The organism is Georgenia sp. Z2081, assembly GCF_055326445.1.
Genome location: NZ_JBUZNK010000007.1, coordinates 57,672 through 115,342 on the forward strand (window position 1 = coordinate 57,672; position 57,671 = coordinate 115,342).

Sequence of the window (57,671 nt, forward strand, 5' to 3'; positions counted from 1 at the left end):
GTCGGCGTCGTCGTGGACACCTACCACGTGTGGTGGGACCCCGACCTGCGCGAGCAGATCGCGCGTGCCGGCGCCGAGGGCCGCCTCGCGGCCTACCAGGTGTGCGACTGGAACCAGCCGATCGCCGCCGACCCGCTGCTCTCCCGAGGCTTCCCCGGCGACGGCTTCGTCGACTTCCGGTCCGTCTCGACCTGGGTCGCCGAGGCCGGCTACAGCGGTGACGTCGAGGTCGAGATCTTCAACCAGCAGATCTGGGACGCCCCGGGAGAGGTCACGCTCGCCACCGCGAGCGCGCGGTACGCCGAGCTCGTCGAGCCGTACCTGCGCGCCGGAGGTTCCTAGGGGGCCCCGAGCTCGAGGACGTGCAGCGCCGACCGGCTCGTGGGCACGTAGTCCAGGCTCGTGTACAGCGCCATCATCGAGTGCGGCTCGGGGTGGTCGACGTCGAGGGCGAAGTCCACGTCGACGTCGAGGCCGGCGTACTCCATGCCGTCCGCGGCGTACGCGCGCATGGCGGCGCTGAGCAGGGCGCTGCCCACGTGCTTGCCGCGCCACTCGGACAGCACGCCCAGGACCTCGGTGTAGCCCTCGGTCCAGCCGAGCGCCTCCCAGTCCTGCTCGTACCGGCTGGAGACGATGTAGCCCGCGATCTTCGCCCGGTCCGAGGAGCGGTCGAGCGCGACGAAGCTCCAGCGTGGCTCGAACGCGGTCGCCTCCGGTCCCCACAGGTCCGACCCGCGCTCCATGGCTCCCTCGGGCTGGTCCGCGAAGGCGCGGCCGTGCGCGCGGCGCACCTGCTCGGCCAGGTCGGCCGTCCACGGCTCGACCGAGACGTACTGCGGCAGCGCGATGCCCGGGATGTCCAGGGCGAGGCTCCGGCGCATCTGGACGTACCAGCGGCGCGGCCGGAAGCCGTGCTCCTCGAGGAGCGCCCTGAGGTCGGTCTCGGTCTCGTCGACGTGCACGACGACGACGCCCTGCTCCGCTCCCGAGGACGCCAGCAACGCACGGGAGGTCGACACCTGCCAGTCGACCAGCGCGAAGCCGGCGCCCTTGAGGCGCAGGGCGTCGTCGACACCGCCCGAGCACGTGAACGACTGCATGCCCTCGACCTGGCCCTTCGGGCGGACCAGTCCGAACGCTCGCATGACGCCGTCGCCGTCGTCACCGGCGACGGCACGGAAGCCCTCCCGCTCGGCGAAGTAGCTCTCCACCTCCTCGGCGGAGGTACGCACCGGTGTACCGTCGGCGGTCTCGATGCGTGAGACGAGCGCGGCGAGCTCCGCGGCTCGGGGGGCGTCGAGCACGGACCACACCAGGCCCTCGACCTGCCGCGGCAGGAGGTGGTCGTCGAAGGAGCTGACATCGCCCTCGTCGCCGAGCAGGGGCATCGCCCGGGTGTCGCCCGTGGGGTGCCGGGTGGAGGTGCGCAGGCCGGTGAGGGCGGCACGCAGACCGCGTCCCGCAGGCTGGTTCACAGCGTCACCGCGAACGTCGTGCCGGGTCCCGAGGGCTCCGGGGCGAAACCGGCGGCGGCGTAGAGCCGACGACGGTCACCCTGGTGCAGCCCGACGTCGATGACGATGCGTGCCGGTCCCGCCGGGGCGCTCGCGGCGAGCAGCTGCCGGGCGCGGTCGTCCTGCCACCCCAGGAGTGCCTTGCCGATCCCTCGTCCGCGGGTACCCGGGTCGACGGTGGCACGCAGTCGCACCTCGGCGGTGTCCGCCCGGCTGGTGAGCACGAGCGCGGCAGCAGCCCGCAGGATGCCCTCGGGGTCGAAACCGCCGAGCGTGTCGCCGGAGCGCGCGGCGGCGCGCAGGGTCTCGTCCAGCTCCCCGCGCGTCGTGCTGTCACCGTGGACGTCGACCGCGTCCGAGCGGTCCCACAGAGCATGGACGTCCGCGCCGTCGCCCGGGTCCAGGGTGCGCCAGGTCAGGCCCAGGTGCGGGCCCGGCAGGGCTGCGGAGGCCGGTGCGTCGAAGCGGCGCGCGGAGTGCGCGCCGGGCCTCGCCGAGGACACGATCATGGCTCCGAGTCTACGTCGGCGCACCGCGGAGGCGGCCCGGCCGCGACCCTCAGGCGTCGATCCGCTCGCGGTCGACCTCGGCCGCGCCGGCGACGATGAAGTCCCGGCGGGGCGCCACCTCGCTGCCCATGAGCAGCTCGAACACGGACTCGGCGCGCGCGACGGCCGCCTCGTCGGCCCCGGTGATCCGCCGCAGGGTGCGCCGGGCGGGATCCATCGTCGTCTCCGCCAGCTGGTCAGCGTCCATCTCACCGAGCCCCTTGTAGCGCTGGGGCGTGTCCTTGAGGCGCTTCCCGGCGCGCTCGAGCTTCCGCACGAGCGCGGCGAGCTCGGCGTCGGAGTAGGTGTAGTGCACCTCCCCCTTCTTCCCTCCGGACCCGGCGACCTCCACGCGGTGCAGCGGCGGCACCGCCGCGAAGACGCGGCCGGCCTCCACCAGCGGCCGGCAGTACCGGAAGAACAGCGTGAGCAGGAGGGTGCGGATGTGCGCGCCGTCGACGTCGGCGTCCGTCATGAGCACGACCTTTCCGTAGCGCGCGAGGTCCAGGTCGAACGTGCGCCCCGACCCGGCGCCGAGCACCTGGAAGATCGTCGCCACCTCGACGTTGTTGAGGATGTCGGCGGTCGAGGCCTTCTGGACGTTGAGGATCTTGCCGCGGATCGGCAGCAGCGCCTGGAACTCCGAGCTGCGCGCGCGCCGGGCCGTGCCCAGGGCCGAGTCGCCCTCGACGATGAACAGCTCGGAGCGCTCGACGTCCTTCGTCCGGCAGTCGACGAGCTTGGTCGGCAGCGAGGAGTTCTCCAGCGCGTTCTTGCGCCGCGAGATGTCCTTCTGGGTGCGGGCGGCCACCCGGGCGCGCATCTCGCCGACCATCTTCTCCAGCAGCGCGTTCGACTGCGACCGGACCGCCGCCCTGCTCGACGTGAGGATGTCGGTCAGCTCGGACTCGACGACCTTGGCGACGACCTGGCGGACCTGGGCGGTGCCGAGGACCTCCTTCGTCTGCCCCTCGAACTGCGGCTCGGGCAGCCGCACGGACACCACCGCGGTGAGGCCCGCCAGGACGTCGTCCTTCTCGATGCGCGGATCCTTGGCCGTGACCTTCAGGCGCCTCGCGTTCGCCTCGATCTGCTTGCGCGCGACCTTCAGCACGGCCTGCTCGAAGCCGGCCATGTGGGTGCCGCCCTTGGGGGTGGCGATGATGTTGACGAAGCTGCGCGCCGTCGTCTCGAAGCCCGTGCCCCACCGCACCGCGACGTCGACGAGGCACGTGCGCTCGACGTCGACGGGGCGCAGGTGCCCCTGGCGGTCGAGCTGCTGGACCGACTCTGTGAACGTGCCCTGCCCCGTGAGCCGCCAGACCTGGGTGACCGCCGGGTCCGGGCCGAGGTGCTCGACGAAGTCCGACGTCCCGCCGTCGTGCCGGAACTCCTCGCTCGTGTGCTCGGCCGGGTCGGCGGCGCGATGGTCCGAGACGACGATCGTCAGGCCCGGGACGAGGAACGACGTCTGCCGCGCGCGGCCGAGCACCTCCTCGAGGCTGAACTCCGCGGTGGCCGGGAAGATCTGCGGGTCCGCCCAGTAGCGCACCCGGGTGCCGGTGACGCCGCGCCGGACCTTGCCGACGACCTCGAGCGTCGAGCCCTTGTCGAACGGCTGGAACGGGGAGTCGGCCGCGGGCCCGCCGTGCGGGTCGTCGAAGGTGCCGGGCTCACCGCGTCGGAAGGTCATGCGGTGCGTCTTCCCGCCCCGGTCCACCTCGACGTCCAGGCGGGCCGACAGTGCGTTGACCACGGAGGCCCCGACGCCGTGCAGACCCCCCGAGGCGGCGTAGGAGCCGGAGTCGAACTTCCCGCCCGCGTGCAGCTTGGTGTAGACGACCTCGACGCCGGACAGCCCGACGCCGGGGACCTCGTCGACCGGGATGCCGCGCCCGTCGTCGCGCACCTCGACCGAACCGTCCGGGTGCAGGACGATCTCGATGCGGCCCGCGTGGCCGCCGAGCCCCTCGTCGACCGAGTTGTCGACGATCTCCCACAGGCAGTGCATGAGGCCGCGCCCGTCGGTGGACCCGATGTACATCCCGGGGCGCTTGCGCACGGCGGCGAGGCCCTCGAGGACCGAGAGGTGCCGTGCCGAGTACTCGGCGGCTGAGGTGGGGTTCACCGAAGGATCGTACGGCCGGCCCGGCCGGCAGGCCCGGAGGCGTGGCCGTGGTGACCCGGGCGACACGCGGGTACGCCGGGGGCGAACTCCCCCGCCACCTGGGCACGGATCGCCCACGTGGATGGTTACATGCTGGCGTGACCACTACAGCCACCGCACCCCAGCTCACCGCCGCCGACCGCTGCGACGCCTGCGGCGCACAGGCCTACGTCCGCGTGACCCTGCGCTCCGGCTCGCTGCTCTTCTGCGCGCACCACGCGCGCCGCCACGCCGAGAAGCTCGGCGAGGTCGCGACCGAGATCCACGACGAGAGCGACCGCCTGCACGACGCGAACGCCTGATCCCCCCGACGCCGCACGGCCGTCGTCCCCTCGCGGGGCGGCGGCCGTTCGCCGTGCGGCCCCCGGTGCCGGATGCTTCGATGACCCCATGAGCAACGGATCGACCAGGGCTCGGGTGGACGGGGTCGCGCGGGACGCCCAGGCCTCCGCCCGCGGTGGACGGCTCCACCGTCTGGGGCAGGTGGGCTTCGCGGCCCAGGGCGTGGTGTGGCTCGCCGTCGGCTGGATGGCGATGCGTCTCGCGCGCGGCTCCGGCTCGTCCGAGGAGGCCACGACCTCCGGGGCGATCGAGGAGATCGGCAGCACGCCGCTCGGGCTGGCCCTCCTCGTCGTCATGGTCCTCGGCCTGCTGTGCTACGTCGCCTGGCAGGGCGTGCTCGCCGTCGGCGGCCACCCGGGCGAGAAGGGCCTCAAGGGCGTCGCGCGCCGGATCGGCTCGGCCGCCAAGGCGGTCGTCGCCCTCGCGCTCGCGGTCACCGGCGTCGTCGTGCTCCTGCGCGGCAGCTCGGGCTCGGGCCGCACCGAGGAGGAGGGGGCGAGCACGCTCATGTCCCAGCCCGGCGGCCAGGTGCTGCTGGGTGCCGTCGGGGTCGGTGTCGTCGTGCTCGGCGCGTGGTGGGTGTGGAGCGGGATGACGGCGCGGTTCGCGAGCAAGCTCTCCCCCGGCGTGTCCCGGGCGGTGATCAACGCGGGCCGGATCGGCCACGCGTCCCGCGGCGCCGCGTTCATGGTCCTCGGGGTGCTCGTCGCCCTGGCGGCCCTGCGCGCCGACCCCGACCAGGCGGGCGGCACGGACACCGCGCTCGCCACGATCCTGGGCTGGCCGGGCGGGACCGTCCTCGTCGGTGCCGTGGCGGTGGGGCTCATGCTCTTCGGCGTCTTCCAGGTGCTCGCCGCCCGGCACGTCGTCAAGGACTGACCCGGGGCCCTCGGGGCACGTCGCCGGCGCCTGGTTCGAGGGCGCTTCGGGCGGGCCACCGGCGCCCTACGCTGGGCACGTGAACCGACCCCGGCGACGCCTCCTCGGCGCGCTCGCCTCTCTGCCCGCCCTCGCGCTCCTCGCCGGCCTCGCCACCTCACCGCCCGAGGCCGCGGCCTCGGGCGAGGTCGGTGGATCCGGCACGGAGTTCTTCCTCGACGACGAGCTGGACGGGGTCGCGGACCGGCACCTGGTGTACGGCCGTACGGACGACGACGTCCTGGTCGGCGACTGGGACGGGAACCGCACCGACACCCTGGCCGTCCGGCGCGGGCAGGTCTATCACCTGCGCAACTCGCTGACCTCGGGCCCGGCGGACCGGCAGGTCGCCTACGGGCGCGCGACCGACGTCGTGCACGTGGGCGACTGGGACGGGGACGGGACCGACACCCTCGCCGTGCGCCGCGGCAACCGGTACTTCCTGTCCAACTCGCTCACCTCGGGCGACGCGGAGATCGAGCTCGACTACGGCCGCGCCGGCGACACCGTCCTCGTGGGCGACTGGGACGGCGACGGGACCGACACCCTCGCCGTGCGCCGCGGCACCGTGCTGCACGTGAGCAACACCCTGGCCGGCGGCGACGCCGAGACGTCGGTGTCGTTCGGCCGCACGACGGACGCCGCGTTCGCGGGCGACTGGGACGGCGACGGCGCGGACACGTTCGGTCTGCGCCGTCCGCCCGCCGCGCCGACGCCGCCGCCCGAGCCGCCGACGAACGGCGGTCTGGTCGGTGCCCCGCCGTGGTCCGGCTCGGGGACCTTCGCGGTCGTCCCCGGCCATGTGCCCGCGCCCGGCGACGCCGCCCGGACCGTGCGCGTGCGCGTGGAGACCGAGCGCGGCATCTCGGTGGACCGCCCGGAGTTCGGCGGCCTCGTGATGACCACCCTCAACGCCTCCCGAGGCTGGGGCCGCCACGGTGCGGTGACCTTCGCGCGGACGGACGGACCCGCCGACGTCGTGCTCCGGCTGACCACCCCTGCGACCGTCGACCGGCTCTGCCACCCGCTCAACACCAACGGATACACCTCGTGCCGGGTCGGCTCCACCGTGGTCATCAACGCCCACCGGTGGGCCTACGGCGCGGCGCCGTTCACGAACGCGGGCGGCTCGCTGACGTCCTACCGCGACTACGTGGTCAACCACGAGGTCGGGCACTTCCTCGGGCACGGGCACGTCGGCTGCCCCGCTCCGGGCCGGCTCGCCCCGGTGATGCAGCAGCAGACTCTCGGCATGCAGGGTTGCGTGCCCAACGGGTGGCCCTACCCCTGAGCCCGGTCGGCGCGCGGCCAGCCGGGTGCCGGGCGCCCCGGGGCGCCGGTGCTGCCGGCGACGTCCGCGCCGATGCTGCCCGGACCGGTGCCGAGCGGCCGTCTGTGCCACGCTGAGGCACGCACGACGACGCGAGACGAGGAGCCCGAGATGGAACAGCGCGAACCAGGCTGGCACGCGGACCCCTGGCAGGAGGGCCTCGAGAGGCGTTGGGACGGACAGCGGTGGACCGCGGACGTCCGCGACCCGGGCGCTGGGCCCGAGGAGAGCGGCTCGCCCGGTGCGTACGGGGCGTCGGCCACCCCGGTGCCGGCCGCCGACCGGCCCGCGACCGACCCCTACGGTGCGTCCGACGTGTACGGCGCCACCGATCCCGGCGGCGCGTCCGCACCCTCCGGGTCGCCGGACGAGCAGGCCGAGCCCCGACCGTCGCGCATCAGCGACGCGGAGCGCGCCGCGGCAGCCCACGAGGGGCGCGCACCGGGGGATCCCACGTTCGCGGGCATGCCCTGGGGACGCTACGACGACGACCCACGGTCGCGCCGGACCACGGCGCTGCTCATCCGCGCGCTGTGGGGCATCGCCATCGCCTTCGGCGTCCTGCTCATCATCTGGCTGATCATCTGAGCAGGGCGATCGTCCGGCCCGGCTACGGCACCGCGGGCCGGCCGATCGTCGCGACCGATCAGTCCAGGTAGTCGCGAAGCACCTGCGAGCGGCTCGGGTGGCGGAGCTTCGACATCGTCTTGCTCTCTATCTGCCTGATGCGCTCGCGCGTGACCCCGTAGACCTTGCCGATCTCGTCGAGCGTCTTGGGCTGACCGTCCTGCAGGCCGAACCGCATGGAGACCACGCCGGCCTCCCGCTCGGAGAGCGTGTCGAGGACCGCGTTGAGCTGCTCCTGCAGCAGGGTGAAGCTCACCGCCTCGGCCGGCACGACCGCCTCGGAGTCCTCGATGAGATCACCGAACTCGGAGTCGCCGTCCTCGCCGAGCGGGGTGTGCAGGGAGATGGGCTCGCGGCCGTACTTCTGGACCTCGACGACCTTCTCCGGTGTCATGTCGAGCTCCTTGGCGAGCTCCTCGGGCGTGGGCTCGCGGCCCAGGTCCTGGAGCATCTGCCGCTGGACGCGGGCGAGCTTGTTGATGACCTCGACCATGTGCACCGGGATCCGGATGGTCCGGGCCTGGTCGGCCATGGCGCGCGTGATGGCCTGACGGATCCACCAGGTCGCGTACGTGGAGAACTTGTAGCCCTTGGTGTAGTCGAACTTCTCCACCGCGCGGATGAGCCCGAGGTTGCCCTCCTGGATGAGGTCGAGGAAGAGCATCCCGCGGCCCGTGTAGCGCTTGGCGAGGGAGACCACGAGGCGCAGGTTGGCCTCCAGGAGGTGGTTCTTCGCCAGGCGGCCGTCGTTCGCGATCCACTGCAGCTCCCGGGAGAGCTTGCGCTCCATGTCCGGGTCCTGGGCCAGGCGCTCCTCGGCGAACAGACCGGCCTCGATGCGCTTGGCGAGCTCGACCTCCTGCTCGGCGTTGAGCAGCGCCACCTTGCCGATCTGCTTGAGGTAGTCCTTGACCGGGTCCGCGGTCGCACCGGCGGTGACGACCTGCTGGACGGGCTGGTCGTCGTCGTCGGAGTCCGAGACCACGAACCCGCTCGAGGTCGTCTCCTCCTTGCGGCCGCCGGTCTCCCCGCTCGGTACCGCGTCCGGGACGACCGCCAGCTTGGCGCGGCGGGAGGCGCGTCCGGAGGCCTGGACGGGCGCCGCGTCCTTCTCGTCGTCCTCGTCCTCGGGCTCGTCGACCTCGTCGGCGCTGTCCGCCGCCTCGATCGCGTCGTCGGCCTGGTCGTCCGTCTCCAGGGCTGCGTCGTCGACGTCCTCGGGGGTGGCCGTCGTCTCCTCGTCCTCGTCCACCTCGACGGGGGGCGTCGCGGTGGACGCCTTCGCCCGGCCCTTCGCCGGGTTCGCGGTCGTCCTCTTCGCAGCAGGCTTCTTCGTGGCCGCCTTCTTGGCAGCGGGCTTCTTGGCAGCGGGCTTCTTGGCAGCAGGCTTCCGTGCGGCGGTGGTCGCGGGTGCTGCCGTCTCGGTCGTGGCGTCGGCGGCGGTGTCCGTCGCGGGCGTCGTCGTGGGGGTGCTCATGCAGGGGGCCTTTCGCCGGGGTTCGGGGCGTCGAGGTGTCAACGCGCCGGTCGCGCCGGGTGTTCCTACCGACCCGCGGGACCGGGCCGGGGCGGCGCGCGCCGTCCCTACAATTATAGCCGACACGGACATTACACCATCACGCGTGCGACGTCACCCCCGACCGCCTACCCCTGCGCGAACGCCTCCGGCGGAGGGCACGAGCACACGAGGTTCCGGTCCCCGTAGGCGCCGTCGATCCGGGCCACGGGCGGCCAGTACTTGCCCTCCTCGCCGGCCGGGAACGCGGCCTCGGCCCGGGTGTAGGGGTGGTGCCACTCCCCCGCCAGGCGTGCGGCCGGGTGCGGGGCGCCAACGAGCGGGTTGTCGTCGGCCGGCCACCGGCCCTCGGCCACCGCGGTGGCCTCGGCGTGGATCGCGAGCATGGCGTCGACGAAGCGGTCGATCTCGCCGAGGTCCTCGGACTCGGTCGGCTCGACCATGAACGTGCCGGGCACGGGGAAGCTCATGGTCGGCGCGTGGAACCCGTGGTCGATGAGCCGCTTGGCGACGTCGTCGACCGTGATCCCGGTGGCCGCGCGCATGGGCCGCAGGTCGAGGATGCACTCGTGCGCGACCGCGTCGCCGGGCCCGCGGTAGAGCACCGGGAACGTGTCGCCGAGCCGTGCGGCGACGTAGTTGGCGGCGAGGACGGCGTCCTCCGTCGCGCGGCGCAGCCCGTCGGCGCCCATGAGCCGGATGTAGGCCCAGGTGATCGGCAGGATCGACGGCGACCCGTACGGCGCGGCGGAGACGGCCCCGTCGGAGCGCATCTCGCCCTGCGCGAGCGGGTGGCCCGGCAGGAACGGGGCCAGGTGCGCCTTCGCGGCCACCGGCCCCACCCCCGGACCTCCCCCGCCGTGCGGGATGCAGAACGTCTTGTGCAGGTTGAGGTGGCTGACGTCGCCGCCGAGCTCACCCGGCCGGGCGTGCCCCAGCAGGGCGTTGAGGTTCGCACCGTCGAGGTAGACCTGACCGCCGTGCTCGTGCACCACGTCGCAGACCTGGCGCACGTGCTCCTCGTACACGCCGTGCGTGGACGGGTAGGTGAGCATGATCGCTGCGAGGTCGGCAGCGTGCTCCTGAGCGAGCGTCGTGAGCGCGTCGAGGTCGATCGAGCCGTCGTCCGCCGACGGGACGACGACGACCGACATGCCGGCGAGGACCGCGGACGCGGCGTTGGTGCCGTGCGCGGAGGCGGGCACGAGGCACACGGTGCGCCCGTCGTCGCCCCGCGAGCGGTGGTATCCGCGGATCGCGAGAAGTCCGGCGAGCTCGCCCTGGGAGCCCGCGTTCGGTTGCAGCGACACGGCCGCGTAGCCCGTGAGCTCGGCGAGCCAGCCCTCGAGGTCCGCCACCAGCCGCAGGTACCCGGTCACGTCCTCGGCCGGGGCGAACGGGTGGATCGCCGCGAAGCCCGGCCAGCTGATCGACTCCATCTCGATCGCCGCGTTGAGCTTCATCGTGCACGAGCCCAGCGGGATCATCCCGCGGTCGAGCGCGTAGTCCTTGTCCGCCAGCCGCTTGAGGTAGCGCAGCATCTGGGTCTCGGAGCGGTGGGTCGCGAACACCGGGTGAGTGAGGAAGTCCGTGGTGCGACGCATCGACGCCGGGATGCCGGTGGCGTCCTCGGGTGCGTCCTCCGCGCGGACCGCGGCGCGGTCCGCACCGCCGGCGTCGGCCGCGTCGGCGGAGTCGGTCGCGTCGGCGGCACTCGGGTCGTTCCCGTCCCGGCCCGCGACGGCGCGCACCACCGCGGCGAGGTCGGCCGGCGTCGTCGTCTCGTCGGTGGAGATCCGCAGCGTGTCCGCGTCCTGCTCCCACAGCAGCACACCGAGGTCGCGTGCGGCCGCGGCCACCGTCGCCGCGCGCCCGGGCAGGCGGACCTCGACGGTGTCGAACCGTCCCGCGGTGGTGACCTCGCCGCCGACGGAGCGCAGCCGGCGCGCGAGGTCGTCCGCCGTGCGCGCCGCGTGCGTGGCGATCGCCGTCAGGCCGTCCGGCCCGTGGTACACGGCGAAGGACGAGGCCATGACCGCCAGGAGCACCTGGGCGGTGCAGATGTTGCTCGTCGCCTTCTGCCGCCGGATGTGCTGCTCGCGCGTCTGGAGCGCGAGCCGGTAGGCCTGCCGGCCGTCGGCGTCGACCGAGACGCCCACGAGACGTCCGGGCAGCTGACGCTCCAGGCCCGCCCGGACGGCGAGGAAGCCGGCGTGCGGCCCGCCGAGGCCCATCGGCACGCCGAGCCGCTGGGAGGAGCCCACCGCGACGTCGAACCCGAGGTCGCCGGGCGCGGTCATCAGCGTGCAGGCGAGCAGGTCGGTCGCGGCGACGGCGAGCGCTCCGGCGGCATGGGCGGCGTCGACGACGCCGCGCAGCACGTCGGCCTCCGGGATGCGTCCCGAGGCGCCCGGCACCTGGACGATCACACCGGCGACCCCGTCGAGGTCCGGTAGCTCACCACCGAGCAGGTCCGCGGGGACGAGCTCGATCCCGACCGGCTCCGCGCGGGTCTCGAGCACGGCTGCGGTCTGGGTGAACAGGTCGGTGTCGACGACGACCCTGGGCCCCGCGCCCTTGGCGGCGCGACGCGCCAGGAGCATGCCCTCGGCCACGGCGGTCGCCTCGTCGAGCATGGACGAGCCGGAGACCGCGAGCCCGGTGAGGTCCGAGACGAGGGTCTGGAAGTTGAGGAGCGCCTCGAGCCGGCCCTGGGAGATCTCCGGCTGGTAGGGCGTGTAGGCCGTGTACCAGGACGGGTTCTCCAGGACGGTGCGCCGGACGACTGCCGGGGTGTGGGTCCCGTAGTAGCCCTGGCCGATCATGGACCGCCGCACGACGTTGGCGGCGGCCAGCTCCCGCAGCTCGGCCTGGACCTCGGGCTCGCTCGCCGCCGTCGGGACCGACAGCTCGGCGACCAGCGCGTCCGCGTCCTCCCGGATGCTCGGCGGCAGCGCCCTCGACATCAGCTCGCGGGTCGAGCGTGCCCCGACGGCGGAGAGCATCACCTCGCGCGCGTCCGCGCTGACGCCGAGGTGGCGGTCGACGAACCGGGTCACGCGCCGGCCCCGTCGGCGAGCGCGGCGTACGCCGGGGCGTCGAGCAGGTTCGCGGGGACGTCCGAGACGGCGACCTCGTAGAGCCATCCCTCGCCGTGCGGGTCGCCGGTGACGATCGCCGGGTCGGCGTCCGCGGCCTCGTTGACGGCCGTCACCTCGCCGGAGACCGGGGCGATGAGGTCGGAGACCGACTTCGTCGACTCGATCTCCCCGCAGGCCTGGCCGGCCACGACGGAGTCCCCGACCGCGGGCAGGTCGACGTAGACGGCCTCGCCGAGCGCGTCGGCCGCGTAGCGGGTCAGGCCGACCCGTCCGGTGGGGCCCTCGACCGAGATCCACTCGTGCTCGTCGGTGTACTTCCGGTCCTCGGGATAGGTGCTCACGACTCTCTCTCCTCGCGGTGTGACGGTGCGACGCGGTAGGACGTGCTGTGGCGGTGCGACGGTCCGGCAGATCAGCCGGCTCGTCGGTAGAAGGGGCTCTCGACGACGGTCATGGGTTGGCGCCTCCCACGGACGTCGGCCTCGACTGTGGTGCCGGGCTCGAGCGCCCGGTCGACGAGGGCGAGCGCGATCGGGTGGCCGAGCGTCGGCGAGAGCGCCCCGGAGGTCACCTCGCCGATCCGGTCCTCGCCGAGCAGCACCGAGGACCCCGCGCGGGCGGCACGGCGTCCCTCGCCGGTCAGGGCCACGAGCGCCCGGCCCGTGGGCCGCTGGCGCGCGGCCTCCACCGCGGCCCGTCCGACGAACGCATGACCGTCGGCGAGGTCGACGAGGCGGGCGAGGCCGACCTCGTCCGGTCCTGTCCTGCGCGTGAGCTCGTTGCCGTACAGCGGCATACCCGCCTCGAGGCGCAGCGAGTCGCGCGCGGCGAGGCCCGCCTGAACCAGTCCGTGGGCCGCCCCCGCCTCGAGCAGGGCCTCCCACAGCCTGGGCGCGTGCGCGGCACCGAGCATGAGCTCGTAGCCGGTCTCGCCGGTGTACCCGGTGCGGGCGAGCAGGAGCTCCACCCCGGCGACCGTGGCCGGACGTGCGCGGAAGTACCGGAGCGTCGTGAGGTCGTCGTTCGTGAGCGCGGCGAGCACCTCCGGCGCTGCGGGTCCCTGGACGGCCACGAGCGCGCGCGCCGTGGTGCGGTCGTCGACCGAGACGCCGTCGACGCCTTCGGCGCGGCGTGTGAGCTCGTCGACGACGACCAGGCGGTTCGCTGCGTTGGCCACGACGAGGTACTCGTGTCCGGCGGTCCGGTAGACGACCAGGTCGTCGACGATGCCTCCGTCGGGCGCCAGCAGCACCGAGTAGCGGGCGCGCCCCACCTCCGCGGTCGAGGGCCTGGTGACGAGCGCGCGGTCCAGCGCCTCGGGCGCGCCCGGCCCGGAGACCACGACCTGGGCCATGTGGGACAGGTCGAACAGGCCGGCCGCGCTGCGGACGGCGCGGTGCTCCTCGAGCTCGGCGGTGTAGCGCAGGGGCATGTCCCAGCCCGCGAAGGGGGTCATCGACGCTCCGGCGCGCACGTGCGCGGCGTGCAGCGGGGTGTGCAGGACGTCCTGCTCGGTCACGGCGATCCTCCGTCGGACGGTGCGGGTGCTGCTGCCAGCCTACGGCGGTGACGGCGTCCCGGAGCGGGTTCAGGGATGGACGAGGAGGGGTTCAGGGATGGACGACGAGGACGGGGCAGGGCGACTCGAGCAGGACGTGCTGGGCGCCGGAGCCCACGCTGAGGGTGCCGGTCGCCGGCCGCCGCGCGAGCCCGAGGACCACGAGGCGCGCACCGGTCTCCTGGGCGGCCCGGACGATCTCGTGGCCGGCGTCCTGACCGAGACCGACGTATCGCATCTCGTACGCGACGTCCGCGTCGTCGAGCCGGTCGCGTGCCGTGTCGGCGTCGACCTCGACGACGGTCTGGTTGTCGTCCTCGGTCCTCGTGCGGGTGAGGACGACGACCACGCGTTCGTCGGTCTCGGTCACCGCGGACAGGGCGTGGGTGAGTGCGGCCTCGCCCTCGGGCGTGGCCAGGTACGCGACGACGACGTGCATCGGGTCCTCCTCGGTGCGCCGCCGGTGCGACGCGCGCACGGGCGACGCTACCCGGACCGCCCGTGCGGTGCCCGGGAGCAGGGCCGCCCGCCCACCGTCGCCCGCCCCCGCTCAGCCGCGTACTTTCCCGGTCAGCCGCGTCCGTCCTCGCGGGGCAGCTCCGCCTCGTCGAGCAGCGGCTCGTCCAGCAGGTCCTCGTCGAGCAGGTCGTCGCCGAGCAGCCGCTCGTCCAGCAGGTCCTCGTCGATCAGGTCGCCGTCGAGGAACCGCTCGCCCGGGAGGTCGTCGTCGAAGGCGGTGAGGTCGGACCAGCCCAGGCCGTCCTCGGGCCCGTCGTCGCAGAGCCACTCGTCGACGTCCCGCGGGGGCACCGTGCCGGACGCCTGGAGGTCCGCCACGAGACGTGCCAGGGAGTAGCCCGGGCGATCGGCGAGCGCGAGGTCGGCGAGCACCGCCGCCCGGGGGCCCTCCCCGCGTCGCCAGGCGAGCATGGCGAGCATGGCGAGCGCCGGGGCGGCGGCACCGTCCGGGGCGTACCGGGCGAGGACCTCCAGGGGCAGCCGCCGGTCGGCGGTCTCGATCGGTCCGCCCATCCACAGCGGGCCGACGATCTCCGGCTCGGCCAGGAGCTCGGTGGGCAGACCTTCTCCCACGAGCACCCGGGTGAGCACGGCGTCGCGCACCTCGAGGCGCTCGAGCCCGACGAGTAGGCGGGCGAGCAGCTCACGTTCCTTCATCGGGAGCGCTCCGCTCGCGGTCGTGCGGCGCCGCGCGAGCAGCTCGTCGTACGCCCGGACGGAGAGGCCGATGCCCGGGGCCCTGCGTCGCATCCTGGCGGCGACGGCGTCCAGGAGCAGGCGTCCGTTCGGCGAGCCCGGCTCCCGCACGACCCCGAGGTCGGCCCGGACGCCGAGCGGTGCGGACCCGGTGAGGACGAGCTCGGCCACGGCGCGCGCCTCGACGAGGTCGTCCAGGGACCGTCGACCGGGCCGGTCGTCGAACGGCGCGTGCCCCGGCAGGCGCTGCCACCCGTCGGCGGCGACGACCCACGCGCCCACGCGGTCGTCGTCGAGCGCCCGGACCCGCCGCACTGCGGTGAGGACGGTCGGGGACTCCCGGGCGTCCCGGAGCGGTGCGTCGGTGTGCACGACCGCCGCGTAGATGCCGAGTCGCTCACGGGCGAGCCGGCGAACGACCCCGGCGACGAAGGGCTCGCCGTCCGTCGCTCCCGCGTCGGCGAGGTCGAGGCGGGCGGCCGGTCCGACGGCGCGGCCACCGGCCACCTTGGGGGTCGTCAGTAGCGTGAGCGAGTCCTCGGGCCGGAACCCCAGGAGGTGCGGGACGGCGCCGACGAGGTCGGCGTCGCAGGAGAGTCTGAGCGTCATGGGTGTCATGCGGCCACGCTGGCAGCCGGGGCCCACGCCGCGTCCGGCACCTGTGCACGGACACCGGGTCGACCCGCCTGTGGACCCGCGGCGGTCGGTACCGCCCGCCCGCCCACGTACCCTCGTGCCATGGCCCCAGCCCCTCTTCCCGAGCCCCTCGAGGACGTGCGCGCCGCCGTCGACGACGCGACCCGGACGGGGTTCGAGTCCGCGATCGAGCAGCTGGACGGCCTCGCCGATCGGCTGGACGACCTCGCCTCCCCCGGGCGCGCACTGCTCGCCGGCGGCAAGCGGTCGCGGGCGCTGCTCGCCTACGCAGGGCACCGCGCCGCCGGGGGTGCGCGCGACGTCGCCGCCCCGGACCCGATCGTGCAGGCGGGCGCGGCGCTCGAGCTGTTCCAGCTGGCGGCCCTCGTCCACGACGACGTGATGGACGACGCCGACGTGCGCCGTGGCCGGCCCGCCGCGCACGTGGCCATCAGGGCCACCCACCGAGCCCAGGGGCTCGACGGCGACCCGGAGTCGTTCGGCGTGGCCGGCGCCATCCTCCTCGGCGACCTCCTGCTCGCCGCCTCGTCGAAAGTGATGGACGGCGCGCGCGCGTCGGTGGCGACCGATGCCGGCGCGGCCGCGAGGCACGTGTACGACCACATGTGCGCGGAGGTCGCCGCCGGCCAGTACCTGGACGTGCGGGCGGCCGCGACACCGCTGCGCACGGACCCGGACGGGGCCCTGGACCGCTCGCTCACGGTGCTGCGGCACAAGTCCGCCCGCTACTCGGTCGAGCACCCACTCGTGGTGGGCGCGTCGCTCGCGGGCGCCGGGAGCGAGACGGTCGCGGGCCTGCGCGCCGTCGGGGAGCCGCTCGGCGAGGCGTTCCAGCTCCGGGACGACGAGCTCGGGGTCTTCGGCGACCCGCTGGTCACCGGCAAGCCCGCGGGCGACGACCTGCGCGAGGGCAAGCGCACGGCCCTGCTGGCGCTGACGTGGAGCGCCGCCGGGCCCACCGACCAGGCCGTCCTCGAGGAACTCGTCGGGGACCCGGCGCTCGATGCCGCGGGGGTCGACCGGCTCAGGGAGATCATCACCGCCACGGGGGCGCGCGACGCCCACGAGCGCCTCATCGACGAGCGGGAGCGGGCCACGCGGGCCGCTCTCGGCCGGCTCCAGCTCGACGACGAGCCGCGCCGCCTGCTCGACGCGCTCGCCGACGCGCTGGTCACGCGCGCGGCGTAAGGCGTAGCGCGACCGCTCGGCGCGCGCCGCGTAGCGCTACCGCTCAGAAGGCCTGGGCGAGGGCCACCCGGCGCACCGCGTGCACGTGGCCGGCCCGCAGGGCGTCGATGGGCGCCTCGCCGAGCTCGTCGTCGTGCTCGAAGAGCCACGCGACGACCCCGGCCTCCGACATCCCGCCGTCGGAGAGCAGCGTGAGGGTGCCGGGCAGACCGTCGACCACGGCGGGCGGGTCGGCCGCCAGGTCGAGCATCTCGCGTGCCACGCCGGCAGCGCCGGTGCTGGAGCGGACGGTGACGAGCCGTCCGTCCCGGACGAGCTGGCGCACGTCTCGGTCGCGGACCCCGAGCGCGTCGGCGGCGTCGGGGACGGAGATCCAGGTCGGTCCGGGCATGCCGGTCAGCGTAGTCGCGCGCGGTCGACGGCCACGGACGCCGTCCGCCGCTCACGGCTCACCGCCCGCGGTTCGCAGTTCACCGCTCGAGCGGGCCGGAACGACGGACCCCGGGTTAGACGTGAGCCCCATCAACCACTAGTGTCCCAATCCTTACACGAGTAACACAGGTCCATCTGTTCACACCCGTCACCTGGGGGGGCATCTCGCAGGGGTCGGTCGCGTACCACTTCCCGGAGGACACATGCCCGCCGTCGCACATGCGCACCGCCGCAGCACCCGACGTCCGCTCACCCTTGCCACCCTCGCCACGACGGCGATGGGCGTGCCGACGCTCCTGGCCGTCCCGGCCGTGGCCGACGCACCGGCCCCGATGGCCCCGCAGACGGCGATGCCGTACGCGGCGTCCGTCCGCTCAGAGGCAGCCGCGGTCCAGACCGTGCGCACCGCCCCGGCCGCCGCGACCACGCCGACCCGGGCCGCCACCCTCACGCCGGTGCGCCTCTCGCCCGAGGAGTCGAGCTACACGGTGCGCCGGGGAGACACCCTCATCGGCATCTCCCGGCAGCTCGGGACGACCGTCCGTGCCCTGCAGCAGGCCAACTCGCTCACGGGCTCGCTCATCATCGACGGACAGGTCCTCACCGTCCCCGGCGCCGCGGCTGCGGCGCGGACGGAGCCCTCGGCCTCGTCCGGCTCGCACCAGGTCGTGGCGGGCGACACCCTCATCGGCATCGCCCGCGCCCACGGCACCACCGTGCGCGAGCTCCAGCAGGCCAACGGCCTGACGGGCACCGTCATCCGGACGGGACAGACTCTCACCCTCCCCGGTGCGGGCGCGTCGGCGTCCTCCGAGAACGCGGCGTCCGAGTCGTCGTCCACGGGCGGCAGCTACACGGTGCGCCCGGGCGACACGCTCACGCGCATCGCCCGGGCCAACGACACGTCGGTCCGCGAGATCGCCGAGGCGAACTCGATCGGCTCCGACGGTCGGATCTACGTGGGTCAGCGGCTCACCCTCCCGGGTGCGGCCGCGGCCTCCGGCCCGGCCACGTCCGACCCCGGCAACGACTCGGCCGGCATCGGGTCGACGTTCGCCGGACGCACGTACCCCGAGGCCGTCGTGGGTGCGGCCAACGCGAACCGCACCGCGCTCCTCGAGGCCGGGGTCCCGTCCCGGGCGTCGATGCAGGAGCTCGTCCGCAGCACGGCGGTCTCGATGGGCGTCGACCCACGCCTGGCGCTCGCGCACGCGTTCGTCGAGTCCGGCTTCAACCACGCGTCGGTCTCCCCCGCGAACGCGGTCGGCACCATGCAGGTGATCCCGTCCTCCGGCGAGTGGGCCTCCCAGCTCGTCGGTCGCCCGCTCAACATCATGAGCCCGCAGGACAACGTGGTGGCCGGCGTCGCGATCATCCGCGCGCTCCAGTCCTCCGCCGAGGACTCCGACCAGGGCATCGCCGCGTACTACCAGGGCCTGGGCGGCGTCCGGGCCCACGGCATGTACCCGGACACCGAGCGCTACGTCGAGACGGTGCGCGCCGCGATGAACCGGTTCTGACCAGGCACCACATCCGTTCCGCGCCGGGCCGGCGCCCCGCCCTCGTCGGCGGGATGTCCGGCCCGGCGCGGGTCCACCCCGGGATCACCCGGCCCGGATAGCATCCGCCCGTGGACACCCGCGCCGACCCGCTGGCCGGCCACCTCGTCGACGAGCGCTACCGGATCATCGAGCGCATCGCCCGGGGTGGCATGGCCAGCGTCTACCGTGCGCAGGACCTGCGGCTCGAGCGGGTCGTCGCCGTGAAGATCATGCACCCGCACCTCGCGGAGTCCCCCGACTTCGTCCGTCGCTTCCGGCGGGAGGCCCGGGCGGCCGCTCGGCTGTCCCACCCCGGCGTCGTCGCCGTCCACGACCAGGGCGTCGCCGGCGAGTCCTCCTACCTCGCGATGGAGCTCGTCGACGGCCCCAACCTGCGCGACGAGCTCCGGGCCCGCGGATCGCTCACGCTCGGGCAGACGCTCGACGTGCTCGACCAGGTGCTCGACGCCCTCGCCGCGGCCCACCGCGCCGGCCTCGTCCACCGGGACATCAAGCCCGAGAACATCCTCGTCACCGCGGACGGCCGCGTGAAGGTCGCCGACTTCGGGCTCGCCCGGGCGATCAGCGAGACGACCGCCGCCACGTCCGGGACCGTGCTCGGGACGGTGGCCTACATCGCGCCCGAGACGGTGCTCGACGGGGTCGCCGACCCGCCGGCGGACGTCTACGGCGTCGGCGTCGTCGCCTACGAGCTCCTCACCGGTGCCCAGCCCTTCTCCGGCTCCACCCCGGCCCAGGTCGCGTTCCAGCACGTCAACAGCACGGTCCCCGGCCCGGGCGCCGAGCTGACCTGGATCCCGCGCGAGGTCGACGACCTCGTCGCCGCCCTCACCGCGCAGGACCCGGACGACCGGCCCGCCGACGCCGGCGAGGCGCTCGCCCTGCTGCGCCGCACCCGCACCGTGCTGCCGGCCGAGGTCCTCGACCGGCGTTCCGACGTCGAGCCGCGCCCGCCGGCCACCTTCGACGACCAGGGCGACCACGACACCACCGGCCCCGGCTCTAGCTCGGCACCGCCCGCACCACCGTCCGCGCCCACCCCGCCGGCCACGCGCGACGAGGCCGATCCCGCCGGTCGGTCCGTGGCCATCCCGATCGGGGCGATCCGACCCGACGGCCGTCCCGCGCCACGCCGCAGCAAGGCGCCGGCGGCCGGTTCCCGGCCCGCAGCGCCCCGGTCGGCGAGCTCCGCGGCCCCCCTGTCCGCGGCGTCCGCGTCCGCCGCCGCACCGGCGGAGCCTGCAGCTCCGCCGTCGCAGGCCGCGGGGGGCGTCCCCGTCCGGGACGACACCCCCGTCCATCCGGTCACCCGCCCGGAGCGGGCCACCACGGCCGACACCAGCGACACCCGGCCCATCCCCGTGCGCCGCGACGGGGACGACGGCCGGTCACGGCCAGGCTCCGCCCAGTCACGCGCACAGCGGGGTCGACGACGGCGCACCGGCCTCGTCGCACTCCTGCTCGTGGTCCTGGCGGCGACCCTGGCCGGCGCGTGGTGGCTCCTCACCGCGGGGCCGCTCGCCGGCACCCCGGTCCCCGACGTCACCGGCAGGCCGAGCACGGCGGCCGTCGCCGCGCTCGAGGAGGCCGGCCTGGACCCGGTGCTCGAGGAGGCCTACTCCGACGACGTCGCCGAGGGCAACGTCGTCTCCACGTCGCCCGACGGCGGGGAGAGGACGCGGGACGACGCCGTCACGGTCGTGGTCTCGATCGGCGTGGAGACCCTCGCCGTCCCCGACGTCGTCGGCCAGACGCAGGAGGAGGCGGAGTCGGTCCTGTCCACCGCGCGGCTGACGGTCGGCGAGGTCACCCGCGAGTACGACGACTCGGTCCCCGCCGGCGAGGTGATCGCCACCGACCCCGAGGCGGGCGAGGTCGTCCCCCACGACGAACCGGTGGCGCTCGTCGTCTCCGACGGCCGCGAGCCGACCACCGTCCCCGACGTCACGGGCCTGGGCCGGGCGTCGGCGGTCGACGAGCTCGAGGAGGCGGGGCTCGGCGCCGACGTGCTCGAGGAGTACTCCGACACCGTCGACGAGGGCTCGGTCATCTCGCAGGACCCCGCCGAGGGCGACGCGTTCGTCGGCGACGACGTCGAGCTCGTCGTCTCGCTGGGACCCGAGCTCGTCGAGGTCCCCGACCTGCTCAACATGCAGGTGGAGGACGCCGTCGACGAGCTCGAGGCGCTCGACCTCGTCGCGGAGCGGGAGGACGTGCTCGGCGCCTTCTACGGGACCGTGCGCGACCAGACTCCCGAGGCCGGCTCGATGGTCGAGCGCGGCACGACCGTCACGCTGCGCGTGGTCTGACCGGCCGCCACCGCCGTCACCCGGCGCATGGACCTACGGGTCGACCCGGGCGCCCGCGCGCCCCGGTGCGTCAGCTCCGGAGCATCTCCGCGACCTCGAACGCCATCTGCAGGGACTGCTGATGGTTGAGCCGCGGGTCCACGAGGGTCTCGTAGCGCCGGGCGAGCCCGGCGTCGTCGATGGGGTCGGCACCGCCCATGATCTCCGTGACGTCGTCGCCCGTGAGCTCGACGTGGAGACCGCCCGGCACCGTGCCCAGCTGCTGGTGCACCTCGAAGAAGCCACGCACCTCGTCGAGGATCGTGTGCATCTCGCGCGTCTTGTAGCCCGACGGCGAGGTGATCGTGTTGCCGTGCATCGGGTCGCACACCCAGGTCACGGGGCGGCCGTCGGCCACGACCGTCTCCACGATGCCCGGCAGGGCGTCCCTGACGTTGCCCGCACCCATCCTGGAGATGAAGGTCAGCCGCCCGGCGAGACCGTCGGGGTTGAGCCGGTCGATGAGCGCCCGGACCTCGTCGGCGGTGACCGACGGGCCCAGCTTGACGCCGATCGGGTTCCGCACCCGGGAGAGCAGGTCGACGTGCGCGCCGTCCGGCTGCCGGGTCCGCTCCCCGATCCAGAGGAAGTGCGCGGAGGTGTCGTACGGCTGCCCGGTGCGGTGGTCGATGCGGGTGAGGGCGGCCTCGTAGTCGAGCAGCAGCGCCTCGTGCGAGGAGTACATGTCGACTGTTCGCAGGGCGTCGAAGTCCACGCCGGCGGCCGCCATGAACCGCAGCGCCCGCCCGATCTCGCCGGCGAGCGACTCGTAGCGGCCGTGGGCGGGGTTCTCGATGAACCCGCGGTTCCACTCGTGGACGAGCCTGAGGTCCGCGAAGCCGCCTCCGGTGAAGGCTCGGATGAGGTTGAGGGTCGTCGCGGAGCGGTGGTACATCCCCAGCAGCCGCTGCGGGTCCGGCACGCGGTCGGCCTCGGTGAAGCCGTGCGCGTTGACGGCGTCGCCCCGGTAGGACGGCAGGGTCACGCCGTCGCGGGTCTCGAGGTCGCTCGAGCGCGGCTTGGCGTACTGGCCGGCCATGCGGCCCATCTTGACGATGGGCAGGCTGGCGCCGTAGGTGAGGACGACGGCCATCTGCAGGACCGTGCGGATCTTGTTGCGAATCCGGTCCGCCGTGGACTCCGCGAACGTCTCGGCGCAGTCGCCGCCCTGCAGGAGGAACGCCTCGCCGCGGCCGGCCGCCGCCATGAGACCGGTCAGCCGGTCGGCCTCGCCCGCGAAGATGAGCGGCGGGCTGGCCTCCAGCTCGGCCACGACGGTCTCGAGCGCGGCGGGGTCGGGATAGCTCGGCTGCTGGGCGGCGGGCACGCTCCGCCACTGCTGCAGTCCGGCCAGGGTCTCCGCGGTGGGCTCGACGTTCACCGCGCCATCGTAGGCGGCGGGCCGCCGGCCCAGGACGCCGTGGCCGGCACACGGACGTGACGTGTGCCGCGCCACGGCGGCCGGGCCGGTGTCAGTGCTCCGCGGGGGCGGCGGGACGGACCGGCTGACCGATGCCGGCCATGAGGTCGGTGAACCACTCCTGGGCGATGTCGAACGCCTTGCCGCCGCCGACCCGGTCGTGCTCGATCGCGCGCAGGAGCCCGTCGCGCTCCTCGTCGTGGCCGATGAGTCCGGAGCCGCCCTCGAGCGCCACCTGGACGGCGAGGTCGGTCATCGACTTGATGAGGCGCAGGTCGTCGGGGTCGGCCGCGGCGGACCGCGAGAAGTAGCCCGACTTCTGGACCATGACCTTCTCGGCGCCGAGCTTCTCGGCGAACTGCTTCGCGAACCAGTCGCCCGGGTTGATCGTGTCGAGCTTGACGTGGCCGAACGGGTCGCGCTCGACCTCCTCGCCACGGGCCTCGAGCTCCGCCACGATCTCCGGCACGCCGGCGCCCTCGGAGAGGAAGATGTTGACGTTGCCCTGATCGTCCATGATCGCTCGCAGGCGGTCGGCCTCGGCGTCGATGTCGAGGTGCACCTCGGGCAGGAAGACGGCGTGGACGTCCCACCGCTCGCGGGTGAGCCCGAGCGCGGGCGCCCACTCCTGCGTGTCGAGCCACGTCCGGTAGCGGCGCGCCGCCGCCGCCGTGAGGTAGCCGCAGTGCCGGCCCATGACCTCGTGGACGATGAGCATCCGCGGGTTCGAGCGGTGCTCACCGATGATGTTCGATGCGAACCGCGCCGCCTCGCCCGCCGCAGTCCAGGCCCCGAGGGACTGCCGCACGGGCACGATGTCGTTGTCGATCGTCTTCGGCAGGCCGACCACCGTCATGTGGTGGCCGTTCGCCTCGAGGTAGGCGGCGAGGTCGGCAGCGGTCGTGTTCGTGTCGTCGCCGCCGATCGTGTGGAGCACGTCGACGCCGTCCGCGACCAGCTGGTCGGCGGCGACCTTGAGCGGGTCCGCCCCCTCGGGCACGAGCCCGCGCTCGACGAGGTTCGCCACGTTCGTCAGCTTGACGCGGGAGTTGCCGATCGGGCTGCCGCCGAAGCGGTGCAGGATCGGAGCCTGCGACCGGGCCTCGGGCGTGATCGTCACCGACGTGCCGGTGAGCAGCCCGTGGTACCCGTGCTGGTAGGCGATGATCTCGACCTCGGGGGCGATCTCCGTGTACCGCTCGATGAGACCGCCGACGGCGGAGGACAGGCACGGGGCGAAGCCGCCCGCGGTGAGCAGGGCGACGCGGCGGACTGACATGAGTGACCTTTCGACGGCGCGGACCACACGTAACTCCCCCATCCTAGGAGCGCCGCCGGTGGCCCCGTGGCCCCGGTGGGCGGGTCCGGGTCTACCGTGGAGGCGTGACCATCCGCCCTCCGGACCCCGGTGACGACGACCCGACGCCGTCGCACGACCCGGGTCGGTCGCGCCGGCCGCTCGACGACGCCGAGGTCGACCGGCGCTTCGCCTCGATCCTCGACCAGCTCGGCGTCGGCCCGGGCGACGCCGGACCCGACGACGCCGGTCCGGCAGGTGCCGGGCGCACCACCGGCCCCACCGACCCCGGGGCCGACGGCGACGCACCCGTCGGCACCGACCGTCTCGGCGCCCGGCCGGCCGTGGGCCGCGGGCTGGGACCGCGCGACCACGTGGTCGAGGAGCACCCCGAGGACCCCGAGTGGGGCATCGACGGCTTCGTCGAGCCGGACCCGCCGGGGCCCGACCTGTCCGACCCGGGCGCGATCCTGGGCTGGACGTGCGCGATCGCGCCGATCGTCCTCGGCATCGTCCTGGGGGTGCTCGGCCGTCCCCCGTCGGTCGCCCTCATGCTGCTCGGTCTGGCCGTGACGGTCGCAGGCATCGTGCTGCTCGTGCGCCGGCTGCCCGGGGAGCGGGGACACGGCTCGGACGGTGCGGTCGTCTGAGGCCACCCCGGCGCCTACTCTTGTCCCACCAGTACGGCAGGGCGGCCGCGGTCATGGTCGCCCGCCAGGACCAGCGCCGACGGAGGCCCCCATGTCCAGCGAGACCACCCCCCGCCCGACCGCCTCGTTCCCCCGCGCGGTCGAGGTGCCCGCCGACTCCTCGATCACCACCCTCCTCGTCGACCACGCCCGTGAGGCGCCCGGCCGGGTGCTCTTCCGGGAGAAGGTCGCCGGCGAGTGGGTCGACCGCGACGCGGCCTGGAGCCTCGCGCGCGTCGAGGCGCTGGCCAAGGGCCTCATGGCTTCCGGGGTCGCCGCGGGCGACTCGGTGGCCATCATGTGCCGCACGCGCCTGGAGTGGACCCTGCTCGACCTCGCCGCCTGGTACGTCGGGGCCGTGCCCGTACCGATCTACGAGTCGTCCGCCGCCGACCAGGCCCAGTGGATCGTCAGCGACGCCGAGGTCACGGTGGCCTTCGCGGAGACCGAGGCCAACGCCGAGGTCCTGCGCGAGGCGGGCGGTCTCGAGGGTGGCACCCCGACCCTGCGCGAGGTCCTCGTCATCGACTCCGGCGCGCTGGAGACGCTCGCGGAGCGCGGCGCCGAGGTCTCCGACGACGAGGTGCGTGAGCGCCAGCGGGCCGTCCACCTCGACGACCTCGCGACCATCATCTACACGTCGGGCACGACCGGCCGGCCCAAGGGCGCCGAGCTCACGCACGAGAACTTTGCCGTCCTCGCCGTCGAGGCCGTCCACACCCTGCGCGAGGTCGTCTCCCAGCCGGGCTCGTGCACGCTGCTGTTCATCCCCCTGGCGCACGTGTTCGCCCGCTTCGTCGAGGTGCTCATCCTCGCCGCCGGCGTCCCGCTCGGGCACTCCCCCGAACCGAAGGAGGCCGTGGCCGACCTCGCCGTCTTCCGGCCCACCCTCCTGCTGTCGGTGCCGCGCATCTGGGAGAAGGTGTTCAACTCCGCCGAGCAGAAGGCGGGCAGCGGCATCAAGCTCCGCCTCTTCCGGGCGGCGGCGAAGGCCGCCGAGGACTACTCCCGCGCCCTCGACACCTCGAGCGGCCCGTCGGCGCTCCTCAAGGCCCGCTACCGCGTCCTCGACCGCCTCGTGCTCGCCAAGCTCCGCGCGGTCATGGGCGGACGCCTGCGGTACGCCGTCTCGGGCGGCGCGCCGCTGGGCGAACGGCTAGGCCACTTCTACCGGGGCGTGGGCCTGGTCGTGCTCGAGGGCTACGGGCTCACCGAGACGACGGCGCCGATCGCCGTGGGACGCCCGGACTCCCTGCGGATCGGCACGGTGGGGCTGCCGATGCCGGGCACCGAGATACGCATCGCCGAGGACTCCGAGATCGAGGTGCGCGGCCTGCCCGTCTTCCGCGGCTACCGCGGCGGGGTGGGCGCGGACGCCATGACCGAGGACGGGTTCTTCCGCACCGGGGACCTCGGCTCGCTCGACGACGGGCACCTGCGCATCACCGGGCGCAAGAAGGAGATCATCGTGACGGCGGCCGGCAAGAACGTCGCCCCCGCCCTGCTCGAGGACCCGCTGCGCGGTCACCCGCTCATCTCCCAGTGCCTCGCGGTCGGGGACCAGCAGCCGTTCATCGCGGCGCTGATCACGCTCGACGAGGAGATGCTGCCGGGCTGGCTCGACAACCACGGTCGCGAGCCGATGACCGCCGACCAGGCCCGCACCGACCCGTTCGTGCGCGAGCGGCTCCAGCAGGCGATCGACCGGATCAATACCAAGTTCTCGCGCGCCGAGCAGATCAAGGAGTTCGTCATCCTGCCCGAGGACCTCACGGTGGAGAACGGGTACCTCACGCCGTCGCTCAAGGTGAAGCGCGCGGCCGTCCTCGCCGACCACGCCGAGCTCGTCGACTCGCTGTACTCCGACGCCCGGGCCCGCCGGGCGGCGGCCACCGGCGCGGACGCCTGACCGGCCCCGGGCGGCCCGGCGTCCACGGCACCTCGTCCCCGGTGCGCCGCGCCGACACCGTGGTCGCCGACCACGGTGTCGGCGTCCGTCCGTAGCCTGTCCGCGTGTCCTCGTTGCTCGCCCCGCCTCCCGGCCGCCGGCTGGTCGACGACGGCGACGCTCGAGGCGGCAGCGACGCGCAGGGCCACGGCCGCCCGTACCAGGTGGGGCTCGACGAGCTCGGCACGCCACTGAGCGAGGTGACGTTCGTCGTCGTCGACCTGGAGACCACCGGCGGGGCCGCCAGGTCGGACCGGATCACCGAGATCGGCGCGGTCAAGGTGCGCGGGGGCGAGGTGCTCGCCGAGCTCGGCACGCTGGTCAACCCCGGCATCCCGGTCCCCCCGCAGATCACCGTCCTGACCGGCATCACCACGGCGATGGTCGCGCCCGCCCCGCCGATCGAGGAGGTGCTCCCGACCTTCCTGGAGATGGCGGGGTTCGACCGCGGCTCCGTGCTCGTGGCGCACAACGCCCGGTTCGACGTCGGGTTCCTCAAGGAGGCGATGCGCCGGCACGGCCGCGAGTGGCCCGCGCCGATGGTCGTCGACACCGTGCAGCTGGCCCGGCGCGTCGTGACCAACGACGAGGTCCCCAACCGCAGGCTCGGAACGCTCGCCGCATACTTCGGGGCGACCACCACGCCCGACCACCGGGCGCTGTCCGACGCCCGGGCCACCGTCGACGTCCTGCACGCCCTCATCGGGCGTCTCACCCCGCTCGGCATCACCCATCGCGAGGACCTGCCCACTCTCGCCGAGAAGGTCCCCGCGCACCGCCGCCGCAAGGCGAGCATCGCGGACGGGCTCTCCCGCGGCCCGGGCGTCTACCGGTTCGTGGGGCCCGGCGGGCAGGTCCTGTACGTGGGGCGGGCGACCAACCTGCGCCAGCGCGTGCGCTCGTACTTCACGAGCGCCGAGCGCCGGGCCCGCATCGGCGAGATGGTCGACCTCGCGGCGAGCGTCGAGGAGATCCCGTGCGCCACCGTGCTCGAGGCGCGGGTGCGCGAGCTGCGCCTCATCGCCGAGCTCGACCCGCCCTACAACCGACGCTCGAAGCGACCGAGCAGGTTGCCGTGGGTCCGGCTGACCGACGAGCCCCACCCGCGCCTGACGATCGTGCGTTCCCTCGACGCCGCCAGGCTGGGCACGGCGCTGGGCCCGTTCGGCTCGCAGCGGGCGGCGCGGCTCGCGGTCGAGGCGCTGCAGTCGGTGGTGCCGGTGCGCCGCTGCACCGCCCGCCTGCCCGCCGTGCCCCGGGCGGACGCCCGTGCGTGCGCGCTCGCCGAGCTGGGCCAGTGCTCGGCGCCGTGCGCGGCAGGGCCCGCGCTGCTGCAGATCCGGCCCCGCACCCTGGCGACCGGGACCGAGGAGCCCGTGGACCACGACCAGGCCGTCGCCGGCCTGCGCCGCGCGCTCGCCGGTGACCTCACGGCCGTGCGGACGGCCCTGCTGAGCAGGATCGGTGACCTGGCGGCCCGGCAGCGCTACGAGGAGGCGGCCACCGAGCGCGACCGGCTGCGGGCGCTGCTCGTGGCAGCCAGGCGCACCGAGCTGCTGCGGCCGCTCGTCGCCACCGCCGAGATCGTGGCCGCGCGGGCGAGGCCGGCCGGCGGCTGGGAGATCGTCGTGGTGCGGCACGGCCGGCTCGCCGGCACCGCGATCTCTGCGCCGGGCGTCGACCCGATGGCCACCGTGGCGGACCTGGTCGCGACCGCCGAGCACGTCCCCGTGCCGACGTCGACGTGGGGAGCCGCGTCCGCGGAGGAGACCGAGATCCTCGCCGAGTGGCTGTGGCGCGGCGGCACGCGGATCGTCGACCGCACGGGGGACGTCCCGCTCGGCTCCCCGGTCGGCGGCGCCGGCTCGCTGCCCCTGCCGCCGGGACCCGACTCGCTCATCGGGGATGATGGGGGTCGGCGCCGCTGACGCCGTCCCAGCCCCGGCCCGCCCATCGGCCGCCCGACAGCCAGGAGGAGACATGCTCACCGCCATCGTCATGATCGAGGCCGACGTCGCCCGCATCCCCGAGGTCGCCCAGCGCGTCGCCGACCTCGACGGCATCTCCGAGGTCTACTCCGTCACCGGTGACTTCGACCTCATCGCCATCGCCCGGGTGGAGCAGCACGAGGACCTCGCGGACGTCGTGTCCGACCGTCTCGGCAAGATCGAGGGCGTCACGGGCACGACCACGTACCTCGCCTTCCAGGCGTACTCGCGCAACGATCTCGAGCAGGCGTTCCACATCGGGCTCGACTGAGCCCGCCAGAGATCAAGGAGTGAGCCTGGATACTATAGTATCCAGGCTCACTCCTTGATGACCGGGTGGCGTCGTCGCGCGTCAGCCGGCCGTCAGCTCGATCCAGCGGTCGAGGCGGGTGCGCGCCGCGCCGGAGTCGACGGACTCCCGGGCGTGGTCCAGCGCGATGCTCAGGCGGTCGACGAGGCCCGGGTGCTCCGCACGGTCCAGACCGGGCAGCGTGCCGTCCGCGACGAGCGCGGCCGCCGCGTTGAGCAGCACCGCCTCCCGCACCGACCCCGCCTCGCCCGCGAGGAGACGCGTGGCCACGGCGGCGTTGTAGGCGGCGTCCTGCCCACGCAGGTCCTCGACCGTGCTCGGCGCGAGCCCGAGCTCGGTCACCGCGTCGATCTCGTGGGCGACCACCTCACCGTCCGCGACCTCCCACACCTGGTTGACGGTCGTGGTGGACAGCTCGTCCAGTCCGTTGTCGCGCCCGCGGAACACGAGCGCGGACGTCCCGCGTGCAGCCAGCACGCCGGCCACCAGCGGGGCGCTGCGCACCGGTGAGACACCGATCGCCCCCGCGCGGGGCCGCGCCGGGTTCGTCAGGGGCCCGAGGAGGTTGAATGCCGTGCCGATGCCGAGCGCGCGCCGGGTGGGCGCGGCGTGCCGCATCGAGGGGTGGAACATGTTCGCGAAGCAGAAGGTCAGCCCGTTCTCGTGGAAGACCCGCTCCACGGTGGGCACGTCGAGGTCGAGGTCGACACCCAGGCTCTCGAGCACGTCGGCCGAGCCGGACGCGGACGAGGAGGCCCGGTTCCCGTGCTTGACCACGCGCACCCCCGCGCCGGCGATGACGAGCGAGGCCATCGTCGAGATGTTGACCGTGCGCAGGCGGTCACCCCCGGTGCCGACGATGTCGACGACGTCGGAGGGGACGTCGACCGGCAGCGCGTGCGCGAGCATCTCGTCCGCGAGGCCGCGCAGCTCGTCGACGGACTCGCCCTTCGTGCTCAGCGCCGCGAGGAAGCCGCCGAGGACCACCGGGTCCGTCGCCCCCGTCATCACCTCGTTCATCGCCCACGCGGTCTCCGGCGCGGACAGGTCCTCGCCCGCGACGACCCGTGCGAGCAGGTCGGGCCAGCGGACCGCGCGGCCCGACCTCACGAGAGCCGCTCGCGCAGCAGGCCCGAGAGCGCCTCCTGGAGCGCGCGGGGGTCCACGGGGTAGGTCGCGACCGCGTCCGCCTCCGACCACGTGGCGAGCCACCGGTCCTCGGGCCGCGCGATCATCAGCAGCACCGGCGGGCAGCGGTAGACGCTCGTCTTCAGCCGGCGGGACAACGACATGCCGCCCTCCTTCGGCGACTCTGCGTCGAGCACGAGCGCGTCCACGCCGCCGGCCTCCACGCGCGAGACGACCGCGTCGGCGGTCGCGGTCTCGACCAGGTCCACGAGCGGGAGGTCCCGTGCCGGACGGCGCCCCACCGAGGAGACGATCTGACTGCGTGTGGCGGAGTCGTCGGAGAAGACGAGGACGGTCATCCGCGCCTCGCCGACCTCCCCGGTCGACTCGGCGCCCTGGTCGGTCCTGGTCACGGTCATGTCCTGCTCCTCACGCGTCCGATGCTCGGCACGGCGGCCCGGCCGCACGCCCACCACATCGTAGGCCCGGCGCGGATGTGACCGTCCTGACCGGCAGGCGCGCCGACGGGAGAGGTCCGCACCACCCCTGACGTGGGCCATAATGACCAGGTGTCGTCTACCTCTGCACCCGCGCACGCACCGGGAACGGTGAACCGGCCGAACCCGCTGTCGGTCGGCGTCATCGTCTGGCTCGCCTCGGAGCTGATGTTCTTCGCCGGCCTGTTCGCGATGTACTTCACGCACCGGTCGGTCGCCGGCCCCGAGGCCTGGGCGGACGAGGCGTCCGTCCTCAACTTCCCCTGGGCCCTGAGCATCACCATCATCCTCGTGGCCAGCTCGTTCACCTGCCAGATGGGTGTGTGGGCCGCGGAGCGGTTCCAGCAGCGCCGCACCGGCGGCCTGCTCGACGTCCGCCGGTGGGGCATGAACGAGTGGTACTTCCTCACCTACGTGCTCGGCGCGATCTTCGTCGCCGGGCAGACCACCGAGTACATCGAGCTCATGCACCACGGCGTGACGATCCAGGCCAGCTCGTACTCCTCGGTCTTCTTCATCACCACCGGCTTCCACGCCCTGCACGTGCTCGGCGGGCTCATCGCCTTCCTCTACGTCCTCGGCCGGTCCTACCAGGCCAAGACGTTCGGCCACCTCGAGGCCGGATCGGCCGTCGCCGTGTCGTACTACTGGCACTTCGTCGACGTCGTCTGGATCGGCCTGTTCATCATCATCTACATCATCAGATAGCGTCGCCGGGGCGCGGCACGGAACGGTCCGGACCTGCCCCGACATCCCACGGCCCCCACCACCGAAATCACCACCGAGAGGTCGAGAATCGTGAAGGCACTCGCCGCACGCAGGAGGAGCCGGTACGCACCGGTGATCCTGCTCCTGCTCGCGCTGATCATGACGGGCGGCGTCCTCGCCCTCGTCGACGCGGGCACCGCCGACGCCACCTCAGCCGAGAGCGCCTCGGAGGACGCGGAGGCCGGCGAGCGCTTGTTCCAGGCCAACTGCGCCACCTGCCACGGCCTCGACGCGACCGGCACGGACATCGGCCCCTCGCTCGTGGGCGTGGGCGCGGCCAGCGTGGACTTCCAGATGGCGACCGGCCGCATGCCGATGCGCATGAACGGCCCCCAGGCGGCGGAGGGCAACCCGAGCTTCACGCCCGAGCAGATCAACCAGGTCGCGGCCTTCGTCGCGGGCCTCGGCCCCGGCCCCGCGATCCCCAGCGCGGAGCAGGTCGACCCGGAGCTGGGCAACGCCGCCAACGGCATGGAGCTGTTCCGCACGAACTGCGCGATGTGCCACAACGCCGTCGGCGCCGGCGGCGCCCTCTCGGAGGGCCGCTACGCGCCCGACCTGTCCGGCTCGACGCCGACGGAGATCTACGAGGCGATGCAGACCGGCCCGCAGGCGATGCCGGTGTTCAACGACGCGAACATCACTCCCGAGGGCAAGCGCGACGTCATTTCCTACCTCGTCGCCCAGCGCGACGTGTCGGTCGGCGGACTGTCGCTGGGCTCGGTCGGCCCCGTCACCGAGGGCGTGTGGGTGTGGATCGTCGGCATGGGCGTCCTCGTGGCCGCCTCGGTCTGGATCGGAGCGAGGTCCTCGTGAGCACCACCCCGCCCAACGACAACGGCAACCACGACGTGGCGCGCGCGGAGCACCGCTCGGGGGACGTCGCGGTAGACGACCGGTTCGAGAATCCCGGTCTCGAGCCGCACCGGCACCGCCTCGGCGACTCCGACCCGGCCGCCGCGAAGCGGTCCGAGGCCATCGTCGTCATCCTGCTGGTCCTGTCCGTCATCGCCTCGATCGCCGGCGTCGTCCTGTACGTCGTGCTGCCGCTGAACGCCGAGATGATGAGCGTCCGGACCTCCAACCTCGCCCTCGGTCTCGGCCTGGGCATCGGTGCGCTCGGGATCGGCCTCGCGGCCGTCCACTGGGCCAAGTCGCTGATGAACGACGAGGAGCAGGTCGAGGAGCGCCACATGCAGGCCTCCGACGCGGCGGGCCGCGCCGAGGCCCAGGAGATCCTCCGCCGTGGCGCCGCCGACTCCAACATCGCTCGTCGCCCGCTGCTCAAGGGTGCGCTCGCCGGGGCGCTGGCCCTCGCGCCGCTGCCGTTCGTGGTCCCGCTGGTCGGCAACCTCGGCCGCGACTGGGACGTCGACAAGTTCCGCCACACGATCTGGGGCGACACGCCCGAGGAGGCCGACCCCTCCTTCTTCGGCGAGACCGCCGACGGACGCGTCGGGCGCCGCCTCGCGATCGACCCGACCGGCGACCCGCTGCCGGCCGCCTCCGTCACGCGCGGATCGGTCTTCCACATCGTCCCCCACGGCATGGAGGCCGAGGAGCACTACTACGAGGAGAAGGCCAAGGCCGTCGTCATCCTCGTCCGGATGGATCCCGAGCTCCTCGTCGAGACGCCCGAGCGGCAGGACTGGAGCTACGACGGGATCGTCGCCTACTCCAAGATCTGCACGCACGTCGGCTGCCCGGTCGCGCTCTACGAGCAGACCACCCACGAGCTGCTGTGCCCCTGCCACCAGTCGACCTTCGACATGACCGACGGCGCCAAGGTCGTCTTCGGCCCGGCGAAGCGGGCGCTCCCGCAGCTGCCGATCGCCGTCGACACCGAGGGCTACCTCATCGCGACCGCCGACTTCGACGAGCCCATCGGGGCGAGCTACTGGGAGCGTCTCAAGTGACCACGACCGCCACCCCCGACGCACGGCGCGCGCCCGCGCCGACGACCCTGGCCGGCAAGACCGGCGTGGTCCTCGACGAGCGGATCGGCGCCGCGAAGCTCGTCAAGGAGTTCGCGCGGAAGATCTTCCCCGACCACTGGTCGTTCCTCCTGGGCGAGATCGCGCTCTACAGCTTCATCACGCTCATCATCTCGGGCATCTTCCTCACGATGTTCTTCGTCCCCTCGATGGGGCACACGACCTACCCCCTGGACGCCCTGCCGGTGTCCCACCAGGGTCTGGAGATGTCCGAGGCGTACGCCTCGACCGTCTACACCTCGTTCGAGGTCAAGGGTGGTCTGCTCATGCGGCAGATCCACCACTGGGCCGCCCTGCTGTTCATGGCCGCGATCGTCACGCACATGTTCCGCATCTTCTTCACGGGCGCGTTCCGCAAGCCTCGCGAGATCAACTGGGTCGTGGGCTTCAGCCTGATGATCCTGGGCCTGCTCGCCGGCTTCTCCGGCTACTCCCTGCCCGACGACGTCCTGTCCGGCAACGGCCTGCGGATCGCCGACGGCGTCGCGAAGTCGATCCCCATCATCGGCTCCTACGCGAGCTACGGGCTGTTCGGCGGCGAGTTCCCCGGCACCGACATCATCCCGCGCCTGTTCACCGTGCACATCCTGCTCATCCCGGGCCTGATCCTCGCGCTCGTCGCGGTGCACCTCATGCTCGTGGTGGTGCACAAGCACACCCAGTACCCCGGCCCGGGCCGCACCGACAACAACGTCGTCGGCTACCCCCTCTTCCCGGTGTACATGGCCAAGGCCGGCGGGTTCTTCTTCATCGTGTTCGGCGTGCTCGCGCTCATGGGCTCGCTCATGTCGATCAACAACGTGTGGAACTACGGGCCGTACGACCCCTCCCCCGTGGGCGCCGGCGCCCAGCCCGACTGGTACATGCTCTTCCTCGAGGGCTCCCTGCGCCTCATGCCGGGCGAGACCGAGGTGGTCATCGGCGGCTTCACGATCCCGTTCAACGTGCTCGTGCCCGGTGTGATCATCCCGGGGCTGATGTTCGGGATCCTCGCGCTGTGGCCGTTCATCGAGCAGCTGGCCACGAAGGACACGCGCGAGCACCACGTGCTCGACCGGCCGCGCAACGTGCCGGTGCGGACCGCGGTCGGCGTGATTATCATCGCCGAGTTCTTCCTGCTCAACGCGGCCGGCTCGAACGACATCATCGCGACGCACTTCGACCTGTCCATCAACCAGATCACCTGGGCGTTCCGGATCGGCTTCATCGTGCTGCCGTTCATCCTGTTCCCGCTGGTGAAGCGGATCTGTCTCTCGCTGCAGCGCCGCGACCGCGAGCTCGTGCTCGAGGGGCACAACACCGGTCGGCTCGTGCAGCTCCCGGACGGCTCGATGCACAGCTGGCACCGGCCGCTCGACGAGCACGAGCGCTGGACGCTGGTCGGCTACGAGGCCGGCCGCCCGCTCGTGGCGGAGCCCGAGGTCGACGAGAACGGCGTGGACCGTCCCGCGGGTCAGAAGGGCCCCGGCAGGATGCGGATCGCCCTGTCCCGGTGGTTCTACGAGGACCGTGTCGAGCCCGTCACCCCGGCCGAGCTGGCCGAGGCCGAGCAGCACCGCCACGGGCTCGTCGAGGGCACCGACCCCGCCGAGGAGCACTACGAGGAGCCCCCGCGCTCGGAGTCCAGCGCGCGGCTCATCCGCGACTGAGCCGGCCACAACCCGACGACGAACGGCGTCACCCCGAGCGGGTGGCGCCGTTCGTCGTCGGGCCCTGACACGCGCGTGCGCCGGATCACGGAACGGGGAACAATAGGGAGCACGTGCTGTTGCACCCAGTGAGCGGGCCGGCGGCCCGTGAGCACGACAACCCCGGCGAACGGCCGGAGAGACGATGGAGGACACGCATGACGTACACGCTTCCCGAGCTGCCCTACGACTACGCGGCGCTCGAGCCCCACATCAGCGGCAAGATCATGGAGCTCCACCACTCCAAGCACCACAACACGTACGTGACGGGTGCCAACACCGCGCTCGAGAAGCTCGCCGAGGCCCGGGAGTCCGGTGACCTCGCCGCGGCGCCGAAGCTCGAGAAGGACCTCGCGTTCAACCTCGGCGGACACATCAACCACTCGATCTTCTGGAAGAACCTCTCCCCCGAGGGCGGCGGGCAGCCCGAGGGCGAGCTCGCCGAGGCGATCAAGGACTCGTTCGGCTCGTTCGAGAAGTTCCAGGCGCACTTCACCGCCGCGGCGACCTCGATCCAGGGCTCCGGCTGGGCCGTGCTCGCGTACGACTCGGTCTCGGGCCGCCTCGTGGTCTTCCAGATGTTCGACCAGCAGAACAACGTGCCCGTCGGCACGCTGCCGCTGCTGATGCTCGACATGTGGGAGCACGCGTTCTACCTCGACTACCTCAACGTCAAGGCGGACTACGTCAAGGCGTTCTGGAACATCGCCAACTGGCAGGACGCCTCGGAGCGCCTCGCGAAGGCCACGGCCAACGCGAGCGGCCTCGTCGTCGCCTGACGGCCCTAGAACGACACCACGACGGGCCCGCACCCCTGGCTGGGGGTGCGGGCCCGTCGGTCGTTCCTGGGGCTCCCGGGGGCCCGGAGACGGCTCGGGCCCGTGCCCCTCGACGGAGCACGGGCCCGGTCCGGCGGTCGCCCCGCGGTGTCAGTGCGCGTGGATGCCGCGGTTGAACTCGTACATCTGACCGGCCACGCCCACCAGCGCCACGACGAGCCCGAGCCCGGCGATCCACCATCCCGCGGCGATCCCGAGGAAACCCAGGGTCGCGGCGACACCCAGCACCAGCGGCCACCACGACTGCGGCGCGAACTGGCCGATGTCCCCGGCACGGTCGGCGATCTCGGCGTGCGGGTCGTCCTCCCACCGCGCGGCGGCGTCGGTCGTACGGGCGGTGAGCCACAGGTAGAAGGCGATGAAGCCGTTCATCCCACCGAGCAGCAGGAACCCGACGGTGCCGACCGACTCGAAGTCCGCGACCGCCGCGTAGACCACACCGCAGAGCGTGAAGAACACCGTGAGCGCGGCGAACATGACGATCTCGACCCGCATGGGCCGGATCCTCGTCTGCTGCTCCTCGACACCGATCGGATGCGTGTCGCTGCCGTCGGGCATCTGTGCGGTCATCGCCGCTCCTCCAGTCGGGTGGTGGACGGCCCGCCCCTGCCGGCGGCCGCCAGCACGGCCTCGTCGGGAGCGGTGTGCTCCATCGCCGTGACCTCGGGGTGGTGGAGGTCGAACGCCGGCCGCTCGGAGCGGATACGGGGCAGGGACGTGAAGTTGTGCCGCGGCACGGGCGAGCCGGTGGCCCACTCGAGGGAGTTGCCGAAGCCCCACGGGTCGTCGACGAAGACGGTGCGCGGCCCGCGCATCGTCACGTACACGTTGATGAAGAAGAAGATCGTCGAGCTGGCGAGGATGAACGCGCCCACGGTCGAGATCTGGTTGTAGAGCTGGTAGCCGTCCTCGACCATGTAGTCCGCGTAGCGCCGCGGCATGCCCTGGGCGCCCAGCCAGTGCTGCACGAGGAACGTCGTGTGGAAGCCGATGAACGTCAACCAGAACGTGATCTTGCCGAGCGTCTCGTTGAGCATCTTGCCGGTCCACTTGGGGAACCAGAAGTGGATGCCCGCGTACATCGAGAACACGACCGTGCCGAACACGGTGTAGTGGAAGTGCGCGACCACGAAGTACGTGTCGTGGAGGATGAAGTCCAGCGCCGGGGAGGCGAGGATGACGCCGGTGACGCCGCCGAAGACGAAGGTCGTCATGAACCCGAGCGCCCACAGCATCGGCGTCTCGAAGGTGAGCTTCCCGCGCCACATCGTGCCGATCCAGTTGACGAACTTCACGCCCGTGGGCACGGCGATGAGCATCGTCATCAGCGAGAAGAAGTCGAGCATGACGCCGCCGGTGGTGAACATGTGGTGCGCCCACACGGTCATCGACAGGGCGGCGATCGCGATCGTCGCGTAGACGAGGGTTTGGTACCCGAACACCGGCTTGCGGGAGAAGACGGGGATGACCTCGGAGATGATGCCGAAGAACGGCAGCGCGATGACGTAGACCTCGGGGTGGCCGAAGAACCAGAACAGGTGCTGCCACAGGAGCGCGCCGCCCGCCTCCGGGTTGAAGATCTGGCCGCCGAGCACGCGGTCGAAGCCGAGGCCGAACAGTGCCGAGGCGAGCACCGGGAACGCCATGAGCACGAGCAGCGAGGTCACCAGCGTCGTCCACGTGAAGATCGGGACGCGCATCATCGTCATGCCCGGCGCGCGGTAGCAGATGATCGTCGCGATGAAGTTGACCGAGCCGAAGATCGTGCCGAAACCGGTCAGCGCGATTCCGACGACCCACAGGTCCCCGCCCAGGCCGGGCGAGAAGGCCTCGGTGGACAGCGGCGTGTAGGCGGTCCAGCCGAAGCTCGCGGCGCCCTGCGGGGTGAGGAAGCCGCCGATCGCGAGGAGCCCACCGAACAGGAAGAGCCAGTACGCGAACATGTTGAGCTTGGGGAACGCGACGTCCGCGGCGCCGATCTGCAGCGGCACCATGATGTTGCCGAACGCCGTGAACAACGGCGTCGCGAACAGGAACAGCATGATCGTGCCGTGCATGGTGAAGAACTGGTTGTACTGCTCGGCCGACTGCAGCATGAGGCCCGGCGAGAACAGCTCGAGCCGCATGACCAGTGCCAGCAGGCCGCCGATCGCGAAGAACGCGAACGCCGTGACGAGGTACATGTAGCCGATGACCTTGTGGTCGGTCGACGTGATCCAGGAGACGAAGAGCTTCCCCATCGACTGCTTCCGCGGCCTCAGACCGGGGACGCCCTCACCCTCGCCGGCGTGGGCCGGCTGCTCGATCGTCGTTGCCATCAGTTGCCCTCGCTCGCGCTCTCGACCGGGTACCGGGGCAGGTCGTAGTTACGGCCCAGCTCCGGGGGCAGGTCGCCCTCCCACCCGTTGTCCCGGTACTCCTGCATCATCGCGTCGTACTCCTCCTGGGGCACGACCGCGACGTTGAACAGCATCTCGCTGTGGAACTCGCCGCACAGCTCGGCGCACTTGCCCGAGTACACGCCCTCACGGGTGGGGGTGACCTCGAAGCTCGCGGTACGGCCAGGGATCATGTCGACCTTGTAGAGGAAGGCCGGGATCCAGATCGAGTGCGCGACGTCGCGGGAGTGGACGATGATCTCGGCCGTCTGGCCCTCGGGCAGGTACAGGGTCGGGAGCGTCTCCTCGACACCCTCCTCGCCCGTCAGGCTCATCCGGTCGCCGGAGAAGTAGACGCCGTCCGTCGTGTAGACGAAGTCCCAGCTCCACTGCTTGCCGTAGATGTTGACGACGAGGTCCTCCTCGGCGTCGGTGTCCTGCATCGTCGCCGTCGACGCCTGCGAGAAGTAGAAGAGCGTCCCGACCAGGAACACCGGGATGACGGTGAACATCATCTCGAGCGGCACGTGGTAGCGGGTCTGCACCGGGAGGCGGTCGTCGTTCTTGCGCTTGCGGTACACGACGATGCAGACGAGCGTCATGATCCAGACGGCGGCACCGACGGCGAGCGCGGCCAACCACGTCCCGTTCCAGAGGCTGATGAGCTGGTCGGTCTTGTCCGTCATGTCCCGCGTGGACGGCAGGAAGCCGACGTCGAGACCCATCCCCTCCTCCGAGGGCCCGCGGTCGCCGGCGCAGCCGGCGAGCAGCACGCTCACGAGCACGGCCGCGGCGAGGAGCGGCGTGCGCCGCTTGTGGGACTGAGTACTGCGCACGGTGGACCTTTCCCGACGTCTTGACAGCTGGGCCGGTCGTCCACGCACAGGTGGGCTGGTCAGCCCTTCGGCACGTGGAACCTCGGCCCGTAGCGGCCACCTTACCCCGCCGTCACGACGGTGCGTCGCCATCGTCCGAATGGTCCGCTCCCGCGTGTTGCACCCGGTGGGACGGGCCGTGCGACTCCGCGTCGCTCGGGTCAGGAGGCGCTCTCGGTGGGGCTCTCGCCGGACCCCGACTCCGAGCCGGACTCCGAACCGGACTCGCCGGGCATCCCCTCGATCGGGGGCCCCTCGACGGCGCCGACGACGTCGAAGACGAAGGCCGAGGCCGGGACGCCCTGCTCGGCAAGCGCCGGGGCGAGGACGACGACGCGCGAGCCGACCGGGACGCCGGTGAGCTGGTCGGCCACGCTGCCCGCGCCGACGGCCTGGGACATGACGGAGCCGAGCTCCCAGGTGGACTCGGTGGTGGTGCCGTCCCAGGAGGCGGCCGCGTACTGCATGATCACCGTGCTGCCCGGCGTCTCCGGGACGGGCTCCCCCGAGCCCTCGGCGATGACGTGCGCGGTCATCTCGGTGGGCTCCTCGGCGCCCTCCTCGACCGTGATCGTGGCCGGACCGCCGAGCTCGCCGTCGATCGTCACCGGCAGCTCGGGCGCGGGCTCCACCGGCGTCGCGTCGGGCTGTGCCTGCGCGTCGGGGGCGAACGTGTCGACGACGTCGACGACGAAGAGCAGCGTGTCGTCACCCTCGATGCCCGCGCCGGGCTGTCCCTGCTCGCCGTAGCCGTCCTCGGGCGGGAGCGAGAGGACCACCCGGTCGCCGACGTGGGTGCCGGTCAGGCCCTCCTTCCAGCCGGGCACGACCTGGTTGAGGGAGAACGCGCTGGGCGCGCCCCGCTCGTAGGAGGAGTCGAACACCTCGCCGTCCCAGATCTGACCCTGGTAGTGCGCGACGACGACGTCGTCCGGACCGACCTCGGCGCCGTCGCCCTCGACGATCACCTCGGACTGGAGGGTCGCGGGCGCGCCGCTGCCCGGGAACTCCACGACCGGGGTCTCGCCGATCTCGGTGCTCACGGTCGGCAGGTCCTCGCCGGGCGGGGTCGCCGACTCGCCCTCGCTCGCCTGCTCCGACCCGGACTCGTCGGAGCCCTCGTCGGAGCCGGTGCAGCCGGCGAGCACGAGGGACGCCCCGAGCAGGGCTGCGGTCACGAGTCGGGTGGGTCGGCGCACAAGGTCTCCGTCAGGTTCGGTGGCGTGGGGTCGTCCGGGCAGCACGACGGCGCGCCGACGTGTGCGTCGGCGCGCCGTGGCAGGTGTCAGTGGAAGGAGTCGCCGCAGGCGCACGAACCGCCCGCGTTGGGGTTGTCGATGGTGAAGCCCTGGCGCTCGATGCTGTCGGCGAAGTCGATCGACGCGCCGTCGAGGTAGGGGGACGACATCTTGTCGACGACGACCTCGACGCCGTCGAAGTCGCGGAGCAGGTCCCCGTCGAGGACGCGCTCGTCGAAGTGCAGCTGGTAGATCAGTCCGGAGCAGCCGCCCGGCTGCACCGCCACGCGCAGGCGCAGGTCGTCACGCCCCTCCTGGTCGAGCAGGCTCTTGACCTTGGCGGCGGCGCCGTCGGTCAGGATGACCCCGTGGGTGGCGTCGATCGTCGTGTCCGTCATGGCACGTCCTTCCTCAGGTTCTCGTCCCGGGCCCACCGGGGCGTGGCAGGGTCAACGCGGATCGGTCCCGCGCTGTTCCCGCGGTCCCAGGGTACGTCCACGCCTGCCTCCTCCGGGAGAGGCGGATCCGTCACGTCGCGCGCGGCAGCCCCCGCGCGCCGCGGGCCTCAGGGCCGCGACCACGTCCGAGCAAGGCGGGTGCCCCGGTCGACGAGCGCCGACCGCAGGGCCGCCGGGTCGTCCGCGGCGGGCGGCTCGTCCGGGTGCCGGCCCGGGACCAGGGCGGCGCTCGCGGACACGCCGGCAGGCGCGAGCTCCCGACGCGAGGACGTGACGGTGCGCCCGACGGCCACGACCGGGAGCGCCCGGGTCGCGGCGGCGCGTCCGACGGTGGCCATGACCGACCGCCGAGCCTCGTCGGGGCCGACCTCGCCGGCCGAGGTCACCACGAGACCGACGCCCGCCAGCCGGTCGAGCGCCACGCCGAGGCCGAGCTCGCTCGCCACGACGTCGGCGCCGTCGAACGCCCGCGCACCGAGAGCGAGGAGCGCGAGCGCGGTGCCCCCGCCCGCGCCGCCTCCGTCTGTGCGCGTGGTCAGCCGGCTCGCGGGCGCCCCCTCCCCCGTGGTCCCGTGGCCCGCGTGGCCGCCGCCCGCGTGTTCGTGGCCCGCATGGCCGTGCCCGAGCAGCGGCAGGGCGGTGCGCCCGCGACGATCACCGGCGGACCGGAGGATGCGGTCGGCCGTGCGACCGGTGCGTCCGTCGAGCTCCTGCGCCCGGGCGGGATCGATGCCGTGCCGCTCGGCCAGCTGCGCTCCTGTGCCGTGCAGTCCGGTCAGGGGCTCGTCCACGGCGAGGGCGAGGACGACGTCGAGCCCCTCGAGCCGCTCGGCCGCCCGCGGCACGTCGTCAGGGCCGCCGCCGAGCTCGGTGAGCAGCCCGGCACCGGCGTCGTGCACCCCGGCCACGCCGAGCCCGACGACGACCCGGCCCGCTCCCGAGTGTGCGGCGTGCGCGAGCAGTGCCCCGAGCCCCGCGCTCGTCCCCTCCTCCAGGCACTCCGCGACCCGGCCGGGGGCGAGGCGGGCGCCGAGGACGTCGTCGGCGTCGATCCAGACGGTCCGCCCGGCACGGACCAGGCTCGCGGGGACGGGCTCGCCGAGGGGGCCCGGAACCACGACGATCTCCCGCCCACCCGGCGGCAGCACGTCCAGGACACCGGCGGAGCCGTCGGACAGGGCCAGCTCCTCGAGCTCGTCGTCCGGGCGCTCCGCCGCCCAGCCCTGCGTCAGCGCGGCCGCCACCTGCACGGCCGGCAGCGCCCCGACCCGGTCGACGGCGAGCAGCACCCGCACGGCTAGACGACCCCGCCGAGCCGCGCGAGCAGGAGCGCCTCGGCGAGGACCGCCCGCGCGTGCTCGCCCACGTGCAGCGACTCGTCCTCCGAGTGGGCGCGGGACTGCGGGTCCTCCACGCCGGTGACGAGGATCTGCGCCTGCGGGAAGACCTCCTTGAGGTCGGCGATGAAGGGGATCGACCCACCCATGCCCTGGTGGACGGGACGGGTACCCCAGGCGCGGGCGAGCGCCCACTCGGCGGCCTGCAGCGCCGGGCCGTCGCCCGCGCCGTCGAACCCGGGTCCCGCCTCCACCACGGTCGTCGTCACCTGAGCGCCGAGCGTGGCGTGGGACTGCAGGTGGTCGGTGAGGGCGCGGGCCGCCTCGGCGGGGGCCTGACCGGGTGCCACCCGCAACGAGATCGCGGCGCGCGCCGCCGGGATGAGGGTGTTCGACGACGTCGCGACGGGCGTGGCGTCGAGGCCGATGACGGCGATCGCCGGCATGTTCCACAGCCGGCCGGCGAGCGGTCCTGAGCCGGCGAGCCGCACCTCGTCGAGCATGCCGGACGAGGCCCGGAAGTCCGCCTCCGGGTAGTCGACGAGCTCCGCGTCCGAGGTCTGCAGCCCGGTGACGGCGACGTTGCCGTCGTCGTCGTGGAGCGTGGCGATCAGGCGGGCCAGGGAGGTGACGGCGTCGAGCGACGGTCCGCCGAAGAGACCGGAGTGGACCGCGTGGTGCGCCACGCGGACCTCGACCTCGACCTGGACGACGCCGCGCAGGCTGGTCGTCAGCGCCGGTGTACCGATCGCCCAGTTCGACGAGTCGGCCACGGCGATGACGTCGGCGGCGAGCGCGTCGCGGTGCTGCTCGAGGAAGTCACGGAAGGTCGGGGAGCCGATCTCCTCCTCGCCCTCGACGAACACGGTGACGTTGACCGGCAGGTCGTCGCCGAGGATCCGCAGCGCCCCGACGTGGGCCATGATCCCTGCCTTGTCGTCGGCCGCGCCCCGGCCGTAGAGGCGGTCGCCGCGGACCTCGGGGACGAACGGGTCCTCCGTCGACCAGGCGGCCGCGTCGCCGGGGGGCTGCACGTCGTGGTGCGCGTACAGCAGCACGGTCGGTGCCCCGGGGACGCCCACCTTGTGCCCGAGGACGGCGGGGCGGGAGACCGCGCCACCGGGCGTGGTCGCCTCGGCGATCCGCACGTCCTGCATCCCGGCACCGCGCAGCAGGCCCGCCACCGCCTCGGCGCTCACGCGCACGGCCGACTGGTCGAACGCGGGGTTGGAGACCGAAGGGATGGTCACGAGCTCCTGTAGCTCGGCGAGCACCCGGGGGTAGTCCTGCTCGGCGCGGGCGATGAGGTCGTCGATGTTCACCCCTCGAGGTTAGCGACCCAGCGCCGGTCCCCCACGCGCCGTGCCTCGAGCAGAGACGTACCCTCCCCGCTCGATCCGTCCCTCGAGCTGCGACCTGCCCTCCCCGCTCGATCCGTTCCTCGAGCTGCGACCTGCCCTCCCCGCTCGATCCGTCCCTCCCGCCCCGAGCTGTGCCTCGGGCCACCGGGCCGCCCGGCCCGGCGCCGGCGGGCGTCCACTATCCTGCTGGGGTGAGAGTCCGCCGCACCGACGCGTCCCCCGAGGCACCCGAGCACAGCGAGGGCGCCGACGACCTGGCCGCGGACGAGCGGTCGGCGCCGGGCGCCACGCCACGCAAGGGCCGCCCCACCCCGACGAAGGCCGAGGCCGCCGCGCGCAACCGCCAGCCGCTGGTCGTCAACGACCGCAAGGCGGCCCGCAAGCGCGCCAAGGAGCAGCGCAACAAGAACTTCGCGCTCCAGCAGCAGGCGATGCGCACCGGCGACGAGCGCTACCTGCCCGCCCGTGACCGCGGCCCCGTGCGCCGCGCCGCGCGCGACTGGATCGACTCCCGCTTCCTGCCCTCGCAGATCTTCCTGCCCGGCGCGTTCGTCATCATGCTCGCGATGCTCGTCGTCGGGCAGTTCCTGCCCGGGTACGAGGCCGCCATCGTCATGGCGATGTACCTCCTGCTCGTCCTGTCGATCATCACGTCCGTCATCGCGGTGCTCATCCTCAAGCGGCGGCTCGTCGCCGAGCACGGCGACCGGTACGTCAAGGGCACGGTCTGGTACGCCTTCATCCGCTCGATGTACCCGCGCTTCCTGCGCCAGCCCAAGCCGCAGGTGCGCATCGGCGGCGGGCCGGTGCAGCCCAGGCAGTAGCGGGCGGGCTCAGCCCAGGATCGCGGCGATCCCGACGATCGCCGGGAACGAGAGCAGGGTCGTCACGACGATCCCGTCGCGCGCGAGGTCCTCGCCGCGGCCGTACTCGCCGGCGATGACGAAGACGTTCTGCGCCGAGGGCAGAGCACTGACGACCGCGACGGCGAGCGTGGCCGAGCGGTCCAGACCGAGGGCGAGAGCGACCCCGACCGCCACCGCGGGCATGGCCACGAGCTTGACGACCGTGATCCAGGCCACCTCGCGCCAGCGGCCAGCACCGATCGACGGGCCGAGCCGCAGCGAGACGCCGAACCCGATGAGGATCGCCGGGATCGTCATCGACCCGATCATCTCGAGCGGGGTGGCCAGGACCGTGGGCAGGTCCCAGCCGGTGGCGGACAGCACCACCCCGAGGGCCGTCCCCAGCAGGAGCGGCTGGACGAGGGTGCGCGCCGCCGCACGCACCGGACCTCCCCCGGTCCCCGGCCGGGACCGCTCGAGGACGGCGATCATCAACGGCTGCACGAACAGCAGCTGGATCAGCACCATCGGCACGATCGCGGACGCGTCACCGAGCGCGAGGATCGCGAGCGGGAGCCCGAGGTTGAGGGCGTTGACGAACCCCACGAGCGAGGAGGCCACGGTGGTGCCCACGAGGCCGTGACCCCACACGAGCCGTGCAGGAACCGCCACGAGGGCCATGCCGATGACGACGGCCAGCAGCTGCGCGAGCGCGCCGACCGAGACGATGTCGGCAAGGTCCGAGTCCCCGACGACCCCCACGAGCAGTGCAGGGGCCGCCACCCAGAACACGACCTTGCCCAGCGCACGCTGGACGGAGACGTCGACGATCCGCAGGTGCGCGAGCAGGAAGCCCGCGCCGATGATGACGCCGATCGTGCCGAAGGCGTTGAGGACCCCGGTCATACGAGTCGGGAGAGCCGTCCCGGCAGCAGCGGTCCCTGCTCGACGAACGCGGAGTAGACCTGGATGAGGTCCGCCCCGGCGCCGAGCATCGCGCGGGCGTCGTCGACCGAGCCGATGCCGCCCGTGCCGATGATCGTGGGCCCCGGTCCCAGGCGGTCGCGCAGCCGCGCGACGACCGCGCGCGACCGGAGCGTGAGCGGCGCTCCCGACAGCCCGCCGGGGCCGAGGTCGTGGTCGATGGTGGTGTTCGTGGCCGAGACGCCCGCGAGGTCGAGGTCCCCGGCGAGGTCGGCGACGGCGTCGACGTCCTGGTCCGCGAGGTCGGGGGCGATCTTCACCAGGAGCGGCACCCGCCGGTCCGCCGCGTCGTCGGCCACCGCCCGGACGCCGCGCAGGATCGGGCGCAGCTGCTCGACGGACTGCAGGCTCCGCAGGCCCGGCGTGTTCGGCGAGGACACGTTGACGACCAGGTAGTCGGCCCAGCGCGCGAGCACCCGGGCGGAGCGCTCGTAGTCGTGGGCCGCGTCGTCGACGGGCACCACCTTGGACTTGCCGATGTTCACCCCGACGACGACGCCACGCCCCCGGCGGGTCGACCGCAGCTCGCGCAGCCGGGCGGCGAGCGCGTCGGCCCCGAGGTTGTTGAAGCCCATGGCGTTGCGCAGCGCGTGCAGCTCGGGGTGGCGCCAGGCGCGGGGCCGCGGGTTGCCCGGCTGCGGGTGCGCGGTGACGGTGCCGACCTCGACGAAGCCGAAGCCGAGCGCGTCGAGGCCGAGCACCGCGCGACCGTCCTTGTCCATGCCGGCGGCCAGTCCCACGACGGAGGGGACCTGGCGCGCGAGCGGGCCGTGCGGTGCCGGGGCGACCGGGACCGCGGGCCGGCGCCCGAGCGTCGCAGCGAGCAGTCGTCGGGCGGGCTCGAGGCGACCGGCGAGTCCGATCGCCCGCACCGCGGCGACGTGGGCGTCCTCGGCGTCGATGCGGGAGATGAGGTGGCGGTAGGCCGCGGGGTACGGGTCGGGCAGGGGCACGCGCGCAGCGTAGGCGCCACGTCACCGGGGGCGCATCGGCGTCCTACCCTGGGGCGGTGACCACACTCGATCTCAGCCACAAGTCCGCGACCTCGATCACGGCCGACGTCGTCGTCGTCGGGGTCGGCACCACCGCCGACGGACCCGCCCTCGTCGGGGGCGACGCGCTCGGCAGGCACGCCGGGGCGCTGACCGGCCGGCTCGCCGCGCTCGGCGTGACCGGCCGAACCGACCAGGTCGTGCGCGTCGCCGCGCCCGACGCGTGGAAGGCGCCCGCGGTCGCCCTGACCGGCGTCGGTCCGGTCGACGACCTCGACGCCGAGGCGCTGCGCCGCGCGGCGGGTGCCGCCGCCCGCTCGCTGACCGGCGTCGCGCACGCCGTGCTCGCCCTGCCCGCCGACGAGCCGTCCCGCGCGGGCGCCGTCGCCGAGGGGGCGCTGCTGGGGGCGTTCGCCGTCGGTTCGTACCGCTCTGAGCCGGAGGCCCCGGTGGCCCGCCTGACGCTCGTCGCGGGCAAGGGCAAGGAGGTCGACGCCGCCGTGTCCCGCGCCGGCGTGGTCGCCGCCCACGTCAACGCCACCCGCGAGCTCGTCAACGCCTCGCCGGGCGAGCTGTTCCCGGCCTCGTTCGCGGACCGCGCCAAGGAGCTCGCGAGGAAGACCTCGATCAAGGTCCAGGTCCTCGACGAGGCCGCGCTCGAGGCGGGCGGCTACGGCGGCCTGGTCGGCGTCGGCAAGGGGTCGCCCCGCGGGCCGCGCCTCGTCACCCTCACGTACTCGCCGAGGCGTCCGAAGGGCCGCTACGCGCTGGTGGGCAAGGGCATCACCTTCGACTCCGGCGGTCTGTCGCTCAAGCCGCCGAAGTCGATGGAGACGATGAAGTCCGACATGGCCGGGGCGGCCGCGGTGCTGCACACGGTGCTGGCTGCCGCCGAGCTCGGGCTGCCCGTCGCCGTCACCGGCTACCTGCCGCTCGCCGAGAACATGCCGAGCGGTACCGCGCAGCGTCCCTCCGACGTGCTCACCCAGCGCGACGGGACGACGGTCGAGGTGACGAACACCGACGCCGAGGGCCGTCTCGTGCTGGCCGACGCCCTCGTTGACGCCGTGGCGGCCTCCCCGGACGCGGTGCTCGACATCGCCACGCTCACCGGCGCCCAGGTCGTCGCGCTCGGCGACCGCACCGCGGGGGTCATGGGGACCGACGCCGCGCGCGAGCAGGTCGTCGCCGCGGCCCGGGCGGCCGGCGAGGACGCCTGGGCGATGCCCCTGCCGCCGGAGCAGCTGGACGGGCTGAAGTCCCCGGTCGCCGACCTCAAGAACTCCGGCGAGCGCGCCGGGGGCATGCTCACCGCGGGCGTGTTCCTCCAGCAGTTCGTCGGCGAGACCCCGTGGGCGCACATCGACATCGCGGGCCCCAGCTACAACTCCGCCGCCGCGTACGGCTACACGCACGTGGGCGGTACGGGGTACGGGGTGCGCACGATGCTGTCCTACCTCGAGGCCCGCTCGGCCGCCTGACTCCGACGCAGCGGGCCCTCGCCGAGCGTCGGGGGCCCGCTCCGTGACACGATCGACCCGAAGGCGCCCCGAGGCCCGGCTCCCGCGTGCGAGGCGGGCCGCGCCGGGCGACTACGGTTGGACCTGTTGACATGGCGGTCCCGTCAGGTGGACCGCCGAGCCTGCGGCAAGGAGAGGCACGTGGCAGACCAGGAGTACGACATCGTCATCCTCGGAGCGGGCAGCGGCGGTTACGCCGCAGCCCTGCGCGGGGCGCAGCTGGGGCTGAGCGTCGCGCTCGTCGAGGCGGACAAGCTCGGGGGCACCTGCCTGCACCGCGGCTGCATCCCGACCAAGGCGCTGCTCCACGCGGCGGAGGTCGCGGACGAGATCCACGGCTCCGAGCACGTGGGCGTGAAGGCCTCCTTCGAGGGCATCGACATGCCCGGCGTCAACGGCTACCGGGACGGGGTCGTCGGGAAGCTCTACAAGGGCCTGCAGGGCCTGGTCTCGGCGTCGTCGATCGAGTACGTCACCGGCTGGGGCACGCTGGTCGCGCCCAACACCGTCGAGGTCGACGGGCGTCGCCTGGTCGGCCGCAACGTCATCCTCGCCTCGGGCTCGTACTCGAAGTCCCTCCCGGGCCTGGAGCTCGGCGGCCGCGTCATCACCTCCGAGCAGGCCCTCACGCTCGACCACGTGCCGAGCTCGGTGGTCGTCCTCGGCGGCGGCGTCATCGGCGTCGAGTTCGCGTCGGTCTGGAAGTCGTTCGGCGCGGACGTCACCATCATCGAGGGGCTGCCCAACCTCGTGCCCAACGAGGACCCCGCGGTCTCCAAGGCCCTCGAGCGCGCCTTCCGCAAGCGCAAGATCGCGTTCCACACCGGCGCCCGCTTCTCCGGCGTCACGCAGACCGACTCCGGCGTCACGGTGACCACCGAGGACGGGAAGTCGATCGAGGCCGACTACCTGCTCGTCGCCGTCGGCCGCGGCCCGGCCACCTCGAACCTCGGCTACGAGGAGCAGGGCGTGGAGATGGACCGTGGTTTCGTCCTCACGAACGAGCGCCTCGCCACGAACCTGCCGAACGTGTACGCCGTCGGCGACATCGTCCCCGGTCTGCAGCTGGCCCACCGCGGATTCCAGCAGGGCATCTTCGTGGCCGAGGAGATCGCCGGGCTCGACCCGGTCGTCATCGACGAGGCGGGCATCCCCAAGGTCACCTACTGCGAGCCGGAGGTCGCCTCCGTGGGGCTCACCCAGCCGCAGGCCGAGGAGACCTACGGCAAGGACAACGTCGAGATCGTCGAGTTCAACCTCGCGGGCAACGGCAAGTCACAGATCCTGCGCACCACCGGGTTCATCAAGCTGGTCCGCGAGAAGGACGGGCCGATCGTCGGCTACCACGCGGTCGGCACCCGGGTCGGTGAGCTCGTCGCCGAGGGCCAGCTCATGGTCAACTGGGAGGCCTACCCGGAGGACGTCGCCGCGCTCGTGCACGCCCACCCCACCCAGAACGAGGCGGTCGGCGAGGCAGCGCTCGCGCTGGCCGGCAAGCCGCTCCACTCGCACAACTGAGCCCGCGCCCTAGGAGAAAGCACACATCATGTCTGAAGCCGTGAAGATGCCCGCCCTGGGCGAGTCGGTCAGCGAGGGAACGGTCACCCAGTGGCTCAAGGCCGTCGGGGACACCGTCGAGGTCGACGAGCCGCTGCTCGAGGTCTCCACCGACAAGGTCGACACCGAGGTGCCCTCCCCCGTGGCCGGCACGATCGAGAAGATCCTCGTCGAGGAGGACGAGACCGTCGAGGTCGGGACCGACCTCGTGATGATCGGCGACGGCTCCGGCGGCGGGTCGGACGACGCACCCGCCGACGAGGCCCCCGCCGAGACCGACGAGGCCCCCGCCGAGGCTGAGGAGCCTGCCGAGCCGGAGTCCGAGGAGCCTGCCGAGGAGCCCGCTGAGGAGGCGCCCGCCGAGCAGGAGGCCGAGGAGGCCTCGGAGTCCGCTCCGGCGTCCGCGTCCACCGGTGGTGGTGGGGGCCAGGAGGTGACGATGCCCGCGCTGGGCGAGTCGGTCAGCGAGGGAACCGTCACCCAGTGGCTCAAGGCCGTCGGGGACGAGGTCGCCGTCGACGAGCCCCTGCTCGAGGTCTCCACCGACAAGGTCGACACCGAGGTCCCGTCCCCGTTCTCGGGCACGCTCACCGACATCAAGGTCGGCGAGGACGAGACGGTCGAGGTCGGGGCCGTGCTCGCGATCATCGGAGGCGACGCCGACTCGTCCGCCGCCGCGCCGGCCGAGGAGGCCGCCCCGGCACCGTCGAAGCCGGCCGAGGACAAGCCCGCCGAGCAGCCGGAGGACGAGCCCGAGCCCCCGAAGGAGAAGGCCGCTCCGCCGGCCCCGCCGGAGGACAAGCCGGAGCCCCCGAAGGAGAAGGCCGCTCCCCCGGCCCCGCCGGAGGACAAGCCCGAGCCCCCGACGGAGAAGCCAGCCCCGCCCGCGGACGCCGCCGGCGCGACCTCCTACGTGACGCCGCTGGTGCGCAAGCTCGCCCGCGACCTCGGCGTCGACCTCGACACGGTCTCCGGGTCCGGCGTCGGCGGCCGCATCCGCAAGCAGGACGTCGAGGCCGCCGCCGAGGCGGCCAAGGCACCCGCGGCCGCGTCCGCCGCTCCGGCCGGTGCGCCCGCCGCCAAGGCCCCGACGACGGTCCCGCCGGCGTCGACCCTGCGCGGCACCACGGAGAAGATGTCCCGCACCCGCAAGGTCATCGCCAAGCGGATGATGGAGTCGATGCAGACGACCGCGCAGCTGACGACGGTCGTCGAGGTGGACCTCACCCGCATCGCCGACCTGCGCACGCGGGCGAAGTCGACGTTCCAGGCCAACGAGGGCGTCAAGCTCACGTACCTGCCGTTCCTCGTCAAGTCCGCGACGGAGGCGCTCAAGGCGCACCCGAAGCTCAACGCGCAGATCGACGGCGAGAACGTGATCTACCACGACGTGGAGAACGTCGGCATCGCGGTGGACACCGAGAAGGGCCTCATGGTCACGGTCGTCAAGGACGCCGGCGACCTCACGCTCGGCGGCATCGCCAAGCGCATCGCCGAGCAGGCCGACCGGGCCCGCACCGGCAAGGTCACACCGGACGACGTGAGCGGAGCGACCTTCACGGTCACCAACACCGGCTCCGGCGGCGCGCTGTTCGACACGCCGATCGTCAACCAGCCCGGCGTCGCCATCCTCGGCACGGGGACCATCACGCGCCGCCCCGTGGTCGTGAAGGACACCGACGGCAACGAGGCGATCGCCATCCGCTCGATGATGTACCTGGCGATCAGCTACGACCACCAGCTGGTCGACGGCGCCGACGCCGCCCGGTTCCTCCAGACCATGAAGGCACGCCTCGAGGAGGGCTCCTTCGAGGGCGACCTCGGTCTCTGACACCGGCAGCACCGGCGGGCCCCGTCACCCCTGCGCAGGGGGTGACGGGGCCCGCCGTCGTCCGCCCTGCGGCCACGGTCTGTCCAGGTGGACGCGGAGCTTCGCCGCACGGTTAGCATCGAGGGTATGGATCTGCGCAGGCTCGATCTCGGCACCACCCTGACCGACTACGGCACGGCGTGGGACCTGCAGCGCGAGGTGCACGCCCGGGTCGCAGCGGGCGAGTCCCGCGACACGCTGCTCCTGCTCGAGCACGCCCCCGTCTACACCGCCGGCCGGCGCACGGCTCGGTCGGACCGGCCCACCGACGGCACCCCGGTCGTCGACGTCGACCGCGGGGGCCGCATCACCTGGCACGGGCCCGGCCAGCTCGTCGTCTACCCGATCGTCCGCCTCGCCGAGCCCGTCGACGTCGTGGCCTACGTGCGGGCCCTCGAGGACGCCGTCGTCGAGGCGTGCGCCGAGCTCGGGCTGAGCACCACGCGCGTGCCGGGCCGCACCGGCGTGTGGGTGCCGGGCACGGACGGTGGCGTCGACGCGAAGATCTGTGCGATCGGCGTGCGCGTGGCCCGGGCCACGACGATGCACGGCATCGCCCTCAACGTCGCCCCCGATCTCACCTCCTACGACCGGATCGTCCCCTGCGGCATCCCGGACGCCGGCGTCACCTCGCTGAGCGAGGCCCTCGGCCGGTCGTTGACCCTCGCCGAGGTCGCCGACGTCGTGGAACGTGCGCTCGTCCGGCACCTGCTGCCGATGACGGCCGCCCACACCCTGCCCGACGTCGCGGCCGACGCCGTCACCGCCCCGCCCGCACCGGCCCCGGCCGCGTCCCGGTCCGGCGGGAACGGGGAGTACGTCAAGGTCGACCTCGGCCTGCAGGCCGTCGGCGCCACCGGGGGCCCGTGCGGCTCGGGTGGCGGCTCGTGCGGCTGCGGGGGCGGCGGGTCGTGCGGCTGCGGCGGGCACGGCGACGCGAAGGTCGACGCCCAGCCGGCCCCGGCCGCCTCGGCCCCGCCGGTGCGCCCGCGAAGGACCGCGCCGGGCGAGCGCAAGATGCTGCGCGTCGAGAAGCGCAACGCCGAGACGCCCATCGGTGCGAAGCCGGCGTGGATCAAGACGCGCGCGACGATGGGACCGGAGTACAACGAGCTCAAGGACCTCGTGCACGGCCAAGGACTCAACACGGTCTGCGAGGAGGCGGGCTGCCCCAACATCTACGAGTGCTGGGAGGACCGCGAGGCGACGTTCCTCATCGGCGGGTCCCAGTGCACGCGCCGCTGCGACTTCTGCCAGATCGACACCGGCAAGCCGGCCCTGTTCGACCGCGCGGAGCCGCTCAAGGTGGCGAGCTCGGTGCGCCGGATGGGCCTGAGGTACTCGACTATCACCGGCGTGGCCCGCGACGACCTCGACGACGGCGGCGCCTGGCTCTACGCCGAGACCGTGCGGCAGATCCACCGTCTCAACCCGGGCACCGGCGTCGAGCTGCTCATCCCCGACTTCGACGCGGACCCCGACCAGCTCGCCGAGGTCTTCTCCTCGCGCCCGGAGGTGCTCGCGCACAACGTCGAGACCGTGCCGCGCATCTTCCGGCGCATCCGTCCCGGCTTCCGCTACGACCGCTCGCTCTCGGTCCTGCGCGCCGCACGCGACGACGGCTTCGTCACCAAGTCCAACATCATGCTCGGCATGGGTGAGACGTTCGACGAGGTCGTCGAGGCCCTGCGCCTCATCCGCGAGGCAGGCACCGACCTCATCACCATCAACCAGTACATGCGGCCCTCCCTGCGGCACCACCCGGTCGACCGCTGGGTCAAGCCGCAGGAGTTCGTCGAGCTGTCCGACATCGCCACCGAGCTGGGCTACCTCGGCGTCATGGCCGGACCGCTGGTCCGCTCGAGCTACCGGGCCGGGCGCCTGTGGGGCCAGGCGATGACGAGCCGCGGCGAGGAGGTCCCCGAGCAGCTCCGCCACCTCACCGAGGAGGGCAGCTCCCGCCAGGAGGCATCCTCCCTGCTCGCGCGGCTGGGCTGACGTGACCACCCGCCGGGAGGACCAGGACGGCCGGCTCGCCGTCGTCGCCGGTTCGTCCGGGCTCGTGGGGAGCGCCCTCGTCGATGCGCTGGACCGGCGCGGCTGGCGGGTACGTCGGCTGCTGCGGCCGTCGTCGGGACGCGCCGGACGGGACGACGCCACGTGGGACCCGGCGAACGCCCTCCTGGATGTGGCGGCGCTGGACGGCGCGGACCTCGTCGTCAATCTCGCGGGGGCGGGGCTCGGCGACAAACGGTGGACCGAGGCCTACAAGGGCACGGCCCTGCTGTCCCGCACGTCGAGCACCTCGCTGCTGGCGACGACGCTCGCCCGCGCCCTCGAGGCCGGTCGGACGGCCCCGGGGGTGCGCTACCTGCAGGGCAGCGCGGTCGGCTGGTACGGGGACCGCGGTGAGGAGGTCCTCACGGAGGACTCCCCCGCCGGACGCGGGTTCACGGCCGACCTGTCGGCCGCCTGGGAGGCCGCGGCGGCGCCCGCCGTCAAGGCCGGGGTGCCGACCGCGTTCCTGCGCACCGGGATCGTGCTGGCCCCCCGCGGCGGCGCGCTCGGCCGGATGCTGCCCCTGCTCAGGGCCGGCCTGGGCGGGCCGCTCGGCGGCGGGCAGCAGTGGTGGCCGTGGATCACGCTGGAGGACCACGTCCGGGCCCAGCTCCATCTCGCAGGCTCCGCGCGGGTCGGCCCGATCAACCTCGCGGCGCCCGGCGAGGCGCGCCAGCGCGAGGTGCTCGCTGCCCTCGCGCACGAGCTCCGCCGGCCGTTCGGGCTCCCGGTGCCGGGCCTCGCGCTGCGCGCCGTGCTCGGCGAGTTCGCTGCCGACGTCCTCGCCTCCCAGCGCATGCGCCCCGAGACGCTCGTCGCTGACGGCTTCGAGTTCGCGCACCCGGACGTGGCCTCCGCCGCGCGGTGGCTGGTCGGTCCGGGCGGCTCGCGAACGAGCTGACCCCGGCGACCTACCGGCCCTCCGGCATGGACGCGTGCTCGCCGGCGTGGCGGCGCGGGGGCGGGACGAGGCTCGCGAGAACGGCGGAGACCAGGGCGCTGACCAGCCCGAGCACCAGGGCCGCACGGAAGCCGTCGATGCCGGGCGCCTCCACGCCGTCCACGCTGGTCGTGGACCGGGCCAGGACCGCCGCCACGACGGTGGCGGCCGAGGTGGTGCCGAGGCTGCGCATGAACTGGTTGAGGCCGTTGGCCGCGCCGGTCTCCGTCGACGGCACCGCGCTCATGACGAGCGAGGGCATCGCCGCGAAACCGAGGCCGATCCCGACACCGGCGAGCAGATTGACGAGCAGCACGAGGCCGACGTCCAGGGGCGCCACGACGGAGAGGCCGTAGCCGAGCGCGATGACGAGGGCCCCGGAGACCAGCAGCGGCTTGGGGCCGAAGCGGCCCATGAGGCGTCCTGCGACGGGTGACATGACGAGCATGGCCAGACCCAGGGGCATGAGGACCAGCCCCGACTGGATCAACGACAGCCCGAGTCCGCCGCGCTCCCGGGGCAGCTCGAGCAGCTGGGGGAAGACGACGTTGGCGGTGAACAGGGCGAACCCCATCGCGACGGACGCCAGGTTGGTCACGAGCACGGTCCCGCGGGCCGACACCCGAAGGTCGACGAGCGGGTTGGGGACCCGTAGCTCGAACACGCCCCAGGCAAGCAGGACGGCGACGCCACCGAGCGTGAGCCAGATCGTGAGCGGGGACGTCCAGCCCCAGTCGTTCCCGCGTGAGACAGCGAGCAGTACACCGGTCAGCCCGGCGGTGAGCCCGACGATGCCCACGACGTCGAGCCGGCCGCCCGTGCGCAGCGTGCTCGGCGGAACGACCCACGCCACCAGTACGAGCAGGACGAGACCGAGTGCGGAGGCTCCCCAGAACAGCACGTGCCAGTCGGCGTACTGGGTGACGGCCGCGCTGATCGGCAGGCCGAGCGCGGCACCGACGCCGAGGGTGGCGCTGACGAGGGCGATGGCCGACGGCAGACGGTCGGGGTGCAGGACGTCGCGGAGGACGGAGATGCCGAGGGGAATGACGCCGAGACCCGCCCCCTGGAGCGCGCGACCGACGATGAGGGGGACGACCGAGTAGGCCAGCGCGGCGACGACCGAGCCCGCCACGAGCGCACCCACGAGGAGCAGGAGGACGCGCCGCTTGCCGTACATGTCGCCGAGCCGTCCCGAGATCGGCGTGCAGATCGCCCCGGCGAGGAGCGTGCTCGTGATGGCCCAGGCGGTGTCGTCGCGGGTGGCGCCGAGCAGCTCCGGCAGCTCCGACTGGATGGGGATGAGCAGCGTCTGCATGAACGAGGCCGTCATGCCCGCCAGGGCGAGGACCGCGACGACACCTCCGCCGCTCGGCGGCGCCAGTCGTCCTCTCGTCACCGTGGCAGGCTATCCGCCCTGGTCGGCGGGGCCGCACCTGTCCGCATCGGCCACCGCCCAGCGGTCGTCGACCCGCTCGAGCGTGAGGAGCCGGCACGTCTCGGCAGAGGGATAGACGCGTTCCCCCGTGGCGTCCGAGGCGCGCCACTCCTCCTGACGCAGCGAGACCTCCGCCACGAACCTGTCGTCCGTCGCCCCGCCCTCGGTGAGGACGACGGACGTCACGTCGGTCGACAGGTCGGCGATCGTCGTCGTTCCCAGGGCACGGGTCAGAGCGGCGTCGGCGGCCCGCGCGGGCGAGCCGTCGACGGTGGCGTCGGCGAGGGCGGCCGCGTCCCCGGCGAGCAGCGCCCGCTCCCGGGCGTCGACGACCTCGGAGACGACGTCGAACGCGTCCGCCGCGGTGCCGCGCGCGCTCTCGGTCGTGACCTCCGGCGATGTCCCCGTCGTCGACCCCGAGGGCGCCGGGGCCTGCGACTGACCCGCGGAGGGCTCCTGCGTCGCTGCGGGTGTCCCTGCGCCCGTCGCGTCGGGCGCCTCGGCCTGGGAGAGGATCGTCCGCGTCGTGACGAACCCGCCCAGTACGAGGACGACGGCCGCGACGCCGAGCACGGCGACCTTCCCCCCAGCCGTCAGCGCGGGGAGCCGGCCCGCACCGCGTGCCCGCTGCTCGGGCCGCACGGACCGAGCTCGACGCCCGCCCCGGGCACCAGGTCCGCCTCGCGCCCGCCGGCCGGCCCGGCCTCCCGAGCCCGGACGGACCCGGGACCTGCCCGCCGGCACGTGCGCCGTGGCCTCGCGCAGCGCACCCTCGCGAAGGAGGGCGCCCGCCATGTCCGCACCCGCGGGCAGCCGCACGCCCGAGCGCCCGCCCAGCTCGGCGGCACGCGCCGCGAGCGCGCGGGCGGTGGGCCGCACGGCCGGCTCGTCGCTGCACGCCTGGGTGGTCAGCTCCTCGACCTCGAGGTCGCCGGGGGCCAGGCCGCGCACGAGCATGCCGAGGGCGTAGACGTCGGACGCCGTCGACGCCGGACCCCCGGCGATGCGCTCGGGCGCCACGTGCCCCGGCGTCCCCTCCTCGTGCCGCACATCCCCGACGAGGTCGACGAGGACGACGGTCCCCGTGGTGTCCACCACGACGTTGGCCGGAGAGACGTCGCCGTGCACGATGCCGGCGGCCGCCAGGTGGGCCAGCGCGGAGCCGATGTCGGTGAGGACCCCCGCCACCTCCGGCACCGAGAGCGCGCCGCGGGCCACCCGCACGGCCGCGAGGGACGCCCCCGGCACGACCTCGGTGACGAGCGCCGCCCGCCCGTCGGTCAGGTCGACGACGTCGAGCACCCGCGGCAGGTGAGGGTGCGGGGACGTGCGCAGGCCCGCCAGGCGCCGGCGCATCGCGTCGCCGGAGCGCCCCTCGGGCAGGTCGACGACCGAGACGATGACCGGCGAGCCGCGCTCGTCGGACGTCGCGCTGTACACCCGTCCCGATCCGCCGCCCAGCGACCGAGAGATCCGGTAGCCCGGCACCCGCACGCGTCCGTCGTCGTCTGCCCGCCCCATGGACCGAGCGAACCAGGTCCCCTCAGCCCGTCGCGGAGTTCTCCACAGGTGCGGCCACGGCGGTGGTCGCGGGGTCGGGCGTGGCCTCACCGCGCTCCTCGTCGTCGTCGGGGAACCGTCCGTGGCGCGGCCACCAGACGGTCTTCCCGATGTCGTGGACGAGCGCCGGCACGAGGAGGGTGCGGACGACGAGGGTGTCGATGAGTACGCCGAGCGCCACGATGATCGCGAGCTGGAGGAGGAACAGCAGCGGGACCACGCCGAGCGCGGCGAACGTCGCGGCCAGCACCACGCCGGCCGACGTGATGACCCCGCCGGTGACGGACAGGGCCCGGCGCACACCCCTCCGGGTCCCGATGCGCAGCGACTCCTCACGGGCGCGGGTCATGAGGAAGATCGTGTAGTCGATCCCCAGCGCCACGAGGAAGACGAAGCCGAACAGCGGAACGGTCGGATCGGCCCCGGGCAGGTCGAGGACGTGGTTGAACACCACCGCCACGATCCCCATCGCGGTGGCGAAGCTGAGCACGTTCGCGGCGAGCAGCAGCAGCGGTGCGAGGACCGAGCGCAGCAGCACGACGAGCGTGAGCAGGATGACGAGCAGGACGGCGGGGATGATGACCCGCAGGTCGCGCTCGGCCGTGTCCCGGGTGTCGAGCGTCTCGGCCGCGGCGCCGCCGACGAGCGCGGCCGGGTCCACCTCGTGC

General features: G+C 73.4%; 49 protein-coding genes and 1 pseudogene (2 of these 50 cut by a window edge). 24 read left to right on the plus strand and 26 right to left on the minus strand.

Translation table 11 applies throughout. From position 1 onward, the window contains the following. A protein-coding gene (locus tag ACZLKG_RS10625; protein WP_425708862.1) for a sugar phosphate isomerase/epimerase family protein crosses the window boundary here: on the plus strand, window positions 1-342 show its end. Its footprint begins 552 nt before the window's first position; the window shows 342 of its 894 coding nt (coding positions 553-894); the start codon falls outside the window, past its left edge; the stop codon is at window positions 340-342. Here ACZLKG_RS10625 and ACZLKG_RS10630 read toward each other — a convergent pair. Genes ACZLKG_RS10630 through ACZLKG_RS10640 form a run of 3 tightly spaced genes read right to left on the minus strand, consistent with a single transcriptional unit; the run spans window position 339 to window position 4,193 of the window. Further along, the gene (locus ACZLKG_RS10630) at window positions 339-1,478 is read right to left on the minus strand and encodes a GNAT family N-acetyltransferase (RefSeq protein ID WP_425708863.1); all 1,140 of its coding nucleotides are present in this window, start codon (window positions 1,476-1,478) and stop codon (window positions 339-341) included. The two genes, ACZLKG_RS10625 and ACZLKG_RS10630, sit on opposite strands and share 4 nt — an antisense overlap. Beyond that, window positions 1,475-2,026, minus strand: a complete 552-nt coding sequence (locus ACZLKG_RS10635) for a hypothetical protein (RefSeq protein ID WP_425708864.1) — start codon at window positions 2,024-2,026, stop codon at window positions 1,475-1,477. Before ACZLKG_RS10635 ends, ACZLKG_RS10630 begins: the two co-directional genes overlap by 4 nt. Window positions 2,027-2,075: 49 nt before the next feature. Beyond that, window positions 2,076-4,193: a DNA gyrase/topoisomerase IV subunit B gene (locus ACZLKG_RS10640; RefSeq protein ID WP_425708865.1), complete on the minus strand. Its 2,118-nt coding sequence runs from the start codon at window positions 4,191-4,193 to the stop codon at window positions 2,076-2,078. A 137-nt stretch (window positions 4,194-4,330) separates the two neighbouring features. On the opposite strand from ACZLKG_RS10640, the gene ACZLKG_RS10645 reads away from it, so the two are divergent. From ACZLKG_RS10645 to ACZLKG_RS10660, 4 genes are all read left to right on the plus strand, one after another. Further along, window positions 4,331-4,534, plus strand: coding sequence for a DUF7455 domain-containing protein (locus ACZLKG_RS10645; protein WP_425708866.1), 204 nt, complete (start codon window positions 4,331-4,333; stop codon window positions 4,532-4,534). Window positions 4,535-4,622: 88 nt separating this feature from the next. Next, window positions 4,623-5,453, plus strand: coding sequence for a DUF1206 domain-containing protein (locus ACZLKG_RS10650; RefSeq protein WP_425708867.1), 831 nt, complete (start codon window positions 4,623-4,625; stop codon window positions 5,451-5,453). Window positions 5,454-5,532: 79 nt separating this feature from the next. Continuing rightward, entirely contained in the window at window positions 5,533-6,783 is a 1,251-nt protein-coding gene (locus ACZLKG_RS10655; protein ID WP_425708868.1) for a DUF3152 domain-containing protein, read from the plus strand. Between the two features lie 150 nt (window positions 6,784-6,933). Next, window positions 6,934-7,410 carry a DUF2510 domain-containing protein gene (locus ACZLKG_RS10660; RefSeq protein WP_425708869.1) on the plus strand — a complete coding sequence of 159 codons (477 nt, stop codon included), beginning with the start codon at window positions 6,934-6,936 and terminating at the stop codon, window positions 7,408-7,410. Window positions 7,411-7,468: 58 nt separating this feature from the next. Here ACZLKG_RS10660 and ACZLKG_RS10665 read toward each other — a convergent pair whose 3' ends face one another. From ACZLKG_RS10665 to ACZLKG_RS10690, 6 genes are all read right to left on the minus strand, one after another. Further along, complete coding sequence (locus ACZLKG_RS10665) at window positions 7,469-9,058, minus strand: RNA polymerase sigma factor (protein ID WP_463648716.1); 1,590 nt, start codon at window positions 9,056-9,058, stop codon at window positions 7,469-7,471. Window positions 9,059-9,093: 35 nt separating this feature from the next. Further along, window positions 9,094-12,024, minus strand: coding sequence for an aminomethyl-transferring glycine dehydrogenase (gene gcvP, locus ACZLKG_RS10670; RefSeq protein WP_425708871.1), 2,931 nt, complete (start codon window positions 12,022-12,024; stop codon window positions 9,094-9,096). Continuing rightward, window positions 12,021-12,407: a glycine cleavage system protein GcvH gene (gene gcvH, locus ACZLKG_RS10675; RefSeq protein WP_425708872.1), complete on the minus strand. Its 387-nt coding sequence runs from the start codon at window positions 12,405-12,407 to the stop codon at window positions 12,021-12,023. Before gcvH ends, gcvP begins: the two co-directional genes overlap by 4 nt. A 71-nt stretch (window positions 12,408-12,478) precedes the next feature. Then, on the minus strand, window positions 12,479-13,585 hold the full coding sequence (gene gcvT, locus ACZLKG_RS10680; RefSeq protein ID WP_463648717.1) for a glycine cleavage system aminomethyltransferase GcvT: 1,107 nt from the start codon (window positions 13,583-13,585) through the stop codon (window positions 12,479-12,481). Between the two features lie 91 nt (window positions 13,586-13,676). Then, a complete protein-coding gene (locus ACZLKG_RS10685; protein WP_425708874.1) occupies window positions 13,677-14,063 on the minus strand; it encodes a universal stress protein in 387 nt (128 codons plus the stop codon). Between the two features lie 131 nt (window positions 14,064-14,194). Continuing rightward, window positions 14,195-15,457 (minus strand): DUF4192 family protein, encoded by a 1,263-nt coding sequence (locus tag ACZLKG_RS10690; RefSeq protein ID WP_425708875.1) that lies wholly within the window; start codon window positions 15,455-15,457, stop codon window positions 14,195-14,197. A 120-nt stretch (window positions 15,458-15,577) separates the two neighbouring features. Between ACZLKG_RS10690 and ACZLKG_RS10695 the strand changes: the two genes are divergently transcribed. Beyond that, window positions 15,578-16,684 (plus strand): polyprenyl synthetase family protein, encoded by a 1,107-nt coding sequence (locus ACZLKG_RS10695; RefSeq protein ID WP_425708876.1) that lies wholly within the window; start codon window positions 15,578-15,580, stop codon window positions 16,682-16,684. A gap of 43 nt (window positions 16,685-16,727) precedes the next feature. On the opposite strand, the gene ACZLKG_RS10700 is transcribed toward ACZLKG_RS10695, so the two are convergent. Continuing rightward, a complete protein-coding gene (locus ACZLKG_RS10700; RefSeq protein WP_425708877.1) occupies window positions 16,728-17,075 on the minus strand; it encodes an Rv2175c family DNA-binding protein in 348 nt (115 codons plus the stop codon). 244 nt (window positions 17,076-17,319) lie between these two features. On the opposite strand from ACZLKG_RS10700, the gene ACZLKG_RS10705 reads away from it, so the two are divergent. Together ACZLKG_RS10705 and ACZLKG_RS10710 are read left to right on the plus strand one after the other, a co-directional pair. After that, window positions 17,320-18,636 carry a lytic transglycosylase gene (locus ACZLKG_RS10705; protein WP_463648718.1) on the plus strand — a complete coding sequence of 439 codons (1,317 nt, stop codon included), beginning with the start codon at window positions 17,320-17,322 and terminating at the stop codon, window positions 18,634-18,636. Window positions 18,637-18,746: 110 nt separating this feature from the next. Beyond that, entirely contained in the window at window positions 18,747-20,987 is a 2,241-nt protein-coding gene (locus tag ACZLKG_RS10710; protein WP_425708879.1) for a Stk1 family PASTA domain-containing Ser/Thr kinase, read from the plus strand. Window positions 20,988-21,057: 70 nt separating this feature from the next. On the opposite strand, the gene ACZLKG_RS10715 is transcribed toward ACZLKG_RS10710, so the two are convergent. Continuing rightward, entirely contained in the window at window positions 21,058-22,407 is a 1,350-nt protein-coding gene (locus ACZLKG_RS10715; RefSeq protein ID WP_425708880.1) for a class II 3-deoxy-7-phosphoheptulonate synthase, read from the minus strand. Window positions 22,408-22,498: 91 nt separating this feature from the next. Then, complete coding sequence (locus ACZLKG_RS10720) at window positions 22,499-23,725, minus strand: pyrophosphate--fructose-6-phosphate 1-phosphotransferase (RefSeq protein ID WP_463648719.1); 1,227 nt, start codon at window positions 23,723-23,725, stop codon at window positions 22,499-22,501. A gap of 104 nt (window positions 23,726-23,829) precedes the next feature. Between ACZLKG_RS10720 and ACZLKG_RS10725 the strand changes: the two genes are divergently transcribed. The 4 genes from ACZLKG_RS10725 (at window position 23,830) to ACZLKG_RS10740 (ending at window position 28,639) form a co-directional block, all read left to right on the plus strand. Beyond that, complete coding sequence (locus tag ACZLKG_RS10725; protein WP_425708882.1) at window positions 23,830-24,393, plus strand: hypothetical protein; 564 nt, start codon at window positions 23,830-23,832, stop codon at window positions 24,391-24,393. A 91-nt stretch (window positions 24,394-24,484) separates the two neighbouring features. Beyond that, window positions 24,485-26,341 (plus strand): AMP-dependent synthetase/ligase, encoded by a 1,857-nt coding sequence (locus ACZLKG_RS10730; RefSeq protein ID WP_425708883.1) that lies wholly within the window; start codon window positions 24,485-24,487, stop codon window positions 26,339-26,341. A gap of 104 nt (window positions 26,342-26,445) precedes the next feature. Continuing rightward, complete coding sequence (locus ACZLKG_RS10735; protein ID WP_425708884.1) at window positions 26,446-28,308, plus strand: DEDD exonuclease domain-containing protein; 1,863 nt, start codon at window positions 26,446-26,448, stop codon at window positions 28,306-28,308. A 52-nt stretch (window positions 28,309-28,360) separates the two neighbouring features. Beyond that, complete coding sequence (locus ACZLKG_RS10740) at window positions 28,361-28,639, plus strand: Lrp/AsnC family transcriptional regulator (protein WP_425708885.1); 279 nt, start codon at window positions 28,361-28,363, stop codon at window positions 28,637-28,639. A gap of 81 nt (window positions 28,640-28,720) precedes the next feature. Here ACZLKG_RS10740 and trpD read toward each other — a convergent pair whose 3' ends face one another. Both trpD and ACZLKG_RS10750 read right to left on the minus strand, forming a co-directional pair. After that, window positions 28,721-29,788 carry an anthranilate phosphoribosyltransferase gene (trpD, locus tag ACZLKG_RS10745; RefSeq protein WP_425708886.1) on the minus strand — a complete coding sequence of 356 codons (1,068 nt, stop codon included), beginning with the start codon at window positions 29,786-29,788 and terminating at the stop codon, window positions 28,721-28,723. Beyond that, the gene (locus ACZLKG_RS10750) at window positions 29,785-30,225 is read right to left on the minus strand and encodes a response regulator (protein ID WP_425708887.1); all 441 of its coding nucleotides are present in this window, start codon (window positions 30,223-30,225) and stop codon (window positions 29,785-29,787) included. The genes trpD and ACZLKG_RS10750 overlap by 4 nt, the downstream gene beginning before the upstream one ends. 150 nt (window positions 30,226-30,375) lie before the next feature. Here ACZLKG_RS10750 and ctaE point away from each other — a divergent pair, with 150 nt between their 5' ends. The 5 genes from ctaE to ACZLKG_RS10775 all read left to right on the plus strand — a co-directional run bounded on the left by ctaE (window position 30,376) and on the right by ACZLKG_RS10775 (window position 35,532). After that, window positions 30,376-31,011 carry an aa3-type cytochrome oxidase subunit III gene (ctaE, locus tag ACZLKG_RS10755; protein ID WP_425708888.1) on the plus strand — a complete coding sequence of 212 codons (636 nt, stop codon included), beginning with the start codon at window positions 30,376-30,378 and terminating at the stop codon, window positions 31,009-31,011. 90 nt (window positions 31,012-31,101) lie between these two features. After that, window positions 31,102-31,887 carry a cytochrome bc1 complex diheme cytochrome c subunit gene (qcrC, locus tag ACZLKG_RS10760; RefSeq protein ID WP_463648720.1) on the plus strand — a complete coding sequence of 262 codons (786 nt, stop codon included), beginning with the start codon at window positions 31,102-31,104 and terminating at the stop codon, window positions 31,885-31,887. After that, window positions 31,884-32,987: a cytochrome bc1 complex Rieske iron-sulfur subunit gene (gene qcrA, locus ACZLKG_RS10765; protein ID WP_425708890.1), complete on the plus strand. Its 1,104-nt coding sequence runs from the start codon at window positions 31,884-31,886 to the stop codon at window positions 32,985-32,987. Before qcrC ends, qcrA begins: the two co-directional genes overlap by 4 nt. Beyond that, complete coding sequence (qcrB, locus tag ACZLKG_RS10770; RefSeq protein WP_425708891.1) at window positions 32,984-34,714, plus strand: cytochrome bc1 complex cytochrome b subunit; 1,731 nt, start codon at window positions 32,984-32,986, stop codon at window positions 34,712-34,714. Before qcrA ends, qcrB begins: the two co-directional genes overlap by 4 nt. 197 nt (window positions 34,715-34,911) lie before the next feature. Then, the gene (locus ACZLKG_RS10775) at window positions 34,912-35,532 is read left to right on the plus strand and encodes a superoxide dismutase (RefSeq protein ID WP_425708892.1); all 621 of its coding nucleotides are present in this window, start codon (window positions 34,912-34,914) and stop codon (window positions 35,530-35,532) included. 150 nt (window positions 35,533-35,682) lie between these two features. Here the strand turns inward: ACZLKG_RS10775 and ACZLKG_RS10780 are convergent, their stop codons facing one another. From ACZLKG_RS10780 to ACZLKG_RS10810, 7 genes are all read right to left on the minus strand, one after another. After that, window positions 35,683-36,162, minus strand: a complete 480-nt coding sequence (locus ACZLKG_RS10780) for a cytochrome c oxidase subunit 4 (protein ID WP_463648721.1) — start codon at window positions 36,160-36,162, stop codon at window positions 35,683-35,685. Further along, window positions 36,159-37,910, minus strand: a complete 1,752-nt coding sequence (gene ctaD / locus ACZLKG_RS10785) for an aa3-type cytochrome oxidase subunit I (RefSeq protein ID WP_463648722.1) — start codon at window positions 37,908-37,910, stop codon at window positions 36,159-36,161. Before ctaD ends, ACZLKG_RS10780 begins: the two co-directional genes overlap by 4 nt. Then, complete coding sequence (gene ctaC / locus ACZLKG_RS10790) at window positions 37,910-38,806, minus strand: aa3-type cytochrome oxidase subunit II (RefSeq protein WP_463648723.1); 897 nt, start codon at window positions 38,804-38,806, stop codon at window positions 37,910-37,912. Before ctaC ends, ctaD begins: the two co-directional genes overlap by 1 nt. A 200-nt stretch (window positions 38,807-39,006) precedes the next feature. After that, a complete protein-coding gene (locus tag ACZLKG_RS10795) occupies window positions 39,007-40,044 on the minus strand; it encodes an FKBP-type peptidyl-prolyl cis-trans isomerase (protein ID WP_463648724.1) in 1,038 nt (345 codons plus the stop codon). Window positions 40,045-40,130: 86 nt separating this feature from the next. Then, window positions 40,131-40,481 carry a HesB/IscA family protein gene (locus tag ACZLKG_RS10800; RefSeq protein WP_425708897.1) on the minus strand — a complete coding sequence of 117 codons (351 nt, stop codon included), beginning with the start codon at window positions 40,479-40,481 and terminating at the stop codon, window positions 40,131-40,133. A gap of 167 nt (window positions 40,482-40,648) precedes the next feature. Continuing rightward, window positions 40,649-41,836: a glycerate kinase gene (locus tag ACZLKG_RS10805; RefSeq protein ID WP_425708898.1), complete on the minus strand. Its 1,188-nt coding sequence runs from the start codon at window positions 41,834-41,836 to the stop codon at window positions 40,649-40,651. Between the two features lie 2 nt (window positions 41,837-41,838). Then, a complete protein-coding gene (locus tag ACZLKG_RS10810; protein WP_425708899.1) occupies window positions 41,839-43,200 on the minus strand; it encodes a dipeptidase in 1,362 nt (453 codons plus the stop codon). Between the two features lie 230 nt (window positions 43,201-43,430). On the opposite strand from ACZLKG_RS10810, the gene ACZLKG_RS10815 reads away from it, so the two are divergent. Next, a complete protein-coding gene (locus ACZLKG_RS10815) occupies window positions 43,431-44,063 on the plus strand; it encodes a DUF3043 domain-containing protein (RefSeq protein WP_425708900.1) in 633 nt (210 codons plus the stop codon). A 9-nt stretch (window positions 44,064-44,072) separates the two neighbouring features. On the opposite strand, the gene ACZLKG_RS10820 is transcribed toward ACZLKG_RS10815, so the two are convergent. Both ACZLKG_RS10820 and ACZLKG_RS10825 read right to left on the minus strand, forming a co-directional pair. Then, complete coding sequence (locus ACZLKG_RS10820) at window positions 44,073-44,990, minus strand: AEC family transporter (RefSeq protein ID WP_425708901.1); 918 nt, start codon at window positions 44,988-44,990, stop codon at window positions 44,073-44,075. Beyond that, complete coding sequence (locus ACZLKG_RS10825) at window positions 44,987-46,021, minus strand: quinone-dependent dihydroorotate dehydrogenase (RefSeq protein WP_463648725.1); 1,035 nt, start codon at window positions 46,019-46,021, stop codon at window positions 44,987-44,989. The genes ACZLKG_RS10820 and ACZLKG_RS10825 overlap by 4 nt, the downstream gene beginning before the upstream one ends. 56 nt (window positions 46,022-46,077) lie before the next feature. On the opposite strand from ACZLKG_RS10825, the gene ACZLKG_RS10830 reads away from it, so the two are divergent. The 6 genes and pseudogenes from ACZLKG_RS10830 to ACZLKG_RS10855 all read left to right on the plus strand — a co-directional run bounded on the left by ACZLKG_RS10830 (window position 46,078) and on the right by ACZLKG_RS10855 (window position 53,966). After that, complete coding sequence (locus ACZLKG_RS10830; protein WP_425708902.1) at window positions 46,078-47,541, plus strand: leucyl aminopeptidase; 1,464 nt, start codon at window positions 46,078-46,080, stop codon at window positions 47,539-47,541. Between the two features lie 180 nt (window positions 47,542-47,721). Further along, window positions 47,722-49,098 (plus strand): dihydrolipoyl dehydrogenase, encoded by a 1,377-nt coding sequence (lpdA, locus tag ACZLKG_RS10835; RefSeq protein ID WP_463648726.1) that lies wholly within the window; start codon window positions 47,722-47,724, stop codon window positions 49,096-49,098. Between the two features lie 28 nt (window positions 49,099-49,126). Further along, window positions 49,127-50,968 carry a 2-oxoglutarate dehydrogenase, E2 component, dihydrolipoamide succinyltransferase gene (sucB, locus tag ACZLKG_RS10840; protein ID WP_425708904.1) on the plus strand — a complete coding sequence of 614 codons (1,842 nt, stop codon included), beginning with the start codon at window positions 49,127-49,129 and terminating at the stop codon, window positions 50,966-50,968. A 126-nt stretch (window positions 50,969-51,094) separates the two neighbouring features. Beyond that, window positions 51,095-51,715, plus strand: a pseudogene (gene lipB, locus ACZLKG_RS10845) (lipoyl(octanoyl) transferase LipB); the annotation flags it as partial. Window positions 51,716-52,024: 309 nt separating this feature from the next. After that, entirely contained in the window at window positions 52,025-53,005 is a 981-nt protein-coding gene (locus ACZLKG_RS10850) for a lipoyl synthase (RefSeq protein ID WP_425708971.1), read from the plus strand. Between the two features lies 1 nt (window position 53,006). Next, window positions 53,007-53,966, plus strand: coding sequence for a TIGR01777 family oxidoreductase (locus ACZLKG_RS10855; RefSeq protein ID WP_425708905.1), 960 nt, complete (start codon window positions 53,007-53,009; stop codon window positions 53,964-53,966). A gap of 10 nt (window positions 53,967-53,976) precedes the next feature. Here ACZLKG_RS10855 and ACZLKG_RS10860 read toward each other — a convergent pair whose 3' ends face one another. The 3 genes in view from ACZLKG_RS10860 to ACZLKG_RS10870 are tightly spaced (at most 22 nt apart) and all read right to left on the minus strand, a layout consistent with a single transcriptional unit that may run on beyond the window. After that, window positions 53,977-55,404 carry an MFS transporter gene (locus ACZLKG_RS10860; RefSeq protein ID WP_425708906.1) on the minus strand — a complete coding sequence of 476 codons (1,428 nt, stop codon included), beginning with the start codon at window positions 55,402-55,404 and terminating at the stop codon, window positions 53,977-53,979. Window positions 55,405-55,413: 9 nt separating this feature from the next. After that, window positions 55,414-56,964: a protein kinase domain-containing protein gene (locus ACZLKG_RS10865; RefSeq protein WP_425708907.1), complete on the minus strand. Its 1,551-nt coding sequence runs from the start codon at window positions 56,962-56,964 to the stop codon at window positions 55,414-55,416. A 22-nt stretch (window positions 56,965-56,986) separates the two neighbouring features. Beyond that, window positions 56,987-57,671 carry the 3' portion of an MMPL family transporter gene (locus ACZLKG_RS10870; RefSeq protein WP_463648728.1) on the minus strand. The gene runs 1,697 nt beyond the window's last position, so only the last 685 of its 2,382 coding nucleotides appear in the window; its start codon lies beyond the right edge, outside the window; its stop codon occupies window positions 56,987-56,989.

What these genes read in the sequence shown, in the direction of transcription:
- ACZLKG_RS10635 (WP_425708864.1), bottom strand. Translation starts at nt 2,026, where the DNA reads ATGATCGTGTCCTCGGCGAGGCCCGGCGCGCACTCCGCGCGCCGCTTC.
- ACZLKG_RS10650 (WP_425708867.1), top strand. Translation starts at nt 4,623, where the DNA reads ATGAGCAACGGATCGACCAGGGCTCGGGTGGACGGGGTCGCGCGGGAC.
- ACZLKG_RS10660 (WP_425708869.1), top strand. Translation starts at nt 6,934, where the DNA reads ATGGAACAGCGCGAACCAGGCTGGCACGCGGACCCCTGGCAGGAGGGC.
- ACZLKG_RS10665 (WP_463648716.1), bottom strand. Translation starts at nt 9,058, where the DNA reads ATGTCCGTGTCGGCTATAATTGTAGGGACGGCGCGCGCCGCCCCGGCC.
- ACZLKG_RS10685 (WP_425708874.1), bottom strand. Translation starts at nt 14,063, where the DNA reads ATGCACGTCGTCGTCGCGTACCTGGCCACGCCCGAGGGCGAGGCCGCA.
- ACZLKG_RS10690 (WP_425708875.1), bottom strand. Translation starts at nt 15,457, where the DNA reads ATGACACCCATGACGCTCAGACTCTCCTGCGACGCCGACCTCGTCGGC.
- ACZLKG_RS10695 (WP_425708876.1), top strand. Translation starts at nt 15,578, where the DNA reads ATGGCCCCAGCCCCTCTTCCCGAGCCCCTCGAGGACGTGCGCGCCGCC.
- ACZLKG_RS10700 (WP_425708877.1), bottom strand. Translation starts at nt 17,075, where the DNA reads ATGCCCGGACCGACCTGGATCTCCGTCCCCGACGCCGCCGACGCGCTC.
- ACZLKG_RS10705 (WP_463648718.1), top strand. Translation starts at nt 17,320, where the DNA reads ATGCCCGCCGTCGCACATGCGCACCGCCGCAGCACCCGACGTCCGCTC.
- ACZLKG_RS10720 (WP_463648719.1), bottom strand. Translation starts at nt 23,725, where the DNA reads ATGTCAGTCCGCCGCGTCGCCCTGCTCACCGCGGGCGGCTTCGCCCCG.
- ACZLKG_RS10730 (WP_425708883.1), top strand. Translation starts at nt 24,485, where the DNA reads ATGTCCAGCGAGACCACCCCCCGCCCGACCGCCTCGTTCCCCCGCGCG.
- ACZLKG_RS10740 (WP_425708885.1), top strand. Translation starts at nt 28,361, where the DNA reads ATGCTCACCGCCATCGTCATGATCGAGGCCGACGTCGCCCGCATCCCC.
- ACZLKG_RS10750 (WP_425708887.1), bottom strand. Translation starts at nt 30,225, where the DNA reads ATGACCGTGACCAGGACCGACCAGGGCGCCGAGTCGACCGGGGAGGTC.
- ACZLKG_RS10775 (WP_425708892.1), top strand. Translation starts at nt 34,912, where the DNA reads ATGACGTACACGCTTCCCGAGCTGCCCTACGACTACGCGGCGCTCGAG.
- ACZLKG_RS10780 (WP_463648721.1), bottom strand. Translation starts at nt 36,162, where the DNA reads ATGACCGCACAGATGCCCGACGGCAGCGACACGCATCCGATCGGTGTC.
- ctaD (WP_463648722.1), bottom strand. Translation starts at nt 37,910, where the DNA reads ATGGCAACGACGATCGAGCAGCCGGCCCACGCCGGCGAGGGTGAGGGC.
- ACZLKG_RS10800 (WP_425708897.1), bottom strand. Translation starts at nt 40,481, where the DNA reads ATGACGGACACGACGATCGACGCCACCCACGGGGTCATCCTGACCGAC.
- ACZLKG_RS10820 (WP_425708901.1), bottom strand. Translation starts at nt 44,990, where the DNA reads ATGACCGGGGTCCTCAACGCCTTCGGCACGATCGGCGTCATCATCGGC.
- sucB (WP_425708904.1), top strand. Translation starts at nt 49,127, where the DNA reads ATGTCTGAAGCCGTGAAGATGCCCGCCCTGGGCGAGTCGGTCAGCGAG.
- ACZLKG_RS10850 (WP_425708971.1), top strand. Translation starts at nt 52,025, where the DNA reads ATGCTGCGCGTCGAGAAGCGCAACGCCGAGACGCCCATCGGTGCGAAG.
- ACZLKG_RS10865 (WP_425708907.1), bottom strand. Translation starts at nt 56,964, where the DNA reads ATGGGGCGGGCAGACGACGACGGACGCGTGCGGGTGCCGGGCTACCGG.